The sequence below is a fragment of the Wohlfahrtiimonas sp. XWW7 genome (assembly GCF_056716055.1).
The window spans coordinates 785,686-843,356 of sequence record NZ_CP168032.1 but is presented as its reverse complement, the minus strand read 5'-3'; the positions used below and the strand labels follow the sequence as shown (position 1 = coordinate 843,356).

Below are 57,671 nucleotides of genomic sequence, written 5' to 3'. Positions count from 1 at the left end.
TTCTACCCCCCGTAGTTTTAAACTATTAACACCTTGCTCAAATCGTCCTTCAATATCAAAGCCCGTAGAATATAGCTCTCTTGCATTATTAATAATAGTTGAATGCGCAGATATATCATTCACCATAAACTGACAATGCATATTATTGCTATTAAACTGCATCCAGTAAACAACTTTAGTATTATCAACCTCTTGCCTCATCTCTTCAATGGCCTTTGCTATATTATTTATACCTAGGAAAATAACCATACTCAGTATAGATACGATGAATACGTTCATTTTCTTAAATTGTATATTGATCATATATTCCAACCTTCTTCTTTTTATATGGGTCGCCAGAATAATAGCATCAGAATACCTTTCTGCATCATCTTTAATATCCTTATACTCACTATCTTTGTTTGGATTATGTATTTACACTCGTTTTTCCTTCTAAAATGCCTATATTTACCTTAGTACTCGTAGATAATATATATTTCACATCCATCATACCTCATTGTCCCCCCAAAGGTTTGGCTTGGTATCAAAAAGTATTCCCGATGGCAGAAGCCATTTATTTGTCTGAATTTGATTTTAAATAGTTACAAATTTGTAATTGTAAAATTGAAATTACTTACACTGATCAAAATGCGGATTTTAGGCATAATGGCGCTGTGTAGTAGTATTACAATCTCATTAGCCTAAAAAATAATTAGTTATACAAAATAAACAGTTAGATTTATTTTTATTAAAATTGTTTATTTCGCCTAATTAGGTTAGCATTGCATGTTTTGATTTATATCAAGTTTTGTACTGCTTTAGTTTCTAGGGAACGCATGAAAAATACGCTTATTACATTAGCTGAAATTCATTATGATTTAGGGCTTATCGGTCACAATGAATATTGTGAGCGCATTGATATTGCGCTTTGGTTATCTGGGCAATATGATTCTGAAGATCCAAGAGAATTGCCGCAAGGCTATCCTCCAACGCAACAAGAAGTACTCAAAATACAAGGCAATAGCCGCTTACTTTCTCATCCTCAAACAGAAGAAAAATTTCTATGTATGGGTTATTGGATTTTCACTAAATCAGATGCTGAATCCTATCCTTCTGTGCCATTTGGTTTTTATAAAAACCCAAAACAACAATGGCCAAAGTTAGATCCTTATACTGGTCGTGTTTACAACGCAAAGCACCAAGAAAATGTACAACAGCGCTTGTCCAAAGCAGATTTAGAAAAACTATGGTCAGATGAAAGTCTCAAAAGCTTATGCCGTGAAATTACAGTTTGGTATCAAGAGCAGTTCAGATCATACACATTTCCTGTGCGCAATCATTTGAGAATGCCAAAAAGCCCAATGCAATAACGACAAATTTTTTCCATAAAAAAACACCCAGTTTGGGGAAACTGGGCAAAATTCGAGAAAGAGAAAGAGAATTTATAGTTATTATTATTCTTGAGTGAGGTTACTTGCATCAATCACGATGTTATCTGGATTAATGTTATCCCCATAAAATGACTTCATTGTTTTGTCGTAAGCTTTGTGGAAAAACTCTTCATTTTGCAATGTTGTAATTTCCGCATTGACCCAATCCAATAATGCTTTGTTACCTTTTTTAACTGCTGGCGCAATCACATCTTCTGGGCCAATCACTTGTACAGATACATCGAACTCAGGATTATTCTTTGCCCACGCATATAACATTGTATTGTCATGTGCTAATGCTGCTGCACGGCCATCTTTCAATGCTGCGAATGCTTCAGAGTTATGATCATATTTTTGCAACTGTACATTTGGGTGATTCTTTTCAAAGTAAGTTTCTGCCGTTGTGCCTTTATTCACGATCAATACTTTGCCATCCAAATCTTTGACATCTGTAATCGTTGCCTTATTTGGCGAAACTAAGCCAATTGCAACTCTCATATAAGGCTTGGCGAAATCTACCTGCTCGATTCGCTCTGGCGTCACTGTGAAGTTTGCCAATGTAATATCCACTTTATTTGCATTCAAAACATTGATACGGTTTTGTGCTTCTGTTAAGACAAATGTGACTTTATTTTCATCACCAAATAGCGCTTTACCGAGATGCTTTGCTAATTCGATATCGTAACCTTGGCTATTGCCTTCTCTGTCAACGTAACCAAATGGTGGTTTATCGCTGAATACCGCAACACGTAATTCACCACGATCTTTTACTGCTTGTAAGCTGTTATCCACTTCCTGCGCTAATGCAGATGAAGAAAATAGTGCTGATAAACCCAACAATGCGACTGATGCTGACTTTTTAAAACTAAACATGACAATCCTTCCTTTTTTATAATTAATAACTCACTGCTACCATACTTATCGCCTTTCAATATTCGTTAAATACTTACCTATAAACTTGAAATTACTGAGGTATAAACAAATAAGCTTTGAATACTTAAAAATCAAAAACGGTTAAAAACTGCTGCGCGCGTTCTGTTTTTGGCGCTGTAAAAAACTGTTCAGGCGGTGCCATTTCCACGATATTACCTTGATCCATGAACACAATGCGATCTGCTACTCTGCGAGCAAAATTCAATTCATGCGTCACAATTAACATCGTCATACCTTGCTTTGCTAAGCCTTGAATCACTTCCAGCACTTCTCGTACCATTTCAGGATCGAGCGATGCTGTCACTTCATCAAAGAGCATAATTTCAGGATTCATGCACAATGCTCTGACAATCGCGATGCGCTGTTTTTGCCCACCCGATAATTCTCTTGGATAAGCATTTTTACGATCCAATAATCCGACTCGCGTTAATAACTCATCCACTTGTTTCATCACTTCTGCTTTATCACGCTTTTGAACTTTCAAAGGCCCAAGCAGAATATTTTCTAACACTGTCATATTTGGGAAGAGATCATAACTCTGAAACACCATCCCAACTTTTTGTCGAACATTGATCCAATTCGTTTTAGGTTGATTTAACTCTTCATCATCCAATTGAATTGAACCACTATCTATTTTTTCTAAGCCATTCAAACAGCGTAAGAATGTTGATTTACCACAACCTGAAGGCCCGAGAATCACTACCACCTCGCCTTTCTTCACTGCCAAATCAATGCCATTCAAAATGGTTCGCTCCGAGAAAGTTTTAACGAGCTTGGAAACGTTTAATAATGCATCAGACATTTGTGTACCTTTATTGATTTGACTTACGTGTTAATAATGTTGCAAGTTTAGAAAGTGGGTAACAGATCAAGAAAAAGACCAGTAAAATCACGCCATAGATCCAAAATGGTGCCATCGGGTTATTCATCATCGTTGCGTATTCAATGATCTCTTTGCCCACTTTTGTGACATCTTGCACACCAATCAAGACCAATAACGATGTGGTCATCACAATGCGGGATGAAAGATTCAATGTTGCAGGTAATGCTCGCTGAAAAGCTTGTGGCAGCAATACATATCTAAATAATTGAAAATGATTTAGGCCAATCGCTTCTGCTGATTCTCGCTGATGTTTGGGTATCGAAATGATCGCACCACGAATGATGTCACTCATTTCCGCAGCACCCCAAAATGTGAAGGCGATGATGCCAACTGTGCGACCATTGATATCTATCTTCAAATCTGTCGGAAAAATATAATAAAGCACATACAACAAAACCAATGTTGGCAACACACGCACAGTCTCTAGATAAATTCTAAATACTGTTCGGATGGCCCAATTGTTGGAAGTACGAAGTACACCAAAAATCGTGCCTAAAATCACACTCAACGCAATCGCAATCAATGCCACTTCTAATGTGAAATAGAGCCCGCTTGCTAAGCGCTTAACGGTGATCCAATCCAGAATATCAAGCCCCAAATTCTGCATGTCGCACCCTTTTTTCTACATAAGATAAAACGAAAGTGAACGGTAAAATCACGATCACATAAGCAATCACTAATAACATTAAGTTTTCATTGGTATGACCAACATTGCTAATGTAATTCACCACAACTGTTGTAATATCAGTGCCTGCAATCGCTGTAAATACCGATGTTTCTTTGAATAAGAAGATACAGTTCGCACCCAATGCTGGAATACAATATGAAAATGCTTGCGGCAATATGATGTAACGAATCATCTGCAATCGACTTAACCCTATAGCTTTACCTGAATCAAACTGTGATTTAGCCACTGCTTCTATACCACTTTTAAAAGCTTCTGCCATATAAGCACCACCCAAAAGCGATAACCCTAATAATGCTGTGGCTTCAAAACTTAAAACAATGCCAAAAGCTCTCGGTAAGCCAAAATAGAGAAAAAATAGATGAAGCAATAATGGCGTGTTTCTAAAAAATGCCACATAACCTTGTGCAACTCTTGCAATCACAGGGACACGATAAAAAATCACTAAACTTAACATCGCGCCCATAACGATTGAGGCTATAATCCCAAAAAATGAGATTTTTAATGTTAGCCACAGAGCTTTCTCTAAGGTTGGCAATACTGAAACAATGTACGAAAAATTCATTTATCTTTTTTCAAATAAAGGTGTTGATAGATATTTTTCACCGCTATCTGGTAAGATCACCACAATGTTTTTCCCTTTATTTTCAGGTCGTTTTGCCAATTCTACAGCCGCACTCAAAGCTGCGCTTGAAGAAATACCAATCAATAAACCTTCTGTGCCAGCAACAACAGGCGCAACCGAAAATGCATCGCTATCTGATACCGTGATCACTTCATCGTAAACTTTAGTATCTAAAGTTTCAGGCACAAATCCTGCGCCAATGCCTTGGATTTTATGTGGGCCAGCAACGCCTTTCGATAAAATTGGAGAAGACTCAGGCTCGATTGCCACCACTTGGATATTAGGGTTTTGCTTTTTCAAGTAAGCGCCCGTACCTGAAATCGTACCGCCCGTACCAATACCCGCTACTAAAATATCCACTTGACCATTTGTATCGTTCCAGATTTCTGGGCCTGTGGTTGCTTCGTGCGCAGCTGGGTTTGCAGCATTGACGAATTGACCTAAAATTACGCCATTTGCAATTTCTTTCGATAATTCTTCAGCTTTTGCAATTGCGCCCTTCATACCTTTCGCGCCTTCTGTTAGAATCAACTCTGCACCATAAGCTTGTAATAAATTACGGCGTTCAATGCTCATAGTTTCTGGCATTGTTAAAATGATGCGGTAGCCTTTCGCCGATGCAACAGATGCTAAACCAATGCCTGTATTGCCGCTCGTTGGCTCAATGATGACAGAACCTTCTTTTAAAATTCCTGCTTTTTCTGCTGTTTCAATCATAGCGCGCGCAATACGATCTTTAACGCTGCCCGCTGGATTCAAATACTCTAACTTAACAATTAAAGGTGTTTCCAAGCCTGCTTGTTGAGAAAAGCGATTCAACTTTAATAGTGGCGTGTTACCAATTAAATCAGTTAAACTTTCATAAATTTTTGTCATTGCTCTTTTCCTTCTACAATTTTAACTTGATTCTCGATTAACATACTTTTAATATATGCTTTGTATGTCTTATAAATTATCAAACTATTTGATAGACTGTCAATCAATTTTTATGTAAGAAGGTGAAAATGAAACTCTCTGCAAAATCCCGTTATGCATTAGCCTCTGTCACGAAGATGGCGATGGCGTATGATTCTAAAGAAACTATGACAATTTTAGAGATTGCAACAGATCTCAATATTTCTAAAATCTATCTTGAACGTGTATTTTCACAATTGAAGCAAGGTAATGTTGTCTCTGCTATTAAAGGTGCTCAAGGTGGTTACTTTTTAACAAAAACGCCTGACCAAATCACTATTTACGATGTTTTAGCAAGCGTTGAACCTGCCATTTTTGCAGACAATGAAAAAACAGTGGAAGAAATTGCACCTAAAATCGAACAAGCATTACATAATCAAATCTATGCTCGTTTAGATGATGCTTTAAAAGAGAGTTTAAGTCACGTAACTTTGGCAAATTTAGCCGAAGATGCACAAAAAGATGATGACAATTATATGTATTACTTATAAATAAATATTTAATATTTTATGCTATAGCTTTGTTTTATGGATGACAATATAATTAAACGCATTACAATGAGTATTCATCTCATACTTTTATAAACACTCACTAGTGATATCAAGAGGAATAAATGCGTACAGAAGTTGACTTACTTGGTAGTAAAGAGATTGCCGATGATTGCTACTATGGCATCCATACACAAAGAGCGATTGATAATTTTAAAATTTCATCTCAAACCATTAATGATATGCCAGAAATCATTCGCGGAATGGCGATGACGAAAAAGGCTGTGGCTTTAGCTAATCAATCTCTACACGTTTTAGACCCTAAAATTGCAGATGCAATTGTTAAAGCATGTGATTTAATTCTCAAGGATGATCGCTGCCTCGATCAATTTCCAATTGATGCTTTCCAAGGTGGTGCAGGCACTTCTGTCAATATGAACAGTAATGAAGTAATTGCCAATCTTGCATTGGAAATTTTAGGCCACGAAAAAGGTCAATATCAGATCGTGAATCCTAATAACCATGTGAATATGTCGCAATCCACAAACGATGCTTATCCTTCTGGTTTGCGCTTAGCATTCTATGAAAAAATGCATACTTTAATCGCGGGATTGATTCATTTAAAAGCTGGGATTGACGCAAAAGCACAAGAGTTTGGTGGCGTATTGAAAATGGGCCGCACACAATTACAAGATGCAGTACCAATGAGTGTTGGCCAAGAATTCAATGCTTTTTCAACATTAATTGGCAATGAAATTGTGGCATTGAAACAATCGACAGATGAATTGTTAACATTCAACTTAGGTGCAACAGCAATTGGTTCAGGCATCAATACACCAGAAAATTATCCTGAAACTGTTGTGAAACACTTATCTGAACTCATGGCTAAAGAGTGCAAATCAGCACCCGATTTATTCTCAGCAACCTATGATTGTACTGATTTTGTCACATTACATGCAGGCTTAAAGCGCTGTGCAATTCGTTTAGGTAAAATCTGTAACGATCTTCGTTTATTAGCATCTGGCCCACGCACAGGCTTAAAAGAATTAAACTTACCTGAATTACAAGCAGGTAGCTCAATCATGCCAGCAAAAGTTAACCCTGTAATGCCTGAAGTTGTGAATCAAGTTTGTTTTAAAGTCATGGGCAATGATGTCACTGTTTCTATGGCAGCGGATGCTGCGCAATTGCAACTCAATGTCATGGAGCCTGTTTTGGTACAAGCGCTGTATGAATCCATCACATTATTGAACAATAGCTGTTACAACTTACGTGATCGTTGTATTGATGGCATTACAGTCAATACTGATCGCTGCCGCCAACATGTTTTAAACTCTATCGGCATCATCACTTATTTAACACCAGTGATCGGCCATGCTGAAGGTGATATCATTGGTAAAATCTGCGCTGAAACTGGCAAAAGCATCAAAGAAGTTGTATTAGAACGCAACTTAATGACAGAAGCTGAATTGGATGATTTATTATCTGAAGAAAATTTATTGCACCCACATCATGTGAAAGCAAAATTTTAAATTTTTATCTTAAAATATAACAGCGAAAACCCTATCATTCGATAGGGTTTTTAATAGACTATAATCTACTCCAAATGTGCCAAACGGATGAATTGCGTTTCATCATAAAACAGCGTGGTTTCGTGTATTTTTCCACCTGTTTCTTCTGCAAATAAAACAAAACCTAATGGCTTGGCAGGCATATGTGGTGCAATCGGATTAGCGAGTTTAATTCTACCGAGATCCGACAGAACTTGTATGTGATAAAACATTGTCATCACACATTTTTCCACATCAACATTTTCGTAAAGCAATGCTGTTGGATAATAATGTTGGATCGCTATAGCAATCTCTTTAGAATGTATGAAAGGTTTTTCATCTTGCTGCAAAATTTCAATAATGTACGTCAATATATTTTTATCAATATGCATATATTAATCCTTTTAGATCTCATTTTTATCATCTATTATCGATAATCATTTTAAAGAAAAACACCCTATATTGATATAACCTAACTCATTTTTAATGGAAAAATATGTCTAATCAAAATAATAATGATGTTCGTCGCTTAACAGATGAAGAAATTCACGCACTGCGCGAAGAGATGAAGGAAGCATCCGAATATATGCGAGCGGAATTAAAACGCCGTAAAAAGGCGAAAGCTGATCAAGAAGATTAAATAGCATTCGGCAAATTGTAAAAAATTTTGAAATAAACTCTCGTTGACTAGATCAATATCAACTAGTTAGCTCTCAAACAACAAACTTTTTCAATTAACAACTAATATCTTTTCTACAAATCGTCATAATCTGCTATGTTGAAAACTCACTACAAAATAAGTACATATTTAAGGAGATTGATTCATGGCATTGGATATACTGCGTTCATGGCTCGCCGAAGCCACAACCATTCGACGACAAATCCACGCACATCCAGAACTGGGATTTGAAGAAGTCAATACTCAGAAACTCATCATCGAACACCTTACAAGCTATGGCGTTGATCACATTGACACCAACTTTGCAAAAACAGGTGTTGTTGCAGTCATCAATGGTCAGCAAGATGGGCCATCGATTGGTTTACGGGCCGATATGGATGCACTGCCAACGCAAGAGAGCAATACATTTAAACATGCCTCCAAAATTACTAATCGTATGCATGGTTGCGGTCATGATGGGCATACAACTATGCTACTTATGGCAGCCAAATTTTTAGCCCAACATCGAGATTTTTCAGGACAAGCCATACTATTCTTCCAGCCTGCTGAAGAAGGTTTAGGCGGTGCTGAAACCATGGTTGTCAAAGACAGAGTATTTGATCATTATCCTGTCGATGCTGTATATGCACTGCATAATTGGCCAGGATTACCTGTGGGAACCTTTGCATTTCGCCCACAAAACATCATGGCGAGCTCAGATCGTTTATTCATCACCATTAAAGGAAAAAGTGGGCATGCTGGTTTACCACATAAATCACAAGATCCATTGTTAGTGGCAACGCATATTTATCAAGGTATCCAAGGTTTAGTCGGCCGAACATTCAATCCACTAGATCCTATTGTGGTTTCCATTACACAAATGCATGTGGGCCAAACCAATAATGTCATTGCTGATGAAGCAAAAATGTCAGGCACGTTTAGAACCCATTCCAAAGATGTGCGTGAAGATCTAATAACAAAACTTCAAACATTAGTTGAAAACATGGGCAATGCTTTTAATATGGAAGCACATCTAGAATTAGGCGCCATCCATCATCCTGTCACTATCAATACAGAAAAAGAGACAGAAATTGCCATCGAATCAGCCATTCATATTGTGGGTAAAAATAATGTTGTGACAAATATCACGCCACAAATGACAGCAGAAGATTTTTCACATTTCCTAGAACATCGTCCTGGTTGCTATGGATTCATTGGCAATGGTACGCAAGCACCATACAACGTGGATCTTCATAATTCTCAGTATGATTTTAATGACGACATCATTCCTTATGGTGCTGCATATTTTGTAGAAGTCATTCGTTCTTATCAATAAAAAATACAACCACAAATAACAATCAACTCAACTTTAAGGAGAAGTTTATGTCGACACTCGTAAGTAATAAAGGGTGGTTCGATCGTTTAGAAGCGTTCGGCAACAAAATCCCACATCCACTATTTTTATTTGCCACACTCTGTTTGATCATTGCAGTGATTTCATTCGTAATGAGCTTTTTTGATCCTCAATTGGTTCATCCTGCCACCAATGACGTCATTACCGTTCGTAGCATCATCAGCAGCGAAGGCTTAGTCTATATTTTGAGTTCTACCGTCAATAACTTCATCAACTTTAAACCGTTAGGATTAGTCTTATCTATGATGATCGCTGTAGGTTTAATGGAAGAGATTGGTTTAGCGAGTGCCACCATTAAATCACTATTATTAAATGCGCCACGTCGATTCATCACCATGAGTATTTTCTTTGTGGGCATCGTAGGTAATTTAGCATCAGATGCAGCCTTTGTATTAATTCCGCCATTGGCAGGTATCATTTTTGCTGCGACAAAACGTAATCCTATAGTGGGTATTTGCGCAGGATTTGTTGCCGTTGCTGCTGGTTTTACAGCCAATATTTTCATTGCAGGCACTGATGTACTTTTATCAAGTGTGACGAATGAAGTTTTAAAAACAGTCTCAGATCAACAAATCACACCTGCTGCAAACTGGTATTTCATGTTAGTCTCTGTGCCATTTTTAATGATCGTTGGTACTTGGATCACTGAAAAAATTATTGAACCTCGCTTCCCAGTTGAAGAAGCGAACATCGTCAAAGCAGAGGACGAATCTTCATATCAATTGTCAGCAATTGAATTGCGTGCTGTCAAAATCACAGGTATTTATGCGCTCTGTTTTAATATTGCTTTAGTGTTGGCAATCTTGCCGTCAAGCTCACCATTTCGTAATGCATCAGGTGGATTGGTTCCTTCACCATTCTTAAGCGGTATGATTCCTATCATCATGTTATTTTTCATCAGCTGCTCTTTAGTTTATGGTTTCCTCGCTAAAAAGATCGAAAAACTCGATGATATTCCCGCAATCATGACACGCTCTTTAAAGAATGTCGGTGGCTACATTATTCTCGTATTCTTTGTGGCACAGTTCATCGCATGGTTTAACTGGACAAACTTATCACTATTTCTCGCGATTGGTGGCGCTAACCTTCTCTCCTCCATCGAAATCCCTAATGTTCTCATGTTGGCACTATTAATGTTACTGTCAGGCTTTGTGAATCTCATTGTATTTAGTGGTTCTGCACAGTGGGCATTAATGGCACCTGTATTTGTACCATTATTTGTATTGCTAGGTATGGAGCCTGCTGCCATTCAGATGGCATATCGCGTCGGTGATTCCACCACCAATGTCATTTCACCCACTAATCCCTATTTACCTATGATATTGGCTGTGATCGCACAATATAATCCTAAATTTAAATTTGGAACATTCTTATCCATCATGATGCCTTATGCATTAATACTATTATCCACTTGGGGAATATTATTCTTACTTTACTACTACTTTGGATTACCACTTGGCCCAGCATAATGTGCTCTTAATCATAAAATCCCAATCAACCATGATTGGGATTTCTTTATCACCAACCAGCATAATTTACATAAGTTGATCATTAGATTAATATCAATAAAATGCTCTTTGTTTAATTTTTATACAAAAAATTATAGTAAGCTGCTGATTAATATCGTTAACTGATAAAAATAAGTTAATCAGCAAATCAATGTTTGAATGACAAAGGGAGAACAATATGACAAAAAAAATTTCACGTAGAGACTTCCTAGATGGTGTAGCAAAAGGTGCTGGCGTTGCAGCCATTACATTATCACCTTTAATGCATTTATCTTTTTCTAAAGTACCAGAAGCTGCAAGGCTTGATCTGAATATCCCTTTTAACTATTATCCGCCCGCAGAAACAGGCCTTCGTGGAAATGTTCCAGGAACATTTACAGATGCACATCGCTTAATGCGAGGCGAAGAGCCTTTTGATGTTCCAACACAAAATCAAATCAGTGAAACCTATGATCTAGTCATTGTCGGCGCGGGAATCAGTGGATTAGCTGCGGCTGATTTTTATCGTGAAAAACACCCGAATGATACAATTCTACTTTTGGATAACAGCGCAGATTTTGGCGGACACTGTGTTCGTAACGAGTTTGAAACCGACAAAGGCATGATGATGAGTTATGCAGGCAGCGAATCATTGCAGTCTCCACGTCTTGTTTATAGCCCAGTTGCAACACAATTTCTCAAAGATCTAACCATCGATTTAGATCAATTAGAAAATAGCTTTAATGTTAACTTGTACCCCGATTTAGGGTTATCCAAAGGTGTTTATTTTGATAAGAATCATTGGGGCGTGAATAAGATTGTTTCTGGCAATCCTGAACATGAAGTGGCGGATGACATTCCGATTAATAAACTGAATGGTCGTTCATACCAAGAGTTCTTTACAGACTTCCCAATGGAAGAAAGCGATAAAGCAGCACTGATTGCACTTTATGCAGAACCTAAAGATTATCTTAAAGGCATGTCCATTGAACAAAAAACTGAATATTTAAAAACAAATAGCTATCTCACTTTCCTAAAAGATAAAGTAAAGTTATCTGATACAGCCATTAAATATCTCAAACAACAGACAACGGAATTCCAAGGCGTTGGTATTGATGCAGTATCAGGATTTGCAGCACGTTACAATGCCTGCCCTGGCTTAGAAGGCATGGAACTTCCAGCTTTATCTGGCGATGCATTAGCAGAGCTCAATGATCTCTATGTGTATCATTTCCCTGATGGCAATGCTTCAGTGGCACGCTTAGCTGTACGCAAGCTCATTCCTGATATTGCATCTGGCAAAGATATGCATGATATTTTGCTCTCTCAATTTGATTATCAAAAATTGGATCAAGCAGATTCAAAAACACGTATTCGCCTTCAAGCAACAGCTATTTTGGCAGAGAATGTTGGCAAACAAGCCGATGTTGTCTATGCCCATAAAGATAAATTGTACCGTGTACGCGCAAATAACGTCATTATGGCAAACTACAATGGCATGATTCCTTACATGGTGCCATCTATGCCTGAAGCACAACGACAAGCCTTATCTAAGAATGTGCGTGTACCTTTCGTGTACGCCAAAGTGATGATTAAAAACTGGGAAGTGTTTAAGAAACTTGGGGTTCATAAAATTTACTCACCAACAGCATCTTTCTCGCTTGTTAAACTCGACTATCCTGTTTCTATGGGCGGATACAAACACTCAGCAACACCACAAGACCCAATGTGTTTACATATGGTTCATGTGCCTGTCCCTGGCGATGGCAGCAGCCCCAGAGATCAGTCACGCGAAGGTCGAAAAAAGATTGTAAGACAAAAGTTTGAAGATTTTGAAAGCATGATTCGTGAGCAATTAGATGGAATGTTTGGCGAACACGGTTTTAATCATGAAGAGATGATCACAGCCATTACCGTGAATCGCTGGGGCCATGGTTATTCTTACTTTGAAAGTGATCTATTTGATGATTCTAACGAAGTCAAAAAGATCATGAAAACAGCCCGCCAACCATTTGGTAATATTTTCATCGCAAACTCAGATTCTGAATGGAGCGCATATCTTCATGCGGCTGTAGATGCTGCACATCGAGCAGTCTCAGAAATCGACGCTTAAAATAATAAAGCACTCAATGATAATACATTGAGTGCTCTTTCACGTTTACCCACAATTTTTGTGAATTAATTTTTAATCTTTGCAATCCTTGCAAATACCCTGAATTTCAATACAGTGATCCTGCAATGAAATCCCCATATCATCTAGTTTATGGCTAATGGTTTCCGTCAATGTGCAATCATCTATCTCTTCCGCTTTTTGACATTGTGAGCAGATCACCATTAGTGAGTTATGTTCATGTTGATGATCGACAGTGCAAGAGATATAAGCATTCAATGTATGAATTTTGTGAATGAGTTTTTCGGACAATAAAAAATCCAAAATGCGATAAGTTGTTGTCGGCGTGATGTTATGCCCTTGCTCACGCATCTTTTCAATCAGCTCATAAGCTTTCACTGGCGCATTCGCTTCCAATAACAGTGCCAAAATCATTTTACGCAAAGCGGTTAAACGTACACCATGTTGCGCAGCCAAAATCTCTGCATCTTCAAGATATTTCATCATTATTTCTGATAACTGATCTTTTGCCATCATTGATATCTCTCAATTTCATCCAATAGCATAGTATAGCTCGAAACGCCCATTGCTGCCGCATCATTTCTTTGAATGATCAATCGCCCAGAAATAGAAACTTCCGACATTGAATGAATATTTTGAACAGGTTGAGCCAATTGAATATGTATGATCTGATTTGCAGGTGGCGGTGGAGAATGAATGCAAGCACCAAAATATGGCACTAACAGAAATTCGCTCAATGAACGGGAGTCCGACCAATCTAAAGGCACAACATAGCCTGAAATTGTCACCATTGAATCATTCAATGCATCGTTCACAGGTGCATTTGCCCATTCTGCCAAGATTGCTTGTAACATCTCTTCTGCCATAGGATCCGCATCGGAAATCGCACTCAAATTCATATTGCTAAATAGAAATTCAGGCTGACTCGCATCCTTTGCGATAAGGTCTTGCCATTGCAATATTTGATATTCGTGTGGCGCATTCTTATAAACCGCTAAACCTAACACAAGTAAGAGCGCTATGAATATCACACCTAAAACACGTACAACCCACAACATTAATTGATCGTCACAATCATTGTTAACAGCGACATTGTTAATAATGCTGTGATCATCCCTGTTGTGACAGATTTTTTATGCATCATTGGTTTGGCTTTCGGCAATATCTCCCGCAATGCGACATACATCATCATTCCGCCTGCGAATGCTGACAAATGCATTAAATAATCCATGGACAAAATGGCTCGCAAAAATGTATAGATGAATATCGCTAACAACGCTGGTGCAAGCCCTGTGAATAGTGCACGATAAAATTGCTGTCGGCGACTCTGTTGAGCTTCAGGCAGAGCCAAACCACAACCCAATGGCAAATTATGACAAATCACCGTCAGCGCTAATATTGTGCCAAGCCCGATATTCATCATTGCCGTGCTGAATACCACAAAACTTTCAGGGATATTATGCATCACTAAAGCAAACATGGTTAATTTACCTTTGCTATGCAATATACGATTGAAAACTGCTAGCCCAATTAATCCCACAAGCCATAATATGATCGAAATGACATTGAGTTGAAGCCACAGAATTGTGATACTTAAATAGATCATCGTCCCTGCGGAAAAGCTCAATAATATCATCATAATTGAGATGCTCTTTCGTTCAAGCAATACACCAAAAAACCAACCGATACAGATGGATATTCCGCTCAATAGCGTCAAAATTAATGCCAATAACCATGATTTCTGATGACTTTGATGATCCCACTCAACATGATCCGCCAATAATGCATAGCTGGATTCACCATATTCTGAAACATTACCATCAATATTCAATCGCCCTGATACTGTCAGATTATCCATTGTTTGAATGCCTGACAATCCCTCTTTCAATCGTACATGTACAATCTGATTTTTCGGTGGCGGCGGCACATGAATGCACGCACCATAATAAGGCACCAATAAAAACTCACTGATATTTGCATTTTGATCCCACTCTAATGGCACCACAAATCCTGACAATGCTATATTTTGCCCAGCTAATGCAGAGTTTGGTAAACGCTGCTCTTGATGATCCATATAATTTTTCAACATCTCAGGAGAAATGTCATCTTGTGATAACTCAAATTCCGTTGAAGGTGCCAACAACTGCTCCCATTCAATCACATGATAATCATTGGCAAAACCCACCTTGACCAATGATAAGATCATCACAATCCATAGCGCTATTGGCTTAATTGCATTCATACTATTTTGAAACACTTAAACCATCCGCTAAACTCATTCGATAAGCGCGCCATGCAGGAATCATACTTGTACACAAACCTGCTAACATAATTGCACCTAACAGTAACCATTCGCCATTCGTTGGCAGTGATAAATAGATGGCAATGCCATATTTATCCATTAATAAAGGGCTAAATAATATAATCAATAACGTCAGTGAAACGATACCAATCAATACACCTATGACCAATAACATCAAGCCTTCACATGCCAATAAACATAAAATATCTGTTGGCTTTGCACCTGCTGAACGTAAAATAGCCAACTCTCTTCTGCGTTCTCCTAAGCCCGCCAAAATGGTTGCGGTTAATCCTGCCAAACCCACAACAGTGACTAATGCAGAAACAATTAATAATACTTTCTCAGCTGAGTTCATCATCGACCAAATTTGATCCATCACAACGCCTGGCATAACCGCCATTAATGATTCTGATCGCCAATCATTCACAGATTTTTGCACAGCAAAAACATGACTGCGTTTTTTTAAGCCCACCAATAATGCTGTGATACTTTTAGGTTTCAAATCAAACTTCGTAATCTGATCCGCAGGAATATTTAACCCTGGAATGGGTGCTCCACTTTGCCAGTTTAAATGAATGGCCTCCATTGCCTCTAAACTAATGTATAAGGAGCGATCCACTGACGTACCTGTTGGTGCTAAAATACCAACCACCTGAAAGGGTTTATCACCATGCTGTGCAATATCCGATGTACTATTGCCATGACTTAAAACTACTTTCTGCCCAAGTTCATAATTAAGATTTTTAGCAACTTCAGAACCAATCACAACATCAAATAAACCTTCAAATTGTTGTCCTTTTGCTAGTACTAAATTTTTATCTTTCTGATATCGATAATATTTAAACATATTTTCATTTGTGGCAACCACAGGATATCCTTGATGTGTATCGCCCAATGAAATCGGAATCACCCAATCCACTTCAGGCTTCTTAGCAATCAGTTCAGCGCTATTCCAGCCCATATTATTGGTAGCACCACCCAAATGAAAAATTGCATACAGAATCAACTGAACATTGCTACCACGAGCACCAATCACTAAATCTGTGCCTGAAACCGCTTGCACAAAATTCTCTCGCACTTGAACGCGAGTTTTTTCAATGCCTAATAATAATGTTGTGGATAAAGCAATGGATAATATGATTAATAATAGTGTGCCTCGTCGATTCCACGAGCTTTTCCAGGATAATGATATTAAATACAGTAATCTAGTCATTCCGATCCTTTTTCGCACACATTGATATCATTAAGATGAATCACTCGTTCAAAACTCGATATGATTTCGCGATCATGGCTGACAAATAACAAAGTTATATCGTGTTCACGGCAAGCATTGAGCAATAGATCTAAGAAATCTTGTCGACGATCAGCATCTAAAGCAGAAGTGGGTTCATCTGCAATTAATATGGAAGGCTTCCCCATTAAAGCCCTTGCGGCTGCAACACGCTGCTGCTGCCCAACAGATAATTGATTCGCTTTTTGGTGCCATAACTTTGATGATAAATCCAATCGTTCTAATAGCGCTTTTGCTTCATCCACAATAGAACCATAATGCCGAATGCTTTGCGCTGCTCGTAATCGAGATAACTGGCAAGGAATCAACACATTTTCCAGCACAGTTAAATATGGAATTAAATTAAATTGCTGAAAAATAAAACCAATATGATCACCCCGAAAAATATCTCGCTCGCTGCCACTGAGCTGATTGGTCAAACAATCATTGATGATAATACTGCCAGATGTTGGCGATAAAATACCTGCAATCAAGCCCAGTAATGTACTTTTACCACTACCGCTTGGCCCTGAGATAAAAACCTGCTCACCTTTATGCACAATCAACGATTCAATGGCAAGTGTCGGAATCGTTGCATTCGGCCAATAAAAATCTAATTCTGTTAACTGTATAGCAACAGAAGCTTGTGCTCCTGTTGCTTTTAAATCATTAATAGTCATCTAGTTACCATTGAATCACAGTATTTTTTGATGATAACTCAGCAGATTTTTGACCTTTTGGAGTGATCATTTGCACTTCTATATGCTCTAAATGTGGAAAATATTGGAATAACTGAACATTCATCTGTTGTAATTTTTCAGGTGATTGGCATTTCCATTGCGCTGAAACAGTTAAATTACCATGAGTTTCTGTGTGGTTGTGTTCATGTGCTTTATCATGATGATGTGTTTGACCTAACAAACTTGCTTCGATCACATCGGATGCTAAATCCACATCTTTCAGCTCACATTCTGCATCTTTTGGTAATACAATCAATTGATTCATTTGTGAAAAATGTTTTACCATTGCCTTAACCTCAGCAATTTCCGCATCACTCTTAGGCGCATACTCAAAAGAGATAAAATTGGCCAAAGCGCCTTCTAATGCTAATTCCACATCACCATTTTCAATGCTGACATTCATATTGGCAACGCCATGTTGATGCGCACCATGATGTTGATCATGCCCAACCATTTCATCCACAATGTCTTCTTTACTCAATGCAGCAGGATAGAATGTTGGCCAATTACTGAGTTCTAATGCCAATGTTTCATGTGAATCATTGCCCATATAAAGATGAAAATGGCCTGCTTTTTCAGGTGCAATGATGTGATCACTGAACTGAATATATTTCGGAGCCTGAGATTGTGGATCTGTGCATTCAAACAAATAACGAACACCTCTTTTGCCTGAATCGTATGTCAAAATTTTATGGCCAGAAGATTTATATTCACAGCTTGTCACTTGTGTAGGAGATTTATACTCGATGACATTGTCATGAATTGCGACAGAAGTTAAATCTGTTTTGTAACCTTTTAAATAATAAGCGCGATACTCTTCCAATGTTTTATCGCCCTTCTCTGCTTTAAGCGCCAACATTGGATCTAAATCACCACTGACTAAATATGGATAAATGGATTGCCAATCGCCTTCCCAATCACTCAATGAACGTGCCTGAACATCTTCATCTTCAAAAATACCTTGGCTTGCTAATACCGCTTTCTCAGATTGATCATGTGAGTGTTTATGAGCCACGCTCACTTGCAGGCTCAAAATAGCTAATAGCAATATAGACTTTTGCATCTCTCATCCCCTTAATTAAAAAATGTAATGTTATATCATTTCATTTTTAGCGTCAAATGCCATTAATATAATTTCAAAAATCACTTATTCACAATTTATGTGATTAAGATTGTGGATAACTTTGTGGGTAAGATTTGAAACAACCCATTATGATTTTTGATACAATTGACTGCTTATTAACCCTTGGAAATAAGCATTATGAGCACCCAAATTGATGAAATATTAGTGGTATATACGAACCTAAAAGATGCGCAAAGCCTTGCGCAAGTTGTTCGTTCATTGAACTTTTACTCGGCTCTCACACCTGCATTTAAAGTGACAGAAGAGATGATCGACCTAGCACCTGCAATCATTGATTTATCTGAACAGGGTAATTTCCCATCAGAGAAAACGCTTTCAATCGCTAAAGATGCTCTGGAAAATGATCAATTAAAAGCTCAAATTGCGGCTTTCTTACAAGAACAACGCCAATTGAAACCAACCTGGACAGTAGAAGCATTTGCCCAACTAGAAAGTGCACGCATTAAAGAGATCGTAGGTAAAGATGAAGTGATTTTGGCTTTATCTGGCGGCGTGGATTCTTCAGTTGTTGCGGCTCTTTTGCATAAAGCAATCGGCAAACAATTAACCTGTATTTTTGTGGATACAGGCTTGATGCGCTTAAACGAAGGCGATCAAGTGATGAAAGTTTTCGCTGAAAATATGGGCGTTAACGTCATTCGCGTCAATGCTGAAGACCGTTATCTAGCAGCATTGGCTGGTGAAAATGATCCTGAGCGTAAGCGCAAAATCATTGGTGAATTATTCATCAAAATCTTTGAAGAAGAAGCTCAAAAATTATCCCATGCAAAATGGTTGGCGCAAGGCACAATCTACCCTGACATTTTAGAATCTGGTGATCATCATGGTGCTGACAATGTGATTAAATCACATCACAACGTGGGTGGTTTGCCTGAAGACATGCAATTTGAGTTGATCGAACCTTTAAAATATCTATTCAAAAATGAAGTACGTGAACTGGGTGTTTCTTTAGGTTTACCTGCTGAAATGTTGTATCGCCATCCATTCCCAGGACCAGGTTTAGGTGTGCGTATTTTGGGTGAAATCAAAAAAGAATATGCTGACATCTTACGTTTAGCGGATGACATTTTTGTTCAAGGCTTACGTGAACATGGCTTATATGACAAAACATCACAAGCATTTGCAGTATTTTTACCCGTAAAGTCTGTAGGCATTAAAGATCACAAGAGAACTTATGAGTACACAATTGCCCTTCGTGCAATCGAAACTATCGACTTTATGACAGCTCGTGCAGCGCGTTTACCTTATGAATTCATTGAAGAAATTTCGGACAAGATCATTTTATCGATTCCTAAAGTGACAAGAGTTGTTTATGATGTATCGAATAAGCCACCTGCAACAATTGAGTGGGAATAACAAAATAGTGTAATATTACAGAGATGTATTATCACATATCGATTTAGGAGAATGACATGCGTATCGTATTATTGGGTGCACCTGGCTCAGGCAAGGGAACTCAAGCAGCCAATTTGGTCGAAAAATATGGGATTACTCACCTTTCAACAGGTGATATGTTGCGTGCTGAAGTTAGCGCGGGTACAGAACTTGGTGTAGAAGCTAAGAAAATCATGGATGCGGGCCAATTGGTATCAGATGATATCGTATTAGGTATGATCAAAAACAACATTGAAGCAATCGATGGTGGTTTTTTATTGGATGGTTTCCCTCGTAATTTGAATCAAGCAGAAGCTTTAGATGAATTATTGACAGGTTTATCTCAACCGATCGATAAAGTAATCTTCTTTGATGTACCTTTCGAGATCATTAAAGAGCGTTTATTGTCTCGTGGCCGTTCAGATGACAACGAAGAAACTATCGAAAAACGTCGTAAAGTTTACGAATCAGAAACAGCACCTTTGATCAACTACTACACTAAACAAGGGAAATTAGTAACAGTGGAAGGCGTTGGCGAAGTGACCGAAATCAGTGAACGTATTTTTAACGCACTAAGCTAAATTACAGCTTACAATAATGGAATGGCAGCTTAAGCTGCCATTTTTATGAGCATGAAAAAAGAAACTATAATTACTGTTGCTTGTATCTTATTTGTTGGTTCTTTTGCCTATTTTGGCTTACCGATGTTTGTACCGAGAATAGAGAATCAGAGCAATCAGCCCTTTTGGGAAACATCATTGTCCGACAACAAGGATATGCAAGCCTTTGGTTTAACACTGAACCAATCAACATTACAAAATGCCATCGATACTTTTGGTAATCGCGTTTCTCTGACTTTGTACGAAACTGAATCTGGTGATCAAGTGGAAGGTTATTTTAGAGAAACTCAAGTAGGCCCATTCGTTGGTAGAATGGCTTTTACATTGGTCAATAATCCTACGGATATGGCAACTGCTAAAGAAAAAGCAATCCCAGAGCAAGCACCAATGAGTGGCAATAAGAGCTACAAATTACCTCCAGAATTGAATGAATTATTCTTAGATGAGCCTGTTTTCAGCTTGGCTTTCATTCCAACACATATTGTGCTAACGCCTGATGATGTTAAAGGACGATTTGGCGAGCCTGCACAAATCATCGAAGAGATGATTAACAATAAGAAAACAGGCACAGTCCATTATCTCTATCCTGAAAAAGGTATTGACGTAACTTTGGATAAAGAAAAAAGATCAATTATTCAGTATATCTCACCTAAATATTTTGGGGAAAAAATCATCTCTCCAATCGCCATTGAAAATTGATATTGATCAAAAAAGTTGACATCTAAAATAATAATGGTAATTTAGATGTAGCTCCTGAAAAAGAGATTACCTAAAAAGCTCTTCAGGATCTTAGGCAAAATAAGCACATTGAGGATATGATAAAACCCGTAATGGAAATTCCATTACGGGTTTTACCTTTCTACGCACTTAATCTCTATTGAGCAGAAATTTTATCTAATACTTGCTCTAAGCGACTCACCATCACATCAATATGATCTAAAGAAATATTCAATGGCGGGAAGAAACGCACAACATTATCACCAGCGCCTACTAATAATAAGCGTGCATCAAAAGCAGCATTCACAACATCAGAAGCCTTTATCACGGCTTCATCAAATTGAATACCTAACAACAAACCTTTACCGCGTACTTCTTTCACAAATGGATATCGAACTTTTAATAAGTTTAACTTTTTCTGTGTATAAGAACCACGCTCTTCAACAGCAGCCACAACACCATGATCCACTAATTCAGTCAATACAGCATGTGCAATTGCACATACGAAAGGATTGCCACCATACGTCGAACCATGATCTCCAGGCACGATAATATCATTCGCTTTTTCGCGTGTTAAACAGGCGGCAATTGGAACACCACCACCCAATGCTTTCGCAATCGTTACAACATCAGGCACAACATTCAATTGTTGATAAGCAAACAATGTGCCCATTCTGCCCATGCCACATTGAATCTCATCAAAAGTTAGCAATGCATTGAATTGATCTGTCAATTCACGCAGTGTTTGTAAGAACTCAGGTGTTGCCGCACGAATACCACTTTCACCTTGTACAGGCTCAATAATGATGCCGCAGAAGTCTTCATTTACTAAAGCTTTTGCCATTTCAACATTATTGAATTCACATTCAACAACATCGCCCATTAATGGTCGAAAATCCTCTTGATACTTCTCTTGCCCTGTTATCGCCAATGCGCCTGTACTACGGCCATGAAATGAATCTTTCATATATAAGATTTTCGTCTTATTCGCAGCAATCTGATGCCCATGTTTACGCATCACTTTAATGGCTAACTCATTTGCTTCTGTCCCAGAATTACAGAAGAAAACTTGCTGATGATGGCTATTGCGCGTTAATTTTTGTGCCAAATATGTCTGCATATCATTTTGATACAGGTTAGAGATATGAAACAGTTTTTCACTCTGCTCTTTCGCAGCTTGCACCATTGCTGGATGCGAATGTCCTAAACAGTTAACAGCAATACCCGATACACAATCAATGTACTCATGATTCTGATCACTGTATAAGAAAGGACCTTTCCCACGAACAAAATTGACAGGAAAGCGCTTGTAAGCATTCATTAACATCAGTTATTTTCCTCTTTAGTTTCTTTGATCAATGTACCTGCACCTTCGGCAGTAAAGATCTCTAATAAAATCGCATGTAATGTTTTACCATTTAAAATAATAACGTTTTTTACACCACGATCAATTGCATCTAAACATGTTCTGACTTTTGGCAACATTCCGCCAGTAATCACTTCTTCATCAATCAATTTTAATACTTCTGAATAATCCACTTCTTTCAATAAAGTTGACGGATCACGGAAGTTCATCATAATGCCATCCACATCCGTTAAAAAGATGAGACGAAATGCATTGAGCTCTGCTGCGATTGCACCTGCAACATAGTCAGCATTGATATTATAAGTATTACCATCTTCATCCATACCAATCGAAGAGATCACTGGAATGTAGTTATCCTTCGTCATTGTATAAATGATGTCTGGATTAATTTTTTCAATCTCACCCACAAAGCCAATATCAATCTGCTCACCATTTTTATCAGCAAATTTTTTATGGGCAGTGAAAAGATTGCCATCTTTACCACTCAAACCAACCGCTTTACCACCTTGACGCTGTACATCTGCAACAATCCCTTTATTGATCTTTGCAGAAAGCACCATCTCAGCCAATTCAACTGTATCTTGATCACTAACACGTAAGCCTTCAATGAATTCTGTGGTTTTATTCACACGCTCAAGCATTTGGTTGATCTCAGGCCCACCACCATGAACAATCACGGGATGAATCCCAACGTACTTCATCAACACAACATCTTTTATGAACTCTTGACGAATATTCTTATCCACCATCGCACTGCCGCCGTATTTAATGACGACAGTTTTGCCATGATAACGACGAATGAATGGCAAAGCCTCAATCAAAAAGGCTGCTTTATCTTGATTACTAATCATATCCATCACCTAGGTTCTATAATCTGCATTGATTTTGACGTAATCATAGGAGAGATCACAACCCCAAGCTGTTGCAACAGCTTCACCATTATGAAGATAAATTTCAATTTCCACTTGTTTTTCAGAGAAAATCTCAGCCAATAGTGCTTCATCAAATGCCATGCCAGCACCATGTGCAACGATTTGAATTTTTGCATCGCCACCTTTGACAAAAATCTCTATTTTATCCACTTGCAAATCCGCAGATGAATAACCAACTGCACATAAAATTCTACCCCAGTTGGCATCACCACCGAAAATTGCCGTTTTAACCAAACTTGAACCAATCACAGATTTTGCAACTTTTCGTGCATCTTCTACAGTTTTAGCGCCAAATACATTTGTTTCAATGAGTTTAGTCGCACCTTCCCCATCTTCTGCGATTTTCTTTGCCAATGTTTGATTAATGAAACGCAATGCTTCAACAAATTCAGCGTAACCAGAATCTGTTACTGATGTGATTAAATCATTACCCGCCAAGCCATTGGCTAAAATGATCGCTGTATCATTTGTGCTTGTATCACCATCCACTGAAATCATATTGTAGCTTTCATCGACACTTTCTAAAAATGCGCGTTGTAGCAATGATTTTTCAATGGCAATATCCGTTGTAATAAAGCCTAACATCGTGCCCATATTTGGGTGAATCATGCCAGAACCTTTCGCAATTCCGCCAATTATCACAGTTTTACCTTGAATCTCTAATTCAACCGCAATATTTTTCTCTGTTAAATCTGTTGTCATAATCGCTTTTGTTGCAATCGTGCCATCTTGTGACAACGCATCTACAACATGATCAATGCCAACATTGATTTTTTCCATGGGCAATTGCACGCCAATAATCCCTGTCGAGGCTACTAGAACTGCATCCTGAGACAAATTCAATCGCCCTGCCACTAATTTACACATACTTTCAGCATTACGATAACCTTCATCGCCCGTACAAGCATTTGCATTACCGCTATTCACAATGATTGCTTGTACATTGTCTGATTGAACATGTAATTCAGACAAAGTTACAGGCGCGGCTCGCACTGCATTGCGTGTAAATGCACCAGCAGCTACTGCAGGTGATTCTGAATAAATGAGCGCCATATCATAATTACCGCTCTCCTTAATACCTGCTTTAACACCTGCCGCTAAAAATCCTTGGGCAGATGTTGCATTTCCATCCTGAATGATTTTCATATTGTCCATTCTCATTATCTTTTATATATACATAGAAAGCTGATGAATGCCTGTTGTCTCTTTTAAACCAAACATCAAATTCATACATTGCACAGCTTGACCACTTGCACCTTTAATCAGATTATCAATCGCCGAAACCACAATCACTTTCTGGCGCGCTTCATCCACACGAATACCAACTTCGCATAAGTTACTATTTTTAACGTGAGAAATTTGCGGCAGCTCATTCACAACACGAACAAAAGGCTCATCCTTATACATTGCTATGTATTGCTGATAAACCTCAGCTTCTGTCATACGTTCTGTAATATCTAAATAAATTGTTGATAAAATTCCACGATTAATCGGTAATAAATGTGGCGTAAACGTCACATCCACTTCTTGATGCAATAACTTTGACATCTCTTGTGAAATTTCTGGCGTATGACGATGAGAGAACAAACCATAAGCCTTAAAGTTTTCATTCAGTTCAGCAAATAGTAATTCAATTTTCTCGCTGCGACCTGCTCCGCTCACACCAGATTTTGCATCCACAATCACAGATGGCTTCACTAAACCTGTTTTCAATAGTGGCGCAACACCTAAAATTGCAGATGTTGGATAACAACCTGGGCATGCAACAATATTGGCCGCCTTAATTTCTTCACGATATAACTCTGGCATACCATAAACAGCTTGCTGATTGATCGTTGGATCTTCATGCTTGGTTTTGTACCATTTCTCGAAAACCTCTTCATCATCAAAACGGAAATCCGCGCCTAAATCGATGACTTTGACACTTGCATCCACGGCCTTTTTCGCCAATGGTTCAGACAAACCATGTGGCAATGCCAAAAATAACAAATCAATCGATGATAATCGCTCTTCAACCTGTTCTAAATTAATTAATCGCTTATCAAAAAAAGACTCGTAGTTTCGGTAAACTTCCGAGAATTGTTTAGCACTGTGGCTGTGTGATGCGACAAAATTAATAACAACATTAGGGTGCTGATGCAATAACCAAACTAATTGTTGCCCAGCATAACCTGTAGCACCAATGATTCCGACTGAAATTGTTTTCTGTGACATATTTTCCTCCTTGAACTTAATAATGTAGCAAGGATTACTAGCTTTAAGAATAGCTAAAAGAACTTTTTTAAATAAAAGCAAAATAAAAAGTGTTATATGATAAAAACTCGTTTTTAATCGTGGAACAAATATGAAGAGAAAACTCATTCTAGCGTCACTTTTATCGTCTTTATATGCAGTGCAAAGCAGTTATGCACTTGAACTACCCAATGAAGTCACGTTAAATTACACTGGTCCTTACGGCATTCCAGCCACAATGAAATTCACTCATAACAACAGCGATTATGCCATTGATACAACTGTTGCGATCCCATTTAACAAAATGCAATTCAGCATTAAAGGTAAAATTCAAAACAATCAATTAATGCCAACGGAATACACTGTTTACAGAAGTGGTAAAGCTTATTCTTCTGCACTCATTGATTACAATAAAAACACCATTACATACGGTAAATTGCCAAAGCGCACAGAAGATAAGCTGATTCAAAATACACAAGATTTATTTTCTGTTGCTTGGCAAATGAGCATGAATCAAGGTTTACCCAATAAAAATACACAAACAACTGATGGCAAAAGAATTTATCAACTGCCTGAATTGAAACAGTCTCAATCTATTGAGCATCGCATCAATGGCAAAAAAGAGAACTCCATTTATTTTAAAGGTGGCGAAGGTGATCGCCGATTAGAAATAGGCTTAGCAACTGCACAGCATTTTGTGCCTTCTGTAATCGTTTATTATGATAAAGGTACGCGCTATGAACTCACACTCAGAAAAGCCACTGTAAAACATCAATAACCTACAAAAAAAGCCATTTTTGATAACAAAAATGGCTTTAACTTTAATGATCACTCTATATAGTTAGCATTATTATGATGGTGTATAGTAATAATGTCCTTCAATACCTAATGGCAAACCTAAACCCCACCAGATCAATAAGAAGATAATCCATGAAATTAAGAATGCGATTGTGTAAGGAATCATAATAGAAATCAGAGTACCAATCCCTGTAGATTTCACATAACGCTGACAGTAAACCACAACCAATGCAAAGTATGTCATCAATGGTGAGATAATATTCGTCGTTGAATCACCCACACGATAAGCAGCTTGCGTTAATTCAGGCGCAATCCCTAAGTGCATCAACATCGGTACTAAAATTGGAGATAACAATACCCATTTTGCAGATGCAGAACCAATGAATAAGTTAATGCTTGCGATGAAAAGAATAGCCAATACAACTGTTGTTTTTGGTCCAACATTCAAGCCTTGTAATGTTTCCGCACCTGCTAATGCGATCAAGCGGCCCAACCCTGATTGTGAAAATGCTTCGATAAAGAACGCACAGAAAAACATCATGATTAAGAAACTACTCATGTCACGCATATTTTCTGTTAATGACGTAATAATATCATCCGCTTTTTTGTAATAGCCCACTAAAAAGCCATACACAATACCAGGAATGATAAATGTGATGAAAATGATTGCAACGATCGATTTCATCAATGGTGCGCCCGCGCTTGTTAATGAACCTTCGTGTCTTAATAATGAGTCTGTTGGATATGCCCACACAACAAATACGGCCAACACTGCCATCATTACAAATGATGAAATCCAAAAAGCACGACTTTCTTTCGCCGTTACCGCTTTGTGTTCTCCCGCCGCTTGCCTTACAACTTGACCTGATGCATCTGTATCAGTACCATGACTACCTTCGATCTGAGCATCATCATCAATTTTTACGCGCTGTAAACGTGGTTCAACGATTTTATCTGTCACAAACCAGCCCACTGCCATTAAGAAAAACACTGAAGCACTACCAAATGCCCAGTTAGATAATACATTCACTGTATACTCTGGATCCACGATGCGTGCAGCGGATTGAGTGATACCTTGCAATAAAATATCATTCGTTGCTGGAATCATGTTCGCAGAGAACCCCGCTGAAACACCTGCAAATGCGGCTGCAATACCAGCCACAGGATGACGACCTGCGGCATAAAATAAAATACCACCAATTGGAATCACTACAATGTAACCAGCATCTGCCGCAAAATGGCTCAACATTGCAACAAATAGAACCATCGGTGTTAATAATTTTTTAGGTGTAATGTTCAATAATTTTTGTAGTGCAACATTCACATAACCTGTACGCTCAGCAATGCCAATCCCCAACATACCAACAACAACAACGCCCAACGGCGCAAATGTTACAAATATGCGTACAAAATCAGTTAAAAAATATAATAATTTCTCGCCAGACAACAAGTTATAAACTTTCTCTGTTTGTACAACTGATTCACCACTAGAATTGGTCAATGTAAAAGAAAAATCCATATATGATAATGGCCAAGAAATCACCATGATCAACAACATTGAATAGAAAAATAGTAATGCTGGCGCTGGTAATTTGTTACCAACCCATTCGATTCCGTTCAGGAATTTATTGATCAATCCTTTTGATTGATCATTCACTTGCGGCTGTTCACTCATGTTATACATCCTTTATTTTTTAAATAACTCTCTAATCTTACTAAAAAGCTACATATTTATCCTCTTTATTGAACTCATAATGTATTTATATTTGAGTTACATAAAACAAAAATCAAAATAAATTCATTTATATCATTCAATTAATGATTTTAAAATATGCATTAATTTCTGGTAGGATTATCAGCTCGACAACCACTTGATAACCATTGATCCCGAATCAATTGTGCTTGCACACAGCTCCACTGAATGGATCCTGTAGGATTTGCATCTTTGGGTGCTAATGCCAAAATAGCCTGATCAGTGCCAACAGTCATTGATTGATTCGCTGTTTCGTTCGGCACAACAGAACCTGCATAAACTTTATCGTTAAAATAGATCACAATATTGGTGACATTTGCACTGGAACTTTTAGTTGTGCCATCTGCACCTAAACGCAATCCTACGCCAGATACTGCCTGCCCTGTAATTGTACTGGCTTGTCCTAAACCTATATCAGCATTATTAGATGGCCATGTGCCCGTCGTTGAGTAATATTCAACAATCGCCGCTTTTGCCATGCTAGCTATAGATACACCTTCCGCAACATACGTGCGCTTTGTATAGTCTTGATAAGCTAGCAACGCAAATATAGATAAGATGCCTATGATGGCAACCACGATCATCAATTCAATTAATGTAAATCCCTTCTGTAACATTTTTACCCTATTTTCTCTTCTAAATTGCTGTTATATCAACAGATGCGGAATAGGATAATAAAATTTTCAAAAAAATGTTTGACAAACTTTCCTCAACATATATAATGCCAATCCTTAATTCCTCGATAGCTCAGTTGGTAGTAGCACTTGACTGTTAATCAAGGGGTCCCTGGTTCGAGCCCAGGTCGAGGAGCCAAGTTTTCAAGCCTAGCATAGCTAGGTTTTTTTTTGCCCAAAATATAGCAAGGTATCATTTATATGCAATCAATCACCATCAATGGATACAAACTGCATTACCTTCAAACTGGTTCTACAAACCAAACACCTATATTAATCATCGGCAGCGCACTGTATTACCCAAAACTATTTAAAGATGCTGCAAAATATTATAAGCACCTCCTCACATTTATCTCCTAATCAACCTGTGATCATTATGAAATATTTCATCACTTTCATTCTTTTATTCAGTAGCTTTTATACGGCTCACAGCGAAAATATTCGCAACATTAAAGTAGGCTACAGTGATACTCTAAATATCACCAAAGAAGCCACAAATATGGTGTGTTTTGGCTTTGAAGCGGATCATCCTAACAATCATTGTAAATCAGAGTATGTAGAAGCTGAAGTGATGTGGGATCAACTCATGAATAATGAAATCCAAGTCGCATTAATGCCCGAAGAGATTCTCATCGCTAATCAAAAAAAACGATCCCAGCCACTGATTATCGCCCCGCTATATCAACAATATTTATTACTCATTGGCAATCATGATATCTCCATAGAATCAGTACAAGGATTTCGTGATCGTACAATTGGTGTCACAGATTGGGCAACCAAAGAACACCGCGCAAAACCTTTAAGCCGCGCACTTGGATTACAAGAAAATGAGATTTATTTCCCCATTGTCAATACAAGAGAGCAGCTATCGGATCTATTTTGCAGCTTTGGCATCGATGGCATCATGATCATGTCTAATCCTTCTAGCCCTTTAGCACGCGAATTAACCACAAGCTGTAATGGTCAAATTCGATCATTCACAGAACGTCAAATTCAAAAGGTAATGAAAAGCAGTTTAGGACTTTATCCTGCAACCATTCCTAAAGAGATGTTTTGGCGCGTCGATGAAGATATAAAAACATTACGTTCACGTGTATTTTTAGTCATCAACCCGCAAAAGAAGGTTGCCACCAATATTTTAGCCAGCTTAGAACACATCAAAGATGAAATTGATCTAACCACAATGCGCACCAATATCACGAGGGAATCCATATTAGAGACATATGACATTAATCCCATTAAACTACACGACGAAGGCCAAGCATTGATCGATGCTTTACGCGTCGATCAAGCCGTAACCGCAGACTCTATCGCGTTATAAATCTCTAAACAGAAATCTGGAGATTCAACACTCATCGGCAGTACATTGGTTTCGCTGCGCAACCATGTACGCTGTCTTTTAGCATATTGGCGCGTTGCAATAATGGCTCGTTCTATTGCTTCATCTTTTGTCATCAACCCATCCAAATAATCCCAAATTTGGCGATAACCTACAGCGCGCTGTGATGGATAATCACCATTTAATTCAGGGTATTTTGCTTTCAGCTGCTCTACTTCTGCAATAAAGCCATCATCAATCATTTGATGAAAGCGTTTTGCCATAGCATTATTGGCGCGCTGAATATCTTGGTATGTTAATGCAAATTTCAGATAGGGATATTCCAAAGCTTCTTTCGATGGCATTTTCCAGAAATCATTCAATGTTTGCCCTGAACTTAACACTACTTCTAGCGCACGTAGAATGCGCTGAGTATCCGCTGGTGCTAATCGCTCAGCACTGATCGGATCAAGCTGCTGTAGCTCACGATATAAAGGCTCAATACCTTCAGTGTGATGGCGAGCAATCACCGCTTCTCTAATTTCAGGTTTCACTTCTGGAATCGGTGAAATCCCTTCAATCAGAGATTTCATATATAAAAATGTACCACCCACAATCACAGGCATTTTACCTAATGCGCGCGCTTTTTCTATCTCTGCGCGAGCATCTTGCCTAAATTGCTCCGCAGAATATCTTTCCATTGGTGACAAGATATCCACAAGTGCATGTGGATAACTTGTGAGTATCTCTTTACTTGGCTTTGCCGTACCGATATCCATATCACGATAAATCAGCGCGGAATCACATGAAATTAAATGACACGGGAAATGATCTGCTAAATAGAGCGCAGTATCCGTTTTGCCCGATGCTGTCGGTCCCATCAAGAAAATAACTGGAAAATTTGGCATAATACTCACTTTGATTATCAATTGGCTCTATTATCTCTCATGGCTCGTTACTGGACAACTCTTAAAGATTTACACAATGCAAAAATTATCCACAATACAGAAGAATTATCTTCCGTTGCCGAGCATTTTCAGATTAGAGTTTCACCCGCGATGCAAGCCGCATTAAAAAATAATGAAAAAGATCCAATTTATCAACAATTCATCCCTTCCATACATGAATCAATTATTTTGGATGATGAAGTGGGCGACCCAATTGGCGACATTCCTTATACGCCCGTAACTGGCATTGTGCATCGTTATCAAGATCGCGCTTTATTGAAAGTGACGCAATTATGCGCTGTATATTGCCGCTTCTGCTTTCGTAAAGAGATGATTGGTCAATATGGCGAATCACTCAGTAAAGATGAGCTCAACGATGCATTTCACTACATTGAAACACATCCTGAATTGTGGGAAATCATTTTAACGGGCGGTGATCCACTCATTCTTTCTGTGAATCGATTAACGGATATTCTGCATCGCTTAGCTGATATTGAGCACATTCAAAATATCCGCATTCATACTAGAATTCCCGTCGTTTCACCTGAAATGATTACGGAAGATTTATTAGCATTATTCAGTGCCATTCAAGATAAAGGCAAAACCATCACGATTGTAATTCACGCCAATCATGCCAATGAATTAACCGATGAAGTTGCTGTGACCATGAAGCAATTACAGAGAAATGGCATTATGCTGATTTCTCAATCTGTGATGCTTCAAGGTATTAATGATGATTTTGAAACGCTTGCAAATCTCATGCGTAGATTCATTGCTGTTAGCATTAAACCTTATTATTTACATCAATTGGATTTTGCACGCGGTACGAGCCATTTCCGCGTGGAAGAAGAGAAAGCAGTTGCGTTAATCCGTGAGTTACGCTTGAAGCTATCTGGCATTTGTGTGCCTGTTTTGATTCAAGAGATTCCTCACGGCAAAAAACCGCTCTTTTAAAATTACGCCAAAATCTGATTCAATAAAGCACGGGCTTCACTAGCAATCTTTTGATAGTGGACAATACGCTTAAATGTTGTACCACCGCATTGGTGCCACAAAATACCTGAACGAACGCCCGCCAAGAGCAATGTACGAATCATCGATGCATTGCGCTCGCTTGATAAGAAAGATTGATCAGTACCTTTCACGTAAATGCGTGGTGTTAATTTACTGATGGTTTGCGTATAGAGATCTGCCAATGCCATTTGAATGTTATCGTGCATCATAGGAAAATGCACCAAGCGCCCACTGATATTATCAATACCACTACCCATAATATTCAAATATGATGGATTATTTAGCAGGCGCTTTTGCAATTTCAGCATCGCGGTAAAATAGTACACAGTTTCTTTAGATAAACTATTTGTACTGGATAAAGCCGTCAACCCTAAAGCCAAGTTCTGAAGCCCGTCATAAACATCTGTAATATTTTCAGGATCTGTGGCAAAAATACTATTCACTAAGCCTTTTGCATCTTTTTCAGAATATTCCTGTAATTTTGCAAAACGATCCACCAAAATTGCACATTGCATCACGCCTGCCAATGCAATTGTTTGTCCTCTTAAATCATTTGTCATACACTACCTAAAAAAATTTCATCAATGATTAATACCATACATTATGGCATAGACAAATAAAAAATCCGTTACCAATGCAACGGCAATTTTTACAGTGGAAGCAGAATTAATTAACTAATGAATCGTTTCACTTGGCTTGGCGGATAGATCAGCGCTAGAGGTTGTTAAACCAACTTCTTCACGTGAAACCAATTCTAATTTGAGCGCACCAACATCACTATAAGCAACCGCTTGTCTTGTAATGCCATATTCATCACTCAAGACACCCACAAAACTTGCGGCCTCTTTAATCGCTTGGCTTGCATAACGATTTTCAACACCTGCAATCATCGCACCTTCTTCAGTGCGCAATGCCTCAATATCAATCATTAATGCTAAATAGATTTCTTTCAAATTCGCCATGTTTTGTTCATAGCTTTGGCGCTCTAAACCCTCTGCCATCAGATATTCAGGAACTTTTTTAAGAATAATATCCAACATTTCCGTCAGCTTTTGCTGAAAATTTGGCTGAGCCATTCTAATAAAAACAGCACTATTATCTGGTGATGGAACAAAACGAATGCCCTTATCACTGAAAAATACAAAAGATCCTACAGGATTATCTGCGCCATAAATTTCTAATAACTTAGGAGATTCTTCTGACAAAGCACGGCAAACTGCATCATGACTGATCTCATAACAAGCACCCAATCCTTTCAACGCTTTTTGCACATTTTTCTTTTTCATCGGGCACTCCTCATTATTATCATGACAACTCATCAAAACATCATATTCAATTATGAATAAAAGGCAATGTATGTGTAATTTTTATCGCTTCGTCGGAAATAGTCACGCCATAAACCAGCGGCTTAACACCATTAGTAATCGCCTCTTCAAATGCAACAGCATAAGCAGAATCAATTTCACTGGCAATGCGAACTCCTTCAATGCCAGATAAGTTCACACAATATAAGATATAAGCTTCAATATTATCCGCTTGCACATTCGACAATTCACGTAAATGCTTAGCGCCCCGCGTTGTCACTGCATCTGGAAATGCTGCTATATCAGTATCGTCAAAACCTAAAGTTACACTTTTAACTTCCAAGTAAACTGTACGATTCTCATATTCCAAATAGAAATCTATTTTAGAATTCTCCTCGCCATATTTCACTTCTCGCTTTAATTTTGTGAAACCTGCTAATTCCGCAATCACACCATCACGTAATGCTTCCTCCACCAAAGTATTCGCCAAGTGCGTATTGATGCATGCTAAACGGCCTTGTGGTGTTGCGGACAATGTCCAACTACCTTTTGTTTTGCGCGCGGGATCAGAAGATGGCTCGTACCAAATCTCGCCGTTTGGCACCATGCAATTCATCATAGAGCCAGTATTGGCACAGTGAATCGTAATTTCATCACCATTTTCTGTGACTATATCAGCCAAAAAGCGCTTATAGCGCTTAATGAGGGTTGCTTTCTGTAAAGGGGTTTTGAATTCCATAATTACTGATTAAAGCACTCTTTCTGTTTTTCGATGATTTGATAAATGCTGTTTTTCGCAAATTTTAACATTTGTGAAAACTCTTCTTCAGAGAACGCAGCTTCTTCAGCTGTTGCTTGAATCTCAATAAAGCGACCTTCTGCATTCATCACAACATTCATGTCTGTTTCTGCTTCAGAATCTTCAATGTACTCCAAATCAGCAATCACATTGCCTTTGTGAATACCAACAGAGATCGCAGCAATGTTAGAGATAATTGGGTTTTCAGTCAAAACACCTTCTTTCATCAATTTATCAATGGCTATTTGCAATGCCAAAAAGCTGCCTGAAATTGCTGTTGTGCGTGTACCACCATCTGCTTGGATAACATCACAGTCAATCGTTAAAGTATTTTCACCTAATTTTTCTAAGTTCACAGCAGCACGCAATGAACGGCCGATTAAACGCTGAATCTCTTGCGTACGACCAGATTGCTTACCTTTTGCTGCTTCACGTTGCATTCTTGAATGTGTCGAGCGTGGTAACATACCATATTCCGCTGTGATCCAGCCACGGCCTTCACCGCGCATAAATGAAGGTACTCGATTCTCAAATGAAACTGTACACAAGACCTTGGTTTCACCAAAGCACGCTAAAACTGAACCTTCTGCATGTTTTGTATAATGAGGAATGAATTCGATTTTACGCATTTCATCAAATGCACGTTCAGATGGACGCATTAAATATCCTTTATTTTCAAGACGAAGAAAGACTAGCCATATTATAAATTATTATGGCAAAAGTGATGCTGACTCAGCTAATCTTTTAAATGATTGAATCTATGGTGTTAAAAAATTAACGACCACGGAAAACGATACGTGCTTTACTTAAATCGTATGGTGTCAATTCAACACGTACTTTATCGCCAGTCAAAATACGAATAAAGTTTTTACGCATTTTACCTGACAAGTGAGCTGTCACAACGTGACCGTTCTCTAATTCTACTTTAAATGTTGTATATGGAAGCGTTTCAATAACCGTTCCTTCCATTTCAATATGATCTTCTTTAGACATAATTTCCCATTCATAAAGATTTCAATGAAAAAAGCCTTAAGATGATCTTAAGGCTAAATTTGGTCGGGATAGCAGGATTTGAACCTACGACCCCTTGCACCCCATGCAAGTGCGCTACCAGACTGCGCCATACCCCGTTTCGAGCGAGTATTATACAGTTTCTATACAGTTTTGCAATCGAGAGCTACTTTGCTTCTTCGAACATTGGCGCTTTAACTGGCGTATTTACAGTGTCTTCATACAAGCCACCACCCAATGCAGTATAAAGAGAAATACCATTCATAATTTTCTCTTGATAAGTACTCAACAGCCCTGTTCTCGCTTGGAAATGTGAGCGCTGTGCATCCAATACGTTCAAATAACTAGCAATACCGTTATCATATAGCAACTGGGCTAAACGCAAACTTTCACGCGTAGTTGATACCAACTTGATCTGTGCGCCTAATTGTCTTTGCAATGGTTTTTCAGACTGCAAACCATTTGCAACATTCATAAATGCTGTCTGAATTGCTTTTTCATATGAAGCGATGCTCGATTCTTTACGCACTTGCGTTAAATCATAGTTAGACTTGATTTTACCCCAGTTGAAAATTGGAATAGAAATCGAAGGTGCAAAGTTCCAAGTTTGCGTTGGCCCTTTGAATAAATCAGAGAAATCTGTTGAGATTGAACCCACTGTTGATGTCAATGAAATACTTGGGAAGAATGCTGCACGTGCCGCACCAATATCTGCATTAGAAGACATTAACAAGTATTCTGCAGCCATGACATCTGGATGAGCTAGCAATACTTCTGAAGGTAAGCCCGCTGGTAATTTTCCTAAAATCTTCTGGCTACTAATTGCATAGCCTTTTGAGCTTGGCTTGATCGCTTTACCCACAACCAAATCCAACGCATTATTTAACTGAATCACCGCCCTTTCTGCTGTTGCCACTGCAACTTTAGACGAATACAACTGAGCTTCTGCTTGTGCTAGATCTAGATCATTCGCAATACCAGCTTCCACTTGCTGTTTAACTAACTGATAAGAATCATTATAAGTACGTGTTGTAATGCGCGCTAAATTGAGTTGTTCTTCCGCTGTTCTTAATTGAATATAACTACGTGCAACCTGCGCAACTAATGCAATATGAGCACTTTTCTGCCCTTCTACACTTGCAAGATATTTATTTTGTGCAGAATCACTTAAAGAAGCGAATTTACCAAAGAAATCTAATTCAAATGCAGAAATTCCACCACCAACTTGATAGCCTTTAGAATAATTTGGCTGCCCTGTCATTGGATTAGTTGCCTGACGAGAATGCGAATAACCGCCTTGCGCATTAATGCCTGGTAAACGATCACTGATCGTGATGCCATACGCTAAACGCGCTTGTTCAACATTCAGCATCGCAATTCTTAAATCACGATTATTATTCAATGCTGCTGTAATGTATTCTTGCAAACGAGGATCTTTGAAGTATTGCTTCCATCCAATCTCAGAAGCTTTAACTTTTAAATTAGCAACCTTAGCTGGCTCGCCTGGAAAACTATTTTCTACTGGTAAAGGTGGACGCTGGTAATCAGGCGCCATTGAACAAGCGCTTAATACCGCCGTCAATACCACATAAAGAGGTAATTTTTTCATAAAGTTTTTAACTCCAAAGTTAAAATTTAAACCAATTCGCTGCTAAATTTTCAAGCCCAAAATTATAACAATGAGCCTAAAAATAAAACAGCTAGTTTACATTAAATTGACAACCTTGTTGTCAATAATTTTCAAAACCATAATCTGTTGGATCAAATGTTACAGCGACACCTTCTTTTACTAATTTATTCACTGCATGCTTATTATCTGGCATTTTAATGCGTTTTGTGCGCATCACAGCAGCTTTAACAGAATCATCAAAAGGCTGAAAACCACTATATTTAGATTTCTTATCATCTATTTTAGTAATATTTCCTTGTTGATCAACATAAAATACTACTGTTGCTGTATAGCCTATCATTTCTGCGCCAGTTACCCAATTATCATAAAGCGCTTGCTGTAATGCACCCACAAAGCTTGCATTACCTAGATATGCATTTGCAATTCTATCATTTTCAGCCGCCTGTGCTTTTGCCTTAGCATCGGCTTCAGCCTTGGCTTTTGCTGCCGCAGCTTTTTTCGCCTCTTCTGCTTTGAGTTTTTCCTCAGCTGCTTTCTTATCTGCAATACGTTTCTTTTCCGCCGCTTCCGCAGCTTCCGCAGCTTCTTTCTGTTTTTGAATCTCTTCTTGCTTTTGTTTCTCTTTTTTCTCTTCAGCTAATTTCTTCTGACGAGCCTCTTCCTCTTTTTTCTTTTTCTCTTCCGCTATACGTTTCTCTTCTGCTTTACGTTTTTCATCAGCCTTGCGTTTTTCTTCCGCTATACGTCTTTCTTCTGCTTTACGCTTTTCATCAGCCTTGCGTTTCTCTTCTGCTATACGCTTCTCTTCTGCAATACGTTTTATCTCCGCAACCTTCCTTTCTTCTTCAAGTCTTTTTTCCTCAAGCTTATCTCTAAATGCAAATTTCTTGAAGTCATAATCTTCACTAGTTGGCTCAGATTTTGCCACTACATGCTCAGCAACTGAATTAAGTTCATTCGCGATTACTGGCTGAATAAAATCTGGCATATCTCTTTCAACTTTTTTATCAGCAACCAAACCAGGAAGACCAACAAAACTCATAACTTGCTTGGGCTCATAGATAATAAAAATTACCACTATTAATACAAATAGTCCTGTCAATACAGAGCTAATTATATTTGCCAAAAGATTTCTTTTTGGATCTGCCATAGATACTTATTCACCCTGCGGAGTGGTTAATTGAACTTTACGACCTGTAATTTTCCCAAGACGTCCCATTATATTCACTAAACTACCATATGGGGCAGCAGCATCAGCTTGTACAAAAACTTGCACATTTCCATTTCTCATTATTAAATTTTGCACAGATGAAGCAAGCTCTGCTTCTGTAAGAGCTTGCGTTGGATCGTCACTTTCACTTAAAAAATAACGACCTTCCTTATCTACAGAAACCATGACATATTCATCAATAACTTCTTCATAGCTGCTATCTGATTCCATTTCAGGAGCATTAATTTCAACACCGATAGGAATCGTTGTTGCAGTAACCATAAAGATTGTCAACAACACAAACATCACGTCCACATAAGGGACAATGTTCATCTCAGCCTGCAAGCCTTTGCCACCTTTTCTACGTGATCGACGCATTATTGCGCTCCATTTTGACGTTGTAATTGCATTTGACCATATTGGCGCGCCAAAATATTCGCAAACTCTTCAATGAATACATCGTAATGATCTGAAATTTTTTGAATCGTATTCACAAACGAGTTATAAACCATTACTGATGGGATCGCTACTAATAAGCCCAATGCTGTCGCAATCAATGCTTCTGCAATTCCTGGTGCAACCTGCGCTAATGTGACTTGCTTCACAGCACCTAATGCAACAAATGAATTCATAACACCAATCACCGTACCAAATAGACCAAAATATGGCGCAACAGAACCTGATGTTGCCAACCATGACAATGATTTATGTAGCGTATTCTCTTCACGCTGCGCACTTGCTTCCATTGCACGACGAATATTTTCCACCACAAATTCTGGAGAAAACACAGGCGTTGTACGCAAACGATTAAATTCGTGAAAACCTGACACAAAAATATACTCCATACCTTCCGTATATTTTTTCTGACTTGCCATGTTGTACAGCTCTTGAATATCAGTACCCGACCAAAATTTACTTTCAAACTTTTTAGCATCACGCAACGCTAACTTTAACAAAATCCATTTGCGCCAAGCGATAAAACTCACAGAAATCAACATTAATACAAGTAATAACATTACGATCTGCACAATGATATTCGCTTCGACTACTAACGTCCAAAGACTCAATTGTGAATGTGCGTTCATGATTTTTCCTATGAAAATAACGGGGGTAAAGGTACAGGACGACGACTTTCAGTATTCAGGCATACCAATTCCACTAAACCTGATACTAATAGCTCTTCATCACGATAAATTAACTGCTGAAAATAGACTCGCGTTGCTGTGAGTTTTGTAATCGTTGTTTCTACAATCAAATCATCACACAAATGCGCAGGCTTTTTATAATCAACTTGAATGCTTTTAACAACGAACATTTTATATTCTGTATTCGCGTATTCATTCAAATTAATGCCTCTAGAGAACATCCACTCAGTTCGTGCTCGTTCCATAAAATTTAAATAAGTTGAATGATAAACAACGCCGCCTGCATCTGTATCTTCATAATAAACACGTATAGGCAAGCGAAATACTGATAACTTTTGTTCTTCCATTAGTGATTGATTCCATCTAATTTAGCCAAAGTAATGGCGGCATTATAACAGTGGATTTGTAAATAATTCGCATTAACACTTATATTTTTTCTTCCGAATGCAAAAAAACCTAGCTAGGCTAGGTTTTCTTTGTTTTGGCTCCTCGACCTGGGCTCGAACCAGGGACCCCTTGATTAACAGTCAAGTGCTACTACCAACTGAGCTATCGAGGAATTAAGGATTCGTATTATATACACCAGAAACAGATTGTCAAACTTTTACATGATCAATTATTGATCATCACAAGGTTTTACTTCCAATCGCTCCAAAACTTTGCCGTCATACGGTAAAACTGTGAACTTATAATTATCAATCACAACTTCTTCATTAACATTGGGAAGTAAGCCAAACTGCGTCATCACAAGTCCGCTGATCGTTTCAACCTCATCTTTATCAAAACTTGTACCAAATCGATCATTGAATTCCTCAAGAGACATTTTAGCGTCAATGACATAATGATTCTCATCCACTTGATGCACTTCAGGTTCTAATTCAGGCTCTGCAATATCATGCTCATCGTCTATTTCACCGACAATTTGTTCCAAGATATCTTCAATGGTCACCAAACCTGACACTGCACCATATTCATCCACAACCAAAGCCATGTGTGAATGACGTTCGCGAAACTCATTCAACTGTGCAATGACGTATTTGCCTTCAGGCACATAATCAACGGAACGCAATAAAGATAGTTTGCTAATGGTCGGATCTTGCATGATCTTTAATAGATCTTTTGTTAACAATACGCCTTGAAATTCTTCATGATCTTCAGATAAAACTGGGATTCGAGAATGTCCTGACTGTATAATTTTTTCTAGAGATTCATCAAAAGGATCATCGATAGCGATCGATGTCATGTGCGCGCGTGGCACCATAATATCTCTAACAGTTAGAGTTTGAGATGAAAGAACCGAGCGAATCATACCTACTGCACTTGGGTCAATTTGCCCTTCTTTTTGCAATAGTGAAAGCTCTGTATTCCAATCATTTAAAGTGACGTTTTTACGTTCTAATCCAAATCGAGATAACCAACTCTTTCGGCTCGGCGAAGGATCATCTGACATAATTTTTATTTTTCCCTCAAAGTGATAAAATTATCCAAGTTTAAACATAGCTATCTAAAAAGTTAAAGTTTTAAATGCCTTTTCTCTTTAAACTAGTCTAGTATAGCAAGCAATTATTCTCAGCAAAACTAATTCAACCACTTCATACTTTAACCATGAAATTTAATTTTAAAAAACGCACTATTGGATCAAGAATTAACGCAGCAATGCGCTATTTCCTACGTCTAGTCATCTATATGATTGTGGGCGGCGCATTTTTAATGATCCCCATTTTCTTCTATTTTCTTGTCAAAACCAATCAAGAGCTCGGCACTCAATTCGAGGATCGCAGCTGGGCAGTTCCTGCACGAGTTTATGCTCGTCCATTAGAACTTTATGTTGACAAGCCTATTAAAAAAGAAGATTTGTTATTAGAGTTGCAAATGCTCAACTATAAAAAAACAAATCAGCTGAATCAGCCAGGCACATATCGCGAACAAGAAAATGCAATTGAAATCTATCTTCGTGAATTTACTTATAGCGATGGATTAGCGCCAGCACAAAAAATTCAAATTAGCATCAATAAAAATAAAGTTACCGCTCTGAAAAGTGCACAACAAGATGAAAAAATCAGTTTAATCCGTGTTGAGCCTTTACACATTGCATCCATCTATCCTGTGCATAATGAAGACCGTATCCTTTTACAGCGCGAAGAAATCCCACAATTATTGGTGGATACATTATTAGCAATGGAAGATCGCCAGTTTTACGATCATATGGGGATTAATCCTAAAGCAATCATGCGTGCAATGGTTGCAAATATGAAAGCTGGCCGTAAAGAACAAGGTGGTTCAACACTCACCCAGCAACTTGTTAAGAACTATTTCTTAACACCTGCACAAACCTATGAACGTAAAATCCAAGAGATGTTTTATGCCTTAATCATCGACTGGCGTTATCCTAAAGATGATGTTCTAGAAGCATATATGAATGAAATCTATTTAGGTCAAGATGGTTCTCGTGCAATTCATGGCTTTGGCTTGGCAAGTGAATTCTTCTTTGGCAAACCTGTGGATGAGCTGAGTATCAATAATATTGCAACATTAGTGGGCATTATTCCAAGTCCATCCGCCTATAATCCTCGTAATCGTCCAGAAACAGCATTAAAGCGCCGTAATCTTGTCTTAGATGTTATGGCAAAGCAAAATTTAATTTCTGTTGAGGAAGTTGAAGAGCTTAAAAAGCGACCTTTAGATGTATTAGAAAAAGCGCCATCGGGCATCACAAAATATCCTGCATTTATTGATCTTGTCACTAAACAAATCAAAGAACTTTATGCAAGTGAAGCATTAACAAGTGATGGTTTAAAAGTATTCACGACTTTAGATCCAATCGTTCAAACTTATGCTGAAAAAGCCGTCATTGAAACATTGCCTGTGATTGAAAAAACACGTGGCGTTAAAGATATCAATGCTGCAATCATTATCAGCCAAAATAATACTGGCGAAGTAGAAGCATTAGTCGGTGATCGACAAGTGCGCCAAGCAGGATTTAACCGCGCATTAAGCGCGAAACGTCAAATTGGTTCACTCATCAAACCCTTTATCTATCTGCGCGCTTTAGAAGAACCACAGCGTTTTTCTTTAGCAACATTATTGGATGATCAAACGCCTTTTAGCATGAATACTGGCGGTAAAAAATGGTCGCCCAACAACTATGACAGAAGATTACATGGATGGATTCCATTAATAACTTCATTGACAAAATCATACAACATTCCAACCATTCGCTTAGGTTTAGATGTCGGTGTTGATAATGTATTAGACACATTGTACCGCTTAGGATTGCCTACGGATTACCATTATCCTTCTGTGCCTTCTTCGTTATTAGGTGCTGTGGATATGACTGTTTTTGATGTCACTCAGTTATATTCAACATTTGCAAATGATGGTTACTACATTCCTTTGAAATCTATCCGAGAAGTCACACAGCAAGATGGCACTGTATTGGCTCAAAACTTAGTAGAACCTAAACAAGTGATCTACCCTGGCCCTAATTACCTCATCACAAAAGCAATGCAAAATGTTGTCGATGCTGGTACAGGCGGCGGTGTTCGTCGTGCAGGCATTAGAACAAAGGTTGCAGGCAAGACAGGGACAACCAATGATTATCATGATGCTTGGTTTGCAGGTTTCTCAGGTGATCGCACAGCCGTTGCTTGGGTAGGTAAAGATGACAATACCCGCATGGGGCGCGTCGGTGGTGCAACAGGTGGATTACCAGTTTGGGCAGCAGCAATGAAGCCATTAATATTGGAAGATATCAGTGGTAAAGCACCAAAAGACATTGTTAATGTCCGCATTAATATGTCAACAGGCTTACCGCCACCCAATTATGCATGCCCAGGTATAAAAGTCAGAACATTACCATTCATACGAGGTTATCAACCTACTTATCCTGGTGATTGTGAATTCTTCCCACCTGACACTGAATTTAATTTCAGTGAGGACTTTGAACCATTTAACTTTGAAGGTTTCGAATAATTCTAAAAACGAGTAGCGAATGTGTCTACTCGTTTTATATATTTTATGATAAATTAATGGCACTGACTTTTACGTCTAACCAAACTTTTAACATATCGTTATACGGGAATAACTATAGTGAGAACTACTACACTTCTAATATTAGCTCTACTCGTCATTAGCGGATGTACCTCGCGCACAGATGGTGGCGCAAGAGTTCGTCCTTTACCTAATCAACCTGTAACGCCAGCACTTCCTAATGGCATTCCATTGGATGATGGCACGAGCCAAAATACCAATGCTGCGGCACAATCTGGCGAAGTACAATTCCCAGCATATTCTGGGCAACCTGAATTTCCAGCGGACAACAATGCAAGCTTCCCTGCTTTTCCAAATGGCTCGCAACAAGGTAACTTCGCACAGAATACTTCAACTGCCCCAATGATTCCTGGTCGTGACAATACTTCTACAGCAGTAAATACTGCCGCGAATACTTATCAAGCATCACAAAACCAAGCAAGCGCAGTACAATCTTTACTAGACGAAGCAAATACTGCGGTTAAAGCTAATCAATTAGAGAGAGCTGCCACTGCATTAAATCGTGCTGTAAGATTAGAACCTAACAATGCAAGTATTTGGTATGATCTTGCACAAATCCGCCTACATCAAGGCAAATATGAGCAGTCTGAACAATTGGCAAAAAAATCTATTGATTTTGCTAAAGGTAACCAAGACCTCATGAACAAAAACTGGCGTGTTATCTCATCTGCGCGTAAAGCTCGTGGAGATACAGCAGGTTCAGACGAAGCGATGAGGAACGCACAATAAGTCTCATCAATGATCACTCAAAAACACCCAAATATCATTTCCTACTCATCATCTGATGAGTAGGCTCTGCTTTGCATCCTATGATATTTTTTTCGAATTTAATTTTGGTTATAAATACTGAGGAATAACAGTACTAATACAAATCAATGCGTTAACAACCAATACTAATTTTAAATGTAACGTACATTGTATTAAAAATAAGTAAGGAGTGATCTCTGTCAACTCCTCACTATTTAGGGCCTGGAGAACACAATGAAACGCATGTTAATTAATGCGAGCCAACCTGAAGAGACGCGTGTCGCTTTAGTAGATGGTCAACGCCTATATGATTTAGATATTGAAAATGCCACCAATATCCAAAAAAAAGCAAATATCTACAAAGGTATCATCACTCGTATTGAACCATCACTAGAAGCTTGTTTCGTAGACTATGGTGCGGAGCGTCATGGCTTTTTATCTTTTAAAGAAGTTTCCAAAGAATACTACTCAGATGCTGCAAAATCTATGCAAAAACCGTCCATCAAAGATGCGTTGACGGAAGGCATGGAAGTTATCATTCAAGTTGAAAAGGAAGAGCGCGGCAACAAAGGCGCAGCTTTAACAACAATGATTACATTGGCTGGTCGTTATTTAGTATTGATGCCAAACAATCCAAAATCTGGTGGTGTTTCACGCCGTATTGAGGGTCAAGAACGCGTTGCCATCCGTGAAGCCATGAGCCATTTAACGATTCCTGATGAAATGGGCGTAATCGTTCGCACAGCAGGTTTAGGCCGTACAGCGGAAGAATTACAATGGGACTTGGATTATTTGATGACGCTTTGGCGCTCAATCAAAACAGCATCCACAGAAAAAGCACCGTTCTTGATCTATCAAGAAAGCAACATCATTATCCGTGCATTACGTGATTACTATCGCAATGATATTGGTGAAATCTTAATTGACAACCCTGAAATTTATGAAGAAGCAGCCTTATTTGTGAGTAGAACAATGCCACAAATTCGCTCTAAGATTAAATTATACGAAGATCAAATTCCTTTATTCACACGTTATCAAATCGAGAACCAAATTCAATCAGCTTACCAACGTGAAGTGAAATTACCTTCAGGCGGTGCGTTAGTGATCGATTATACAGAAGCTTTGGTTTCTATCGATATCAACTCAGGCCGTGCAACACGCGGTGCTGACATTGAAGAAACAGCATTCAATACCAATGTTGAAGCTGCTGAGGAAATTGCGCGCCAATTAAAATTGCGTGACTTAGGTGGTTTGATCGTGATCGACTTCATCGATATGCTCGAATCGGATCACCAACGCCAAGTGGAAAAAGCCTTCCATGAAGCATTGTCATTGGATCGTGCTCGCATTCAAACAGGCCATATTTCTCGATTTGGCTTATTAGAAATGTCACGTCAGCGTTTGCGCCCTTCCCTAGATGAAACAACGCACATTGTATGTCCACGATGTTCAGGTCACGGCACAATTCGTAATATCAAATCATTGGCATTAGAAGTATTGCGTTTGGTTGAAGAAGAAGCGTTAAAAGAGCGTACAGGCGAAATTATCGTTCAATTACCTGTCGATGTTTCGATCTTCTTATTAAATGAAAAACGAGAAGATGTTTCGGACATTGAGAAACGCTTAAATGTTCGCGTTGTGATGATTCCTAATCAAGAATTAGAAACGCCACATTTTGAGATTACACGCTATCGTACAGATCAAACTTCATTCACCAATAAAGTGAGTAATGATCACAACACAACCGTTAAACCTACGGAAGAAGAACTTGTTAATCAAGCTTATAATCCAGCAAAACCACAGAAAAATATCCCTGTTGTAAGCAACATGGTACCAGCAACACCACCACCTGTGACAGAAGTGAAAGCTGCTGAACCACAACCAACGCCATCTTTATGGTCAATGTTAGTGAACTGGTTTAAATCTTTGTTAACACCTGCTGAAACTCAGCCATCAGAAGAGGAAACAAAGACAAAAGCACAGCCAAAACAACGTCAGCGCTCTAATAATCGCCGTCGTAATAATCGCCGTGTAACGACACGTGCAAATTCACCAGAACATAATGAAATTGCAACTGTTGAACGTGTTTCAGAAAGTCGCTCTGATGTATCTAAAACAGATAAATCAGATAAAAATGAACGTAAGAATGTTTCTGATAAACAAAATGATGAATCTCGTGATAATAATAACGAAGCACCATCAAGATCTAGAAATCGTCGTTCACGCAACAAAAATAACAATGGCAATAATAATGCATCTCAAAACACTCAGAAAAATGAAAAATCTGATCATAAAAATGAGAGCACAGTTAAAGCCACAAACATTACGCCAAAACCAGATTCCGTAGAGGTTGAAGTTAATGGCGAGGTGCGTAAACGTAAAATTAGAAAAGGTCGTAAACGTATTTCAGAAGAAGAAATGAATGTTTTAAAAGGAACTATAGCAGTCGAAGCAGTAAAAGCAACAGAAGAAAAACCTGTAGAACTTTCTACTGCCAAGGATCAGGCAATCCCAGCAGAATCTATCGTTGAAACTCAACAGACTATGGAAACCGCTGTGCAAGCAGAAGAAATAGTCATTCAACATTCATCTGAAACTGAAAGTAAATCTTCTAAAAAACTTGAGAGTGCAACCATTAAAGTTGAATCAGAGAAAGTTGAAACGGTAGAAACAACACCAGCACCGCAAGCGCCAGTGGAACCAGAGCCAACATCAGCGGCAGATGAAATTGTGATTCAACAAAGTCCAACTGATGCTAAGGTGAACACACCTAAAGCTGATATGAAAGAAAAGGCTGTGATTGCACCACAACAAACCGTTACTGTGGAAGATGAAATTGTGATTAAACCGCAATTCATCACCACTAAAGATGAACCCGATGAACCTGAAGCGCGTAGCTTCAAAATCATCATCGAAGATGAAGAACCTAAAAAATAGATTCCGATAGAGTTTTAGGGATCTCACGAAAAAGCACAGAAGTCTGTGCTTTTTCTTTGCATAGAAACCATACATTTTTTCCGCTACAATAGAGCGTTATTCTTTTTATTATATAAGTAGGTCAATTGTGGATGCTTCGTTAACCATGTTAACCCCACATACTGTTCCGCTCATCAACAGAGAGCGCTCTATTCTTGCATTCCAAGAACGCGTATTGGCACAAGCAAAAAATAGCAACCTACCTTTATTAGAGCGCTTGAAATATATTGCCATTGTCTCATCCAATATTGATGAGTTTTTTGAAGTTCGCATGGCAAATATGCAAGAGCAAATTCAATCTGGCTTATCTCGTATAGAAAATCAAAGTGCAAGGGAATGGCGCTTAAGTATTCAAGCATATGCACTAAAAATCACACATGAACAACATCAAATTTTCTTTAATGATCTTCTACCAGAACTAAAAAAAGAACACATTACATTACTCAAAAAACATGAGTGGAGCTCAGAACAGCACGAATGGCTCTATCATCTTTTCACGCAAAATATGCTGCCTGTTTTCACGCCAATTGCGCTAGATCTTGCACATCCTTTTCCTCACATCACTAATAAATCTTTAAATTTTATTGTGGATTTAAAAGGCACTGATGCTTATGGTCGTAATATTGATACTGCAATTTTGCCTATTCCTGAAAATCTACCACATATCATCGAATTACCTTCACCGAATGGAAAAACACAACTCACAACCATTCAGTCCATCATTGAAGCCTTTGTCACCGATATTTTCCCGAGTCTTGAGATTTTAGGCTTGTATCAATTCAGAGTGACGCGAAATAGCCACCTTTATATCGATAAAGAAGAGTTAACCAATCTTCATCAAGCATTGCGTGGCGAGCTCAAGCAACGTGGCTTTGGCCATGCTGTACGATTAGAAATCAGCAATGATTGCCCAAAACATTTCATCGCATTATTGCTTAAAGAGTTTGAACTAGCTGCTGAAGATCTTTATTCATCAGAATATCACTTTGATTTCTCACAGATTCATAACATTTTAGAATACGTTGATCACAAGCCTCATCTGTTGTTTAGCCATATTGAACGCAATATCCCATTGCGTTGGCAAAATCGTACAAGTGCATTCAATGAAATTAATCAAAAAGATATTGTATTACATCACCCTTATGATCGATTTTTACCTGTGGTTGATTTCCTAAGAGAAGCCGCCGAAGATCCAGATGTCCGCGTCATTAGAATGACAGTTTACCGAATTGGCGATGATTCTGAATTAATGGAGTTGCTCGTCAATGCAGCACGCAAAGGCAAAGAAGTGAATGTTGTTGTTGAATTAATGGCTCGCTTTGATGAAGCCACTAATTTATCATGGGCATCTCGCTTAGAAGATGCGGGCATTAAAATTGTTTATGGCGTATTTGGCTATAAAACCCATGCCAAAATGCTCTTAGTAATTCGCGAAGAACTCAATCATTATGGTGAAAAATATCTTCGCCGTTATGCGCACATTGGCACAGGCAATTATCATCAAGGCAATGCAAGATTATATACAGATTTTAGTTTACTAACATCTCATAAAGAGATTACCGCTAGCATTTCTGAAATCTTTTTAAACTTATCGAGCCTTGCGAAAATTCCTACACTGTCAACAGTGTGGCAATCTCCTTTTAACTTCATTGATCGTCTATTAGAAGAAATCGACTTTGAAATTAACGAAGCCAATGCAGGTAGAAAAGGCCATATTATTGCCCGTATGAATGCATTAATGGAGCCTATCATCATCACCGCGTTATACAATGCATCACAAGCTGGTGTGCAAATTGACTTAATCGTGCGTGGTGCTTGTGCATTAAAACCTGGCATTTCAGGATTATCTGATAATATTCGTGTTCGCTCCATTGTGGGCAGATTTCTAGAGCATTCTCGCATTTACTACTTTCATCATGCAGGCCAAGAACATGCATATCTTTCAAGTGCAGATTGGATGAATCGCAACTTTTTTAGAAGAATCGAAATTGCTGTACCATTGTATGATAAAGACATTAAACAAAAGGTCATTGAAGAAGGTTTATTATGGTGCTTAGAAGACGAGACTGCATGGTGTTTAAATGGTGAAACAGGACATTATCACCAAGCACCTTGTATTAACCCCCAAACATCTGTTCAATATCGTTTAATTCAACAGCGCCTCAAATAGGACATGTGATGCTCAGCTATATAAATATTCAACTCATTCCATATTTGACTAATGAACAGTTATTCGCACTGACTGTTTTACTCATATCATTCATTGCATTTTTAATGGGACGAATTCGTTACGATTTCGTAGCCTTAGGTGCATTATTGGCATTAGTTGTCTCTGGCATTGTACCAATTGCCCAATCTTTTGATGGATTCAGTCATCCTGCTGTCATCACCGTTGCATCTGTTTTAGTGCTAAGCCATGCCATTGGCAGAACGGGCATTACTTATCATTTATCAAAGCGTCTGAGCTATTTCTCCAGTAGCCCTTCTATGCTTGTATTCACGTTAGCAGGGCTAGTTGCTTTCTTCTCTGCTTTTATGAATGACGTTGGTGCATTAGCGCTCATCATGCCAATTGCCATACAACTTTGTCAGCGTTATGACATTCCACCCGCAAAAGTTTTAATGCCAATGGCATTCGCATCGCTATTGGGTGGCACAATTACTGTCATTGGTACACCGCCCAATCTGATTGTTGCCAACTATCGTGAATCGATTGGTTTAGAACAGTTTAATATGTTCGACTTTGCACCCACAGGCTTGATCATCTCCACAGTTGGTTTACTCTATTTAGCCACTATTGGCTGGCGCTTAATACCTAATCGCCGCTCAGAAAGCTCACAAACCAAATTCACCACAGATAACTATTTACTAGAAGCTAAAGTCGAACAAGGTAATAAAGTTGCAGATAAAACCGTTGCCAATCTCGAGGAAATATCTGAAAACTCAGTCAAAGTTGTCGTGATCATTCGTGGTGCACGTAGAATCATCGCCCCAAGCAGTGAAGAAATTATTCGCAGTAATGACACATTACTTTTGGAAGGACAACCTGAAGAACTCAAGCAACTGGAATTATTAACAGGCATGAACTTAACCCGCAGCATTGCCAATAAAGATATTCCTCATGATAAATTAGAAGTTCTAGAGGTTGTATTAAATCCTGGCTCTCGTATGGAAAATCGCACGTTGTCTGAATTACAGTTCCGTGAAAAATATGGCTTAAATGTGATTGGCGTTGCGAGACATGGTGAAAATATCCGTAAACGTTTTTCTCGCATTCAACTCAAAGTGGGCGATGTTCTATTGGTGCAAGGTCATTCTGATGAATTACCAGAAACCTTGCGTTATTTAGGCTGTTTTCCATTGGCTGAACGTGATATCAGCTTGAAAGCATCTTATCGTTTAGTGCCAACATTGTTGATCTTTATTGGCTCCATCGTTTTAGTTGCAACACAAACTTTACCGCCACAAATTAGTTTCCCCTTAGCCGTATTCTTACTAGTTGTTTTTAAATTATTGCCTATTCGAGATGTTTACCGCAGCCAAGAAGGCCCATTATTAATGTTATTGGGCTGTTTCATCACCGTTGGTTTTGCACTTCAACAAACAGGTGTAACAGAGATTCTTGCAAGCAAATTGGTTGGCTTCATCGGCGACTTACCTGATTATTTGATCATTGGCATCATTATATTAATCACCATGATCATTACCGATATTATTAACAGTTCAGCCACCGCAATGATCATGTGCCCGATTGCTTATGGTGTATCTCAGCAGTTGGGCCATAATCCAGATGCTTATCTCATGGGGGTTGCCATTGCAAGCTCTTGCACATTCAATACACCCATTGGCCATCACTCTAATACATTAGTTATGGGGCCAGCAGGATATCAATTCGGCGATTATTGGCGTGTTGGCTTAATTTTAGATATATTAATTCTAGTAACGGTGACACCTGCATTGGTTTGGGTGTGGCCTTTGTCATAAAATCACTCTAATTTAACTTCAAAGGAAATCTATATGAGCGTTTTTAATAATGTTGTATTGGCACCAGATGATCCTATTCTCGGTTTAGTGGAAAATTTTAAACAAGATCCAAGAGAGAATAAAATCAATCTAACGATCGGCATTTACGCGGATGCAAATGGTAAAGTGCCAGTTTTAAATGTTGTAAAAAAAGCTCAAGATGCTCTCTTTGCAGAAGCAAAGCCACACGTTTATCTACCTATGCACGGCTTACAAAAGTACAATACATCTGTACAACGCTTATTGTTCTCTGAACATCACTCAGTGATTGCTGAAAATCGTTTAGCGACTGTTCAAACATTGGGTGGTACAGGCGCATTGAAAGTCGGTGCAGATTTCCTGAATCAGTTATTTGCAGGCAACTTACCAAAAGTGCATGTTTCAGATCCAACTTGGGACAATCACCGCGCAATTTTTAAAGGTGCAGGTTTTGAAGTTGAAGCATATCCATATTTTGATACAGAAACTGGCGGTGTTCGCTTTGAAGCAATGATGGAATATTTCAAAGCATTGCCAGCAAACTCTATTCTAGTTTTACATGCATGTTGTCATAATCCAACAGGCGCAGATTTAACAGATGCCCAGTGGAGAGAACTAGCAGAAGTTGTTAAAGCAAGATCATTAATGCCTTTCTTAGATATGGCTTATCAAGGTTTTGCACAAGGCGTCCAAGAAGATGCTAAAGCAATTCACATCATGACAGATGCGGGCGTTCCTGTATTAATCGCGAACTCTTTCTCGAAATCATTCTCATTGTATGGTGAGCGCGTGGGAGCTTTATCAGTCGTAACAAAGTCAACTGAAGAACAAGTGCGTGTAACATCACAATTGAAAAAAATGGTGCGTGCAAACTACTCTTCTCCACCAGAATTTGGTGCAGCATTGGTTGGTCACGTATTAAGTAATGATACATTGCGCCAAGAATGGTTTGATGAATTAGCAGAAATGCGTGTACGTATTCATGCAATGCGTGAGAAATTCACTGCATTATTGAATGAAGGCCAAACGAAAAAAGATTTCAGCTTCATTAAACAGCAACAAGGCATGTTCAGCTATTCTGGTCTTACAAAAGAGCAAGCACAGAAGTTAAGAAATGAACATGGCGTCTATATTCTCGATACAGGTAGAATTTGTATTGCAGCCCTAAATGAGTATAATATCGTGGCTTCGGCACAAGCCATCATTAAAGTTTTGTAGCATATAGAGCATCGAGGAGATATGATGAAATTTTTTGAAAATCAATTACCACTATGTATTATTTGGGGTCTTTGTATTCTTGGTTATGTAGCTGTTATCTCAGTTGTGTTATTCAGCTAATACATAATTCATTATTCAGGGAAAAGTGCTTGTTAGCACTTTTTCTGTATTCAATAGGCAATTTTATATCGCTATTAGCTAAAAAACTCTTTTATTGATCACAATCATGATTAACATGATGCTTATGTCTTGGAAACAAGTATAATATTGTGGAGTCAACACAAACTATTATTAAAATTCCATAACATTTGACGTCAGGGAGAGAACATATGAAAAAGTTTATTGATAACGAATTACCACTCTGGTTCATCTGGGGTGTTTGCATTCTTTCTTATGGTCTTGTTGCGGTTATTGTCGCTTTTAGCTAATACAAAACTCATTACCCAGAAAAAGTGCTTATTAGCACTTTTTTCTTTTCTAGTAGCGTTAAATTTATGTCTCCATTAGCCAAAGAACTTTTTTATCTTTTACAATCTGGTGAACTTTATAGTGGTGAAACTCTAGCTCAGCGCTTTAATGTAACGCGCCAAGCAATTTGGAAAGCCATTAATGAACTCAAAACAGGTCATCTTGTTGAAACCATTGGAAGGCAAGGTTATAAAGCTTTTTATCCTTACATTCCATTAGATCGTTCTGCCATTCTGAAACAGCTTCCTAAAAACTGTGTTGATGATGTGATTACCACTATCGATGTCACATCAACAAATGAGGAAGTTGCCAAATTACCACTTAAAAAATCATTAGTCATGGTCAGCGAAATGCAGACACAAGGCCGTGGTCGTAATGGTAAAATTTGGGTTTCACCACTTGCGCGCAACCTATATTTTTCCATGCGCATCCAGTTTAGAACTCAAGCATTGGCGAATTTAACAAGCTTTAGTCCTGCGCTTGGTATTTATTTAGTTGAATATCTACAGAGTAAAAATATCCCTGCAAAAATCAAATGGCCCAATGATATTTGGGTAGATGGTGCGAAACTTGCTGGAATTTTGATTGAAACCAGTGCAAAATCTGAACATGAAGTTGAGATGATCATCGGCATTGGCTTAAACAATTTACCTTTGGCGGAGCAAAATATTACTCAAAATCGCGCCACTTCCATTTATGAGATATTAGGCCAAGCTTTTGATCGTAACATTTTAATCGCTGATATCATTCAGCTCATCTCCAATCTCAGAGATGATTATGAATCCTTTAATATTCCCAACATCGTAGAGCTCTGGAATAAAAACAGTGCACTCTATGATCAAAAGGTTAAGTTATTCTCCCCTGCGCGAGAAATTATTGGGCGAGAAGTTGGCATTGCTAGCAATGGCGCACTCCTCATCCAACAAGAAGATGGCACCGTGCAGCAATACTTTTCAGGAGAGCTTTCGCTGCGTGCCTATGCCTAAGTTTTTGTTTGATTGTGGTAACACTTGCATTAAGTTTGCTTTATTCACCGAAGAACAGGGTTTATCCCAACATCAATTCATCGATTATTCCATTCTTCACAGTTTTGTTAAGAAGTTATTTGTGCTCTATCCAATGCCTGATGAGATCAAGATTTCATCTGTCACAAGAACTGAACGACTCGAAACTTTATTGACAAATATTGCAGAATTTACGGACATCCCGCCCACAATTGCTGTCTCTCAATCGACAGCTTTTGGCTTGACCAATCAATATGATCAAGCGCAAACGCTTGGCATTGATCGTTGGCTTGCAATGCTCGCAGCTTGGGATATTTATCATGAATCAACTTTAGTCGTTGATTTAGGTACAGCTTTAACCATTGATTACATAACAGCTGATGGTAAATTTGAAGGTGGTTTAATTTTGCCTGGCCTTAAATCATTGAGAGATGCCTTACTTAAAGATACAGCCATCCGAAATATTCCAGAATTACCCTATACAAATGAACTGGGACATAATACAAGTGCATGTATTTCTTCAGGTATTCATTACGCAATTGTGGGATCGATATTAGCGCTTCATCAATCATTGCCTGATGTCAAAAGTGTTGTTTTATCAGGTGGACGAGCTAAATGGCTTAAAGATATTTTAGAACCTGTGTTACCTAAAACGGAGTATCATGTTCACAAACATCTTGTTCTAGAAGGTTTACTCCGCTTCGAAAATTAATCATTCAGCGAGGGATTCATCATGACAAAAAAAATGCGTTTCCCACTTAAACCCAAACACCCAGAAAGAATTTGTTGGGGCTGTGATAAATTATGTGCCGCCAATAAAATGCTGTGTGGCAATGGATCTGATCGCTCTCAACATCCCATCGAAATCATTGGCGATGATTGGTACGAAACCTTATCCGAAGAGGATAAGGCAAAAATTATATTGATCGAATAAAAATCTTAATCACATGGTGGCAAGATTGTAATGGCTAATCCGCCTTGAGAGGTTTCACGATATTTAGCATTCATATCTTTACCAGTGTTGTACATCGTTTCGATCACTTTATCCAAAGAAACTAATGGCGCACTGTGACGATTAATTGCCATGCGCGCAGAGTTAATTGCTTTAACAGATGCAATCGCATTACGCTCAATACATGGCACTTGAACCTGTCCATCTACAGGATCACAAGTTAAACCTAAATTATGCTCCATGCCAATTTCCGCTGCCATGCAGACTTGTTTTGGCGTTGCGCCCAATATTTCAGCCAAACCTGCCGCAGCCATTGAACAAGCCACACCAACTTCGCCTTGGCAACCCACTTCTGCACCAGAAATTGAAGCATTACGCTGATATAAGGTACCAATCGCCCCAGCAGCCAAGAAAAATTGCATAGCTTTTTGAGCCGTTAATGGCTCAATAAAACGATTATAGTATTCCAAAACTGCAGGCACAATGCCACAAGCACCATTGGTTGGCGCTGTGACAACACGGCCACCTGCGGCATTCTCTTCACTCACGGCCAAGGCAAATAAATTCACCCAATCAATAATAATCATCGGATCTTTCGTATTCTGCCCATGTGCGGTTAATAGCTGATATAAATTATTTGCACGTCTTGGCACTCGCATTGGTCCTGGCAATTGGCCATCTGCCTTCATTCCACGCTCAATACATTCGCTCATAACACGCGCAATATTACTAAAATATTCTTCAATGTACTTTAAATCATATGAAACTAACTCATTTTCTAATACAAGATCAGAAATTGATTGAGATGTTGACTCGCAATGTGCCAATAGCTCTGCCGCAGAAGTAAACGGATAAGGAACAACCACATCATTCTCTGACTGGCTCCCTGCATTCAGATCATCATCTGACACAATTTGTCCACCGCCAATGGAGTAAAAACTTTTCTGTAACAAACATTGCTCACCATTGTATGCAGAAAATGTCATTGCGTTTTCATGGCGAGGCATAAATTCACGATGGAATTTTAAATTGTCATTCGGAAAATCCTTTTGATATTTCCCGTTGTATATATTCAATTTTTCATCCGTTTTAATGGATTCCACAATATGTGGAATCGCCTCGATATCCACATTATTGGCTGAATATCCTGATAAACCTAATAAAATAGCCACATCAGTTAAGTGACCTTTGCCTGTTAATGATAAAGAGCCATAAACATCCGCAATCAAATTTGTTGTTTGATCCATTAAGCCTTGTTCGATCAACTGATCAATGAATTCTTTGCCTGCTTTCATTGGGCCAATAGTATGTGAGCTGGATGGGCCGATGCCAACTTTAAATACATTCAATATGCTGTACATGGTCAGCCTCCAAAGAAATTTAAATAAAAGTAAAGGTTGCTCATTTTGCCTAATCTCCATCAATTAGGCAATCAGAACAGATGCTATTTATTTTTAAATTTTTTATCTTTTTGATATGATTTCTAATAACTTATCTTTATAACCATTGATTCAAATGGAGCAACAATGAAAAAACTTTTTTTGCTTGCAACTCTCTTATTGATCCAAGGCTGTGCCTCTAATTTTCTTGTGAACCAAGCGGGTGATGCTTTACATTATGAAGCCATCGTTCAATTACCAAAAAATGAGATCATGGATAAACGTGCTTATGTCGGTGGACAAATTGCAACGATTGACCGCAGCAAACGCCAAGTTGAATTGGTCAAACGACACATTAATAACTCTGGTTATCCTGAAGAAGGCAGTAATAATTTAGATCAACGTATTTTCGTAACATTTACACCTGATGTGCGCATCAACTTTTTTGATCTGTCAGCGGGCGATCGCATGGCTGTGATCGGTAATATCATTGATCTCCAAAAAGTGGATATTGCGAGCAATGATATGACAATTTTACAAGTGGAAGTGAGCGGTGATAATTACAGAACTTGGTCAAACAATTATAGCCATCGCTGGGATGATGATTATTATGGTTGGGATATTTTCCATCGCCCAAGTCGCTATCGCCCTTGGTATTATTAATCAAAATCCCAAGGATCAATCTCACAAAAGTGGCGAATCTGGCTTGGCAAATGATTCGCTGCTGAATACATTAAATAATTCACCAATTGATGCAAGGCTTTTCTCGATTTACTCTGCAACACAACATAAAAACGATAATAATTCTGACGCTTAGACAAAGCATTAGGATAAACTGGTGTAATGCCTACAGGATAATCTCGACAATCCAAAGATTGCATTAATCCTTCAAAAGCTTTCAAGGTTTCCTGCTCATTTTGCCCTTCCACTTGAAAGAGTGCTTGATATTGATAAGGTGGAAATTCAAAGTGACAACGCTGAGATAATAAATCACGTGCAAATCTTGCATAACCTTGCTGTGGCAATTCTGTGAATAAAGGATGCTCTGGAAAATGTGTTTGAATCACAACGTGTCCATGAGAAACATCTCGGCCTGATCGACCAGAAACTTGCATTAATGTTTGCGCTAGCTTTTCTTCTGCACGAAAATCGGATGAATACAAAATGCCATCAATATCAACCATGCCCACCAATGTCACTTTATCAAAATCATGGCCTTTTGCGATCATTTGGGTACCAATGATAATATCCACATTCCCAGCGATAACATCTTTCACTGCACCTTCAAAGGCTGTTTTGTTTTTCAATTGATCACGATCAAAGCGAATGACACTAGCCTTTGGGAAGGCATCTTGCAA

Annotated in this window: 55 protein-coding genes, 3 tRNA genes and 2 pseudogenes (2 of these 60 only partly in view); 24 read left to right on the top strand and 36 right to left on the bottom strand. The window is 38.5% G+C overall.

Translation table 11 applies throughout. The features are described 5' to 3' along the window. On the bottom strand, positions 1 to 303 hold the start of the coding sequence (locus tag ACA100_RS04085; protein WP_481078721.1) for a hypothetical protein. 738 nt of this gene lie to the left of the window's left edge; the window shows 303 of its 1,041 coding nt (coding positions 1–303); the start codon lies at positions 301 to 303; the stop codon falls past the left edge of the window. A 512-nt stretch (positions 304 to 815) separates the two neighbouring features. On the opposite strand from ACA100_RS04085, the gene ACA100_RS04080 reads away from it, so the two are divergent. Next, positions 816 to 1,349, top strand: a complete 534-nt coding sequence (locus tag ACA100_RS04080) for a hypothetical protein (RefSeq protein WP_481078720.1) — start codon at positions 816 to 818, stop codon at positions 1,347 to 1,349. A gap of 84 nt (positions 1,350 to 1,433) precedes the next feature. On the opposite strand, the gene ACA100_RS04075 is transcribed toward ACA100_RS04080, so the two are convergent. The 5 genes from ACA100_RS04075 to cysK all read right to left on the bottom strand — a co-directional run bounded on the left by ACA100_RS04075 (position 1,434) and on the right by cysK (position 5,411). Continuing rightward, positions 1,434 to 2,282 carry a cysteine ABC transporter substrate-binding protein gene (locus ACA100_RS04075; RefSeq protein ID WP_481078719.1) on the bottom strand — a complete coding sequence of 283 codons (849 nt, stop codon included), beginning with the start codon at positions 2,280 to 2,282 and terminating at the stop codon, positions 1,434 to 1,436. A 124-nt stretch (positions 2,283 to 2,406) separates the two neighbouring features. After that, complete coding sequence (locus tag ACA100_RS04070; RefSeq protein ID WP_481078718.1) at positions 2,407 to 3,144, bottom strand: amino acid ABC transporter ATP-binding protein; 738 nt, start codon at positions 3,142 to 3,144, stop codon at positions 2,407 to 2,409. Between the two features lie 10 nt (positions 3,145 to 3,154). Continuing rightward, the gene (locus ACA100_RS04065) at positions 3,155 to 3,832 is read right to left on the bottom strand and encodes an amino acid ABC transporter permease (RefSeq protein ID WP_481078717.1); all 678 of its coding nucleotides are present in this window, start codon (positions 3,830 to 3,832) and stop codon (positions 3,155 to 3,157) included. Further along, on the bottom strand, positions 3,813 to 4,475 hold the full coding sequence (locus ACA100_RS04060; RefSeq protein ID WP_481078716.1) for an amino acid ABC transporter permease: 663 nt from the start codon (positions 4,473 to 4,475) through the stop codon (positions 3,813 to 3,815). Before ACA100_RS04060 ends, ACA100_RS04065 begins: the two co-directional genes overlap by 20 nt. Continuing rightward, entirely contained in the window at positions 4,476 to 5,411 is a 936-nt protein-coding gene (gene cysK, locus ACA100_RS04055; protein ID WP_481078715.1) for a cysteine synthase A, read from the bottom strand. A 128-nt stretch (positions 5,412 to 5,539) separates the two neighbouring features. Here cysK and ACA100_RS04050 point away from each other — a divergent pair, with 128 nt between their 5' ends. Then, a complete protein-coding gene (locus ACA100_RS04050; RefSeq protein WP_481078714.1) occupies positions 5,540 to 5,980 on the top strand; it encodes an RrF2 family transcriptional regulator in 441 nt (146 codons plus the stop codon). Between the two features lie 122 nt (positions 5,981 to 6,102). Continuing rightward, positions 6,103 to 7,509: an aspartate ammonia-lyase gene (aspA, locus tag ACA100_RS04045; protein WP_481078713.1), complete on the top strand. Its 1,407-nt coding sequence runs from the start codon at positions 6,103 to 6,105 to the stop codon at positions 7,507 to 7,509. 65 nt (positions 7,510 to 7,574) lie between these two features. Here aspA and ACA100_RS04040 read toward each other — a convergent pair whose 3' ends face one another. Next, positions 7,575 to 7,919, bottom strand: a complete 345-nt coding sequence (locus ACA100_RS04040) for a hypothetical protein (protein WP_481078712.1) — start codon at positions 7,917 to 7,919, stop codon at positions 7,575 to 7,577. A 104-nt stretch (positions 7,920 to 8,023) separates the two neighbouring features. On the opposite strand from ACA100_RS04040, the gene ACA100_RS04035 reads away from it, so the two are divergent. The 4 genes from ACA100_RS04035 (at position 8,024) to ACA100_RS04020 (ending at position 13,199) form a co-directional block, all read left to right on the top strand. Further along, positions 8,024 to 8,167, top strand: a complete 144-nt coding sequence (locus ACA100_RS04035) for a hypothetical protein (protein WP_481078711.1) — start codon at positions 8,024 to 8,026, stop codon at positions 8,165 to 8,167. 184 nt (positions 8,168 to 8,351) lie between these two features. Beyond that, a complete protein-coding gene (locus ACA100_RS04030; RefSeq protein WP_481078710.1) occupies positions 8,352 to 9,521 on the top strand; it encodes an amidohydrolase in 1,170 nt (389 codons plus the stop codon). Between the two features lie 47 nt (positions 9,522 to 9,568). Next, complete coding sequence (locus tag ACA100_RS04025) at positions 9,569 to 11,068, top strand: AbgT family transporter (RefSeq protein WP_481078709.1); 1,500 nt, start codon at positions 9,569 to 9,571, stop codon at positions 11,066 to 11,068. Between the two features lie 217 nt (positions 11,069 to 11,285). Then, entirely contained in the window at positions 11,286 to 13,199 is a 1,914-nt protein-coding gene (locus ACA100_RS04020; RefSeq protein WP_481078708.1) for an NAD(P)-binding protein, read from the top strand. A gap of 72 nt (positions 13,200 to 13,271) precedes the next feature. On the opposite strand, the gene ACA100_RS04015 is transcribed toward ACA100_RS04020, so the two are convergent. The 7 genes and pseudogenes from ACA100_RS04015 to ACA100_RS03985 all read right to left on the bottom strand — a co-directional run. Continuing rightward, a complete protein-coding gene (locus ACA100_RS04015; protein ID WP_481078707.1) occupies positions 13,272 to 13,733 on the bottom strand; it encodes a Fur family transcriptional regulator in 462 nt (153 codons plus the stop codon). Continuing rightward, entirely contained in the window at positions 13,730 to 14,275 is a 546-nt protein-coding gene (locus tag ACA100_RS04010) for a DUF3299 domain-containing protein (protein ID WP_481078706.1), read from the bottom strand. The genes ACA100_RS04015 and ACA100_RS04010 overlap by 4 nt, the downstream gene beginning before the upstream one ends. Next, the gene (locus tag ACA100_RS04005; RefSeq protein WP_481078705.1) at positions 14,275 to 15,474 is read right to left on the bottom strand and encodes a DUF3299 domain-containing protein; all 1,200 of its coding nucleotides are present in this window, start codon (positions 15,472 to 15,474) and stop codon (positions 14,275 to 14,277) included. Before ACA100_RS04005 ends, ACA100_RS04010 begins: the two co-directional genes overlap by 1 nt. Continuing rightward, positions 15,461 to 16,732 carry an ABC transporter permease gene (locus ACA100_RS04000; RefSeq protein WP_481078704.1) on the bottom strand — a complete coding sequence of 424 codons (1,272 nt, stop codon included), beginning with the start codon at positions 16,730 to 16,732 and terminating at the stop codon, positions 15,461 to 15,463. Before ACA100_RS04000 ends, ACA100_RS04005 begins: the two co-directional genes overlap by 14 nt. Then, positions 16,729 to 17,469: an ABC transporter ATP-binding protein gene (locus tag ACA100_RS03995; RefSeq protein ID WP_481078703.1), complete on the bottom strand. Its 741-nt coding sequence runs from the start codon at positions 17,467 to 17,469 to the stop codon at positions 16,729 to 16,731. Before ACA100_RS03995 ends, ACA100_RS04000 begins: the two co-directional genes overlap by 4 nt. A 4-nt stretch (positions 17,470 to 17,473) precedes the next feature. Further along, complete coding sequence (locus ACA100_RS03990) at positions 17,474 to 17,983, bottom strand: ZrgA family zinc uptake protein (protein WP_481079100.1); 510 nt, start codon at positions 17,981 to 17,983, stop codon at positions 17,474 to 17,476. After that, a pseudogene (locus ACA100_RS03985) lies at positions 17,972 to 18,592 on the bottom strand (ZinT family metal-binding protein); the annotation flags it as partial. The gene ACA100_RS03990 and the pseudogene ACA100_RS03985, both read right to left, overlap by 12 nt. 441 nt (positions 18,593 to 19,033) lie before the next feature. On the opposite strand from ACA100_RS03985, the pseudogene guaA reads away from it, so the two are divergent. The 3 genes and pseudogenes from guaA to ACA100_RS03970 all read left to right on the top strand — a co-directional run. Next, positions 19,034 to 20,029, top strand: a pseudogene (gene guaA / locus ACA100_RS03980) (glutamine-hydrolyzing GMP synthase); the annotation flags it as partial. Positions 20,030 to 20,085: 56 nt separating this feature from the next. Continuing rightward, complete coding sequence (locus tag ACA100_RS03975; protein WP_481078702.1) at positions 20,086 to 20,628, top strand: adenylate kinase; 543 nt, start codon at positions 20,086 to 20,088, stop codon at positions 20,626 to 20,628. 45 nt (positions 20,629 to 20,673) lie between these two features. Next, positions 20,674 to 21,366, top strand: a complete 693-nt coding sequence (locus tag ACA100_RS03970; protein WP_481078701.1) for a hypothetical protein — start codon at positions 20,674 to 20,676, stop codon at positions 21,364 to 21,366. A gap of 175 nt (positions 21,367 to 21,541) precedes the next feature. On the opposite strand, the gene ACA100_RS03965 is transcribed toward ACA100_RS03970, so the two are convergent. From ACA100_RS03965 to argC, 4 genes are read right to left on the bottom strand one after another with little or no spacing between them, the layout of a single operon-like run. After that, positions 21,542 to 22,714 carry an aspartate aminotransferase family protein gene (locus ACA100_RS03965; RefSeq protein WP_481079099.1) on the bottom strand — a complete coding sequence of 391 codons (1,173 nt, stop codon included), beginning with the start codon at positions 22,712 to 22,714 and terminating at the stop codon, positions 21,542 to 21,544. Beyond that, entirely contained in the window at positions 22,711 to 23,601 is an 891-nt protein-coding gene (gene argB, locus ACA100_RS03960) for an acetylglutamate kinase (protein ID WP_481078700.1), read from the bottom strand. Before argB ends, ACA100_RS03965 begins: the two co-directional genes overlap by 4 nt. A 9-nt stretch (positions 23,602 to 23,610) precedes the next feature. After that, a complete protein-coding gene (gene argJ / locus ACA100_RS03955) occupies positions 23,611 to 24,837 on the bottom strand; it encodes a bifunctional glutamate N-acetyltransferase/amino-acid acetyltransferase ArgJ (protein ID WP_481078699.1) in 1,227 nt (408 codons plus the stop codon). A gap of 12 nt (positions 24,838 to 24,849) precedes the next feature. Next, entirely contained in the window at positions 24,850 to 25,896 is a 1,047-nt protein-coding gene (argC, locus tag ACA100_RS03950; RefSeq protein WP_481078698.1) for an N-acetyl-gamma-glutamyl-phosphate reductase, read from the bottom strand. Between the two features lie 130 nt (positions 25,897 to 26,026). Between argC and ACA100_RS03945 the strand changes: the two genes are divergently transcribed. After that, positions 26,027 to 26,692, top strand: coding sequence for a hypothetical protein (locus ACA100_RS03945; RefSeq protein WP_481078697.1), 666 nt, complete (start codon positions 26,027 to 26,029; stop codon positions 26,690 to 26,692). A 72-nt stretch (positions 26,693 to 26,764) separates the two neighbouring features. Here ACA100_RS03945 and ACA100_RS03940 read toward each other — a convergent pair whose 3' ends face one another. Together ACA100_RS03940 and ACA100_RS03935 are read right to left on the bottom strand one after the other, a co-directional pair. Further along, on the bottom strand, positions 26,765 to 28,387 hold the full coding sequence (locus tag ACA100_RS03940; protein WP_481078696.1) for an AbgT family transporter: 1,623 nt from the start codon (positions 28,385 to 28,387) through the stop codon (positions 26,765 to 26,767). A 161-nt stretch (positions 28,388 to 28,548) separates the two neighbouring features. Beyond that, positions 28,549 to 29,082 (bottom strand): pilin, encoded by a 534-nt coding sequence (locus ACA100_RS03935; RefSeq protein WP_481078695.1) that lies wholly within the window; start codon positions 29,080 to 29,082, stop codon positions 28,549 to 28,551. Between the two features lie 119 nt (positions 29,083 to 29,201). On the opposite strand from ACA100_RS03935, the gene ACA100_RS03930 reads away from it, so the two are divergent. Then, positions 29,202 to 29,278: transfer RNA gene (locus ACA100_RS03930), tRNA-Asn, on the top strand. A gap of 237 nt (positions 29,279 to 29,515) precedes the next feature. Next, on the top strand, positions 29,516 to 30,460 hold the full coding sequence (locus ACA100_RS03925; protein ID WP_481078694.1) for a TAXI family TRAP transporter solute-binding subunit: 945 nt from the start codon (positions 29,516 to 29,518) through the stop codon (positions 30,458 to 30,460). On the opposite strand, the gene miaA is transcribed toward ACA100_RS03925, so the two are convergent. Beyond that, positions 30,427 to 31,365, bottom strand: coding sequence for a tRNA (adenosine(37)-N6)-dimethylallyltransferase MiaA (gene miaA, locus ACA100_RS03920; RefSeq protein ID WP_481078693.1), 939 nt, complete (start codon positions 31,363 to 31,365; stop codon positions 30,427 to 30,429). The genes ACA100_RS03925 and miaA overlap by 34 nt on opposite strands. A 39-nt stretch (positions 31,366 to 31,404) precedes the next feature. Here miaA and ACA100_RS03915 point away from each other — a divergent pair, with 39 nt between their 5' ends. Next, entirely contained in the window at positions 31,405 to 32,358 is a 954-nt protein-coding gene (locus tag ACA100_RS03915; RefSeq protein ID WP_481078692.1) for a KamA family radical SAM protein, read from the top strand. 2 nt (positions 32,359 to 32,360) lie between these two features. Here the strand turns inward: ACA100_RS03915 and ACA100_RS03910 are convergent, their stop codons facing one another. The 13 genes from ACA100_RS03910 to ACA100_RS03850 all read right to left on the bottom strand — a co-directional run bounded on the left by ACA100_RS03910 (position 32,361) and on the right by ACA100_RS03850 (position 40,967). Next, on the bottom strand, positions 32,361 to 32,978 hold the full coding sequence (locus ACA100_RS03910) for a lysogenization protein HflD (RefSeq protein WP_481078691.1): 618 nt from the start codon (positions 32,976 to 32,978) through the stop codon (positions 32,361 to 32,363). Positions 32,979 to 33,092: 114 nt separating this feature from the next. Continuing rightward, entirely contained in the window at positions 33,093 to 33,704 is a 612-nt protein-coding gene (locus tag ACA100_RS03905) for a hypothetical protein (protein WP_481078690.1), read from the bottom strand. A gap of 46 nt (positions 33,705 to 33,750) precedes the next feature. Next, a complete protein-coding gene (gene sfsA / locus ACA100_RS03900; RefSeq protein WP_481078689.1) occupies positions 33,751 to 34,461 on the bottom strand; it encodes a DNA/RNA nuclease SfsA in 711 nt (236 codons plus the stop codon). 2 nt (positions 34,462 to 34,463) lie between these two features. Further along, the gene (gene rph, locus ACA100_RS03895; protein ID WP_481078688.1) at positions 34,464 to 35,180 is read right to left on the bottom strand and encodes a ribonuclease PH; all 717 of its coding nucleotides are present in this window, start codon (positions 35,178 to 35,180) and stop codon (positions 34,464 to 34,466) included. Positions 35,181 to 35,295: 115 nt separating this feature from the next. Continuing rightward, complete coding sequence (gene infA, locus ACA100_RS03890; RefSeq protein ID WP_077925738.1) at positions 35,296 to 35,514, bottom strand: translation initiation factor IF-1; 219 nt, start codon at positions 35,512 to 35,514, stop codon at positions 35,296 to 35,298. A 60-nt stretch (positions 35,515 to 35,574) separates the two neighbouring features. After that, positions 35,575 to 35,651, bottom strand: a tRNA-Pro gene (locus ACA100_RS03885). 47 nt (positions 35,652 to 35,698) lie between these two features. After that, complete coding sequence (locus ACA100_RS03880; protein WP_481078687.1) at positions 35,699 to 37,141, bottom strand: efflux transporter outer membrane subunit; 1,443 nt, start codon at positions 37,139 to 37,141, stop codon at positions 35,699 to 35,701. Between the two features lie 121 nt (positions 37,142 to 37,262). Beyond that, positions 37,263 to 38,204, bottom strand: coding sequence for a TonB C-terminal domain-containing protein (locus ACA100_RS03875; RefSeq protein ID WP_481078686.1), 942 nt, complete (start codon positions 38,202 to 38,204; stop codon positions 37,263 to 37,265). Positions 38,205 to 38,318: 114 nt separating this feature from the next. Beyond that, complete coding sequence (locus ACA100_RS03870; RefSeq protein ID WP_481078685.1) at positions 38,319 to 38,750, bottom strand: ExbD/TolR family protein; 432 nt, start codon at positions 38,748 to 38,750, stop codon at positions 38,319 to 38,321. Further along, positions 38,750 to 39,457, bottom strand: a complete 708-nt coding sequence (tolQ, locus tag ACA100_RS03865; RefSeq protein WP_481078684.1) for a protein TolQ — start codon at positions 39,455 to 39,457, stop codon at positions 38,750 to 38,752. The genes ACA100_RS03870 and tolQ overlap by 1 nt, the downstream gene beginning before the upstream one ends. Before the next feature lie 8 nt (positions 39,458 to 39,465). Then, complete coding sequence (ybgC, locus tag ACA100_RS03860) at positions 39,466 to 39,864, bottom strand: tol-pal system-associated acyl-CoA thioesterase (protein ID WP_481078683.1); 399 nt, start codon at positions 39,862 to 39,864, stop codon at positions 39,466 to 39,468. A 135-nt stretch (positions 39,865 to 39,999) separates the two neighbouring features. Further along, a tRNA-Asn gene (locus tag ACA100_RS03855) sits at positions 40,000 to 40,076 on the bottom strand. A gap of 57 nt (positions 40,077 to 40,133) precedes the next feature. Next, the gene (locus tag ACA100_RS03850; protein ID WP_481078682.1) at positions 40,134 to 40,967 is read right to left on the bottom strand and encodes a transporter associated domain-containing protein; all 834 of its coding nucleotides are present in this window, start codon (positions 40,965 to 40,967) and stop codon (positions 40,134 to 40,136) included. 206 nt (positions 40,968 to 41,173) lie between these two features. Between ACA100_RS03850 and mrcB the strand changes: the two genes are divergently transcribed. From mrcB to ACA100_RS03805, 9 genes are all read left to right on the top strand, one after another. Beyond that, on the top strand, positions 41,174 to 43,489 hold the full coding sequence (mrcB, locus tag ACA100_RS03845; protein ID WP_481078681.1) for a penicillin-binding protein 1B: 2,316 nt from the start codon (positions 41,174 to 41,176) through the stop codon (positions 43,487 to 43,489). A gap of 117 nt (positions 43,490 to 43,606) precedes the next feature. Next, entirely contained in the window at positions 43,607 to 44,296 is a 690-nt protein-coding gene (locus tag ACA100_RS03840; RefSeq protein WP_481078680.1) for a tetratricopeptide repeat protein, read from the top strand. Positions 44,297 to 44,548: 252 nt separating this feature from the next. Continuing rightward, positions 44,549 to 47,251 (top strand): Rne/Rng family ribonuclease, encoded by a 2,703-nt coding sequence (locus ACA100_RS03835; RefSeq protein WP_481078679.1) that lies wholly within the window; start codon positions 44,549 to 44,551, stop codon positions 47,249 to 47,251. 145 nt (positions 47,252 to 47,396) lie between these two features. Then, positions 47,397 to 49,460: a polyphosphate kinase 1 gene (gene ppk1 / locus ACA100_RS03830; protein ID WP_481078678.1), complete on the top strand. Its 2,064-nt coding sequence runs from the start codon at positions 47,397 to 47,399 to the stop codon at positions 49,458 to 49,460. Positions 49,461 to 49,468: 8 nt separating this feature from the next. After that, the gene (locus tag ACA100_RS03825) at positions 49,469 to 51,274 is read left to right on the top strand and encodes an SLC13 family permease (RefSeq protein WP_481078677.1); all 1,806 of its coding nucleotides are present in this window, start codon (positions 49,469 to 49,471) and stop codon (positions 51,272 to 51,274) included. Positions 51,275 to 51,307: 33 nt separating this feature from the next. Continuing rightward, positions 51,308 to 52,510 carry an amino acid aminotransferase gene (locus ACA100_RS03820; protein ID WP_481078676.1) on the top strand — a complete coding sequence of 401 codons (1,203 nt, stop codon included), beginning with the start codon at positions 51,308 to 51,310 and terminating at the stop codon, positions 52,508 to 52,510. 494 nt (positions 52,511 to 53,004) lie between these two features. Beyond that, a complete protein-coding gene (locus ACA100_RS03815) occupies positions 53,005 to 53,964 on the top strand; it encodes a biotin--[acetyl-CoA-carboxylase] ligase (protein WP_481078675.1) in 960 nt (319 codons plus the stop codon). Further along, positions 53,957 to 54,694, top strand: coding sequence for a type III pantothenate kinase (locus ACA100_RS03810; protein WP_481078674.1), 738 nt, complete (start codon positions 53,957 to 53,959; stop codon positions 54,692 to 54,694). The genes ACA100_RS03815 and ACA100_RS03810 overlap by 8 nt, the downstream gene beginning before the upstream one ends. A gap of 21 nt (positions 54,695 to 54,715) precedes the next feature. After that, positions 54,716 to 54,916, top strand: a complete 201-nt coding sequence (locus ACA100_RS03805) for a DUF3079 domain-containing protein (RefSeq protein WP_481078673.1) — start codon at positions 54,716 to 54,718, stop codon at positions 54,914 to 54,916. Positions 54,917 to 54,921: 5 nt separating this feature from the next. Here the strand turns inward: ACA100_RS03805 and ACA100_RS03800 are convergent, their stop codons facing one another. Next, complete coding sequence (locus ACA100_RS03800) at positions 54,922 to 56,295, bottom strand: L-serine ammonia-lyase (protein ID WP_481078672.1); 1,374 nt, start codon at positions 56,293 to 56,295, stop codon at positions 54,922 to 54,924. A 165-nt stretch (positions 56,296 to 56,460) separates the two neighbouring features. Between ACA100_RS03800 and ACA100_RS03795 the strand changes: the two genes are divergently transcribed. Continuing rightward, entirely contained in the window at positions 56,461 to 56,976 is a 516-nt protein-coding gene (locus ACA100_RS03795) for a Slp family lipoprotein (protein WP_481078671.1), read from the top strand. Here ACA100_RS03795 and ACA100_RS03790 read toward each other — a convergent pair. Next, on the bottom strand, positions 56,973 to 57,671 hold the final stretch of the coding sequence (locus ACA100_RS03790; protein ID WP_481078670.1) for a primosomal protein N'. Its footprint extends 1,464 nt past the window's final position; only the last 699 of its 2,163 coding nucleotides appear in the window; its start codon lies beyond the right edge, outside the window; it ends in the stop codon at positions 56,973 to 56,975. The genes ACA100_RS03795 and ACA100_RS03790 overlap by 4 nt on opposite strands.

Excerpts from the sequence above, each read along its gene's own strand:
- ACA100_RS04080 (WP_481078720.1), top strand. The coding sequence starts at position 816 with ATGAAAAATACGCTTATTACATTAGCTGAAATTCATTATGATTTAGGG.
- ACA100_RS04075 (WP_481078719.1), bottom strand. The coding sequence starts at position 2,282 with ATGTTTAGTTTTAAAAAGTCAGCATCAGTCGCATTGTTGGGTTTATCA.
- ACA100_RS04070 (WP_481078718.1), bottom strand. The coding sequence starts at position 3,144 with ATGTCTGATGCATTATTAAACGTTTCCAAGCTCGTTAAAACTTTCTCG.
- ACA100_RS04065 (WP_481078717.1), bottom strand. The coding sequence starts at position 3,832 with ATGCAGAATTTGGGGCTTGATATTCTGGATTGGATCACCGTTAAGCGC.
- ACA100_RS04060 (WP_481078716.1), bottom strand. The coding sequence starts at position 4,475 with ATGAATTTTTCGTACATTGTTTCAGTATTGCCAACCTTAGAGAAAGCT.
- cysK (WP_481078715.1), bottom strand. The coding sequence starts at position 5,411 with ATGACAAAAATTTATGAAAGTTTAACTGATTTAATTGGTAACACGCCA.
- ACA100_RS04050 (WP_481078714.1), top strand. The coding sequence starts at position 5,540 with ATGAAACTCTCTGCAAAATCCCGTTATGCATTAGCCTCTGTCACGAAG.
- aspA (WP_481078713.1), top strand. The coding sequence starts at position 6,103 with ATGCGTACAGAAGTTGACTTACTTGGTAGTAAAGAGATTGCCGATGAT.
- ACA100_RS04040 (WP_481078712.1), bottom strand. The coding sequence starts at position 7,919 with ATGCATATTGATAAAAATATATTGACGTACATTATTGAAATTTTGCAG.
- ACA100_RS04035 (WP_481078711.1), top strand. The coding sequence starts at position 8,024 with ATGTCTAATCAAAATAATAATGATGTTCGTCGCTTAACAGATGAAGAA.
- ACA100_RS04030 (WP_481078710.1), top strand. The coding sequence starts at position 8,352 with ATGGCATTGGATATACTGCGTTCATGGCTCGCCGAAGCCACAACCATT.
- ACA100_RS04025 (WP_481078709.1), top strand. The coding sequence starts at position 9,569 with ATGTCGACACTCGTAAGTAATAAAGGGTGGTTCGATCGTTTAGAAGCG.
- ACA100_RS04020 (WP_481078708.1), top strand. The coding sequence starts at position 11,286 with ATGACAAAAAAAATTTCACGTAGAGACTTCCTAGATGGTGTAGCAAAA.
- ACA100_RS04015 (WP_481078707.1), bottom strand. The coding sequence starts at position 13,733 with ATGATGGCAAAAGATCAGTTATCAGAAATAATGATGAAATATCTTGAA.
- ACA100_RS04010 (WP_481078706.1), bottom strand. The coding sequence starts at position 14,275 with ATGTTGTGGGTTGTACGTGTTTTAGGTGTGATATTCATAGCGCTCTTA.
- ACA100_RS04000 (WP_481078704.1), bottom strand. The coding sequence starts at position 16,732 with ATGACTAGATTACTGTATTTAATATCATTATCCTGGAAAAGCTCGTGG.
- ACA100_RS03995 (WP_481078703.1), bottom strand. The coding sequence starts at position 17,469 with ATGACTATTAATGATTTAAAAGCAACAGGAGCACAAGCTTCTGTTGCT.
- ACA100_RS03990 (WP_481079100.1), bottom strand. The coding sequence starts at position 17,983 with ATGGTTGGGCATGATCAACATCATGGTGCGCATCAACATGGCGTTGCC.
- ACA100_RS03975 (WP_481078702.1), top strand. The coding sequence starts at position 20,086 with ATGCGTATCGTATTATTGGGTGCACCTGGCTCAGGCAAGGGAACTCAA.
- ACA100_RS03970 (WP_481078701.1), top strand. The coding sequence starts at position 20,674 with ATGAGCATGAAAAAAGAAACTATAATTACTGTTGCTTGTATCTTATTT.
- argB (WP_481078700.1), bottom strand. The coding sequence starts at position 23,601 with ATGATTAGTAATCAAGATAAAGCAGCCTTTTTGATTGAGGCTTTGCCA.
- argJ (WP_481078699.1), bottom strand. The coding sequence starts at position 24,837 with ATGGACAATATGAAAATCATTCAGGATGGAAATGCAACATCTGCCCAA.
- argC (WP_481078698.1), bottom strand. The coding sequence starts at position 25,896 with ATGTCACAGAAAACAATTTCAGTCGGAATCATTGGTGCTACAGGTTAT.
- ACA100_RS03945 (WP_481078697.1), top strand. The coding sequence starts at position 26,027 with ATGAAGAGAAAACTCATTCTAGCGTCACTTTTATCGTCTTTATATGCA.
- ACA100_RS03940 (WP_481078696.1), bottom strand. The coding sequence starts at position 28,387 with ATGAGTGAACAGCCGCAAGTGAATGATCAATCAAAAGGATTGATCAAT.
- ACA100_RS03935 (WP_481078695.1), bottom strand. The coding sequence starts at position 29,082 with ATGTTACAGAAGGGATTTACATTAATTGAATTGATGATCGTGGTTGCC.
- ACA100_RS03925 (WP_481078694.1), top strand. The coding sequence starts at position 29,516 with ATGAAATATTTCATCACTTTCATTCTTTTATTCAGTAGCTTTTATACG.
- miaA (WP_481078693.1), bottom strand. The coding sequence starts at position 31,365 with ATGCCAAATTTTCCAGTTATTTTCTTGATGGGACCGACAGCATCGGGC.
- ACA100_RS03915 (WP_481078692.1), top strand. The coding sequence starts at position 31,405 with ATGGCTCGTTACTGGACAACTCTTAAAGATTTACACAATGCAAAAATT.
- ACA100_RS03910 (WP_481078691.1), bottom strand. The coding sequence starts at position 32,978 with ATGACAAATGATTTAAGAGGACAAACAATTGCATTGGCAGGCGTGATG.
- ACA100_RS03905 (WP_481078690.1), bottom strand. The coding sequence starts at position 33,704 with ATGAAAAAGAAAAATGTGCAAAAAGCGTTGAAAGGATTGGGTGCTTGT.
- sfsA (WP_481078689.1), bottom strand. The coding sequence starts at position 34,461 with ATGGAATTCAAAACCCCTTTACAGAAAGCAACCCTCATTAAGCGCTAT.
- rph (WP_481078688.1), bottom strand. The coding sequence starts at position 35,180 with ATGCGTCCATCTGAACGTGCATTTGATGAAATGCGTAAAATCGAATTC.
- infA (WP_077925738.1), bottom strand. The coding sequence starts at position 35,514 with ATGTCTAAAGAAGATCATATTGAAATGGAAGGAACGGTTATTGAAACG.
- ACA100_RS03880 (WP_481078687.1), bottom strand. The coding sequence starts at position 37,141 with ATGAAAAAATTACCTCTTTATGTGGTATTGACGGCGGTATTAAGCGCT.
- ACA100_RS03875 (WP_481078686.1), bottom strand. The coding sequence starts at position 38,204 with ATGAGTTTTGTTGGTCTTCCTGGTTTGGTTGCTGATAAAAAAGTTGAA.
- ACA100_RS03870 (WP_481078685.1), bottom strand. The coding sequence starts at position 38,750 with ATGCGTCGATCACGTAGAAAAGGTGGCAAAGGCTTGCAGGCTGAGATG.
- tolQ (WP_481078684.1), bottom strand. The coding sequence starts at position 39,457 with ATGAACGCACATTCACAATTGAGTCTTTGGACGTTAGTAGTCGAAGCG.
- ybgC (WP_481078683.1), bottom strand. The coding sequence starts at position 39,864 with ATGGAAGAACAAAAGTTATCAGTATTTCGCTTGCCTATACGTGTTTAT.
- ACA100_RS03850 (WP_481078682.1), bottom strand. The coding sequence starts at position 40,967 with ATGTCAGATGATCCTTCGCCGAGCCGAAAGAGTTGGTTATCTCGATTT.
- mrcB (WP_481078681.1), top strand. The coding sequence starts at position 41,174 with ATGCGCTATTTCCTACGTCTAGTCATCTATATGATTGTGGGCGGCGCA.
- ACA100_RS03835 (WP_481078679.1), top strand. The coding sequence starts at position 44,549 with ATGAAACGCATGTTAATTAATGCGAGCCAACCTGAAGAGACGCGTGTC.
- ppk1 (WP_481078678.1), top strand. The coding sequence starts at position 47,397 with ATGTTAACCCCACATACTGTTCCGCTCATCAACAGAGAGCGCTCTATT.
- ACA100_RS03825 (WP_481078677.1), top strand. The coding sequence starts at position 49,469 with ATGCTCAGCTATATAAATATTCAACTCATTCCATATTTGACTAATGAA.
- ACA100_RS03820 (WP_481078676.1), top strand. The coding sequence starts at position 51,308 with ATGAGCGTTTTTAATAATGTTGTATTGGCACCAGATGATCCTATTCTC.
- ACA100_RS03815 (WP_481078675.1), top strand. The coding sequence starts at position 53,005 with ATGTCTCCATTAGCCAAAGAACTTTTTTATCTTTTACAATCTGGTGAA.
- ACA100_RS03810 (WP_481078674.1), top strand. The coding sequence starts at position 53,957 with ATGCCTAAGTTTTTGTTTGATTGTGGTAACACTTGCATTAAGTTTGCT.
- ACA100_RS03805 (WP_481078673.1), top strand. The coding sequence starts at position 54,716 with ATGACAAAAAAAATGCGTTTCCCACTTAAACCCAAACACCCAGAAAGA.
- ACA100_RS03800 (WP_481078672.1), bottom strand. The coding sequence starts at position 56,295 with ATGTACAGCATATTGAATGTATTTAAAGTTGGCATCGGCCCATCCAGC.
- ACA100_RS03795 (WP_481078671.1), top strand. The coding sequence starts at position 56,461 with ATGAAAAAACTTTTTTTGCTTGCAACTCTCTTATTGATCCAAGGCTGT.